Below are 57,671 nucleotides of genomic sequence, written 5' to 3' on the forward strand. Positions count from 1 at the left end.
CCCTGCGGTGCCCACGGCGTCGTGCTGCCGCCGCGGCGGCCGCCCACGGCCAGGGTGCTCGGCTTGTGTGCCTTCAGCTCCGCCAGCTTCGCCTCACGATCCGGGTTCGATGCGCCCGCCTTGCTCAGGCGGTTGCGGTCGATGCGGCTGGTGTGCGGATACAGCACCGCCTTCGCCGCCTCGCGTGCCTCGATCGAGTACGTCAGCGCACTGCTGCCCGCCGCGTTGGCGATGTTCACCTGCTCCGTCGCCGTCGCGTTCGACGCCACCGTGAAGCTCAGCGACGTCGGGGTCACCGTCGCCGCAGGATCGTTCAGCGGCGTTCCGCCGGTGATCGTGATGGCATTGCCGTCACCGTCGAACGCGGTGTCGAGGATCGTCGCCGGGAAGCCGGTCGTGCCGGTGGTCTGCAGATGCACGTAGCCGTAGCAGACGCCGGAAACCGGGAACGTCAGGCGACCGTTGCAGTTGAACTTCACGCCGAGGTAGCCGTCGGTTCCGGCCAGCCAGTCGGCCGCCATGTTGACGCTGCCGCTGGTGCCGGTCGAGAACGTGTTGCTCGACCCGACCGTGTCGCCCGAGTGGAACACCATCGCCTTGCCGCTGCCGTCGATCGCGTACTGGCCGCCGTTGGCGCTGTTGATCTTCCACAGCGTCAGGTTGCTGCTGCTCGACCAGAAGTTGAAGTCCCAGTCACCCGAAACCGGGCCGGCATCGTCCAGCGCACTGGTGACGATGTTCAGCGAGGTACCGGCGGTGGTCGCGGCGATCAGATGGCTCAGCGGACCGGACGCGATGATGCCGTTCTGGCCGCCGGTGGGATTGACCGTCACGCCGACCGGAATGCGGATCAGCGCATTGTCCGGATCGTTGGTGGTCACGCACAGCTTGGCCGAGTAGCTGCCCGGCGCCAGACCGCTGGCGTCGACCGTGACGTCGACGTTGGACGACGAGCCTCCGGCGGTCGAGCCGCTGGTCGGCGTCGCGCTGAGCCACGGAATCGTGGTCGGGTTGTCGCAGGTCTCGCCCGCCGCGCCGCCGGTGTTCACCACCATGATGATGTTGGTGTTGGCGAAGTCCGGACCCAGCGAATGGATCGGCGTCGGCGTGGCGACGCCGCAACCGGCCGCGGCGATGAAGCCCGGGTGCGTTTCCGCCCCCGTGGTCGCGCCGATGTAGAACGGAGCCGTCGTGGCGGCGACTTCCACCACCAGGTCGTTGGCCGCCATGTCGGCCACGCTGGCCGTCACCGGCACGTTGATCAGCGTGCCTTCGTCCGCATCGGTGACCGCCTTGGTGCCGGTACCGATCAGCGTCAGGTTGGCCAGCGGAATCGTATCCACGGCCGTCGAGTGCGCGATCGTGTACAGGTTGACGGTGATCGTCTGGTTGGCACCGGTCTCCTGCATGCCGAGGTCGACGCTGGTGATGTTGCCCGTCGCGCCGGCGTGCTCGCTGAAGTAGAAGCGGCGATAGAGGTGGTTCTCACCCGAGGGGCACGCGACCGAGTTCGCCGCGGCGATCACGGTGTCGGCCGTCTGCGACATCTGCACGTCCTGCAGGGACGCGTGGCTGCCGCCGGGACCCTGCATGGCCTGCGAGTTTCCGTACGACTGGAAGTGCGCCGAGCCGATCGCACCGCCGACCTGCGCCGGCGCGCCACCGCGCGGGGCGCCCAGCGCCGCGGCCGTGTTGATGGACCACGTCAGCGAACCGCCGCCCGTGTTGGCGATGGCCAGGCTCTGCGTCGACGTCGTGTTGGTGTCCAGCGCGTAGGTCAGCGAGGTCGGCGTCACGCTCGCCACCGGATCGCCGCCACCGCCGCCGGTCACCGTCAGCGTGGCCGGAGCCGCCGCCGCGTTGGCACCCGCATCGGTCTGCAGCGCGCCCGCGGCGACGTTGCTGTTGTACGTGCCGGCGCCCGCGGCCTGCACGGTCGCGGTCAGCGTGCACGAACCGTTGGCCGGAATCGTGGAGCCGGAAGCCAGCGCAACACCGCCGGCGACGAAGGTCGCCGCGCCGCTGCCGCACGTCGTCGATGCCGTGCCCGTGACCAGGCCGGCGTCGAGCGAGACGAACAGATCCGAGGTCAGCGCGATCGCCGAGGCGTTCGCGTTGTTGAGCGTGATCGTCGCCGTGCTGTCGGTGTTCACCGCCACGCTGTTCGGCACGAACGCATTCGTCACGGTCGGCGCAATCGCACCGGGCGTGCCGTCGCAGGTGCCGACGCTGGTGTTGTCGATGACGACTTCATCGGCGTCGAGGATATTGTTCTGCGTGCCGGTGCCCTTGGTGCCGATGATGGCCAGGTTTGCGATGTTCTTGGCGAACGCCGCACCGGTGTGGATCAACGTACCGTTGAGGCAGACGTCGTACGTCTGCGCCGCGCGGTCGGTGATGACCTTGACGTCGAAGTACGAGCCGGCCGTCCAGGTCGCGCCGGTGTCGACGTAGCCGATGACGCCGGCGCCGCCGCCGTTCGGATCGAGCACCTGGATCTTGTTGACGCCGCCGGTCGGACGCAGGAAACGCACGCGCGTGACGACCGAGCCCGCCGCCGGATCCTGCGGGGCGAAGTCGAACTCGGTACCGCCGCCGGCGACCGTGATCATCAGCTTGGCGCTGGCGACCGAATAGGCCGTGGTGCCGACCGGCTGGGTCGAGGAAATCGCCGCAACCGTTCCCGATCCCGCCGCGGTCCAGGTCGCGCGCAGGTGCTGCGCACCGGCGGCCGGATTGGCCGTGGAGATGGTCAGGTCGGCGGCCAGACCGCCGCCACGTCCCCAGCCACCCTGGGTGAGGAGATTGCCGACTGCGAACGTCGGCGGCTCGAAGCCGGTGCTGTAGGTCACGAAGCCGGGCGCCGTCGCCTGGAACACCGCGCTCGCTGCGCCGCCGCTGTTGCCGCCGCTCGTCTGCAGGGCGCCGGCTGCCAGCGTGTTGGTGTAGATGCCCGGAGCCGTGGCGGTGACGTCCGCACTGACGGTGCAGCCACCCGGCGGAATCGTCGCGCCGCTGGCCAGCGACACCGCCGTGGCACCGGCCGTCGCCGTGACGGTACCCGTACAGGTCGTCGCCTGGTTCGGAGTCGCCGCGACCTGCATGCCGGACGGCAGGTTGTCGGTCAACGCCGCCGTCAGCGTCAGCGCCGCCGCGGTCGGATTGCCGAGGGAGATGGTCAGCGTGCTGCTGGTGTTGATTTCCGCGTTGTTCGGGCTGAACGCCTTGCTCAGCGGAACCTCGATCGGCGCATTCGCGTCGATGTTGACCGTGTAGTCCTCGGTCTGGCCGAAGCCGGAGGCGTCCACGCCGCAGGCGGCGGGATACACGGGCGGAGTGGCGGAGTTGAAGTACTTGACCACGCGCATGCGCGTCGGACCGGAGGTCGCCGCGGCGGGCACGGCGACGAGGCGCGAGGCCTGCTTGCCGTCGGCGCCGGTGGAATTGACGATCGCGCCGATGTCGTAGCGCTCGGTCGCGTCGTCGAAGGTCTCGTTGCGATCCCAGTCGATGAAGACGCTGTAGGCATTCTGGAAGTTGCCGTCCGAGTTGCCTTCGACGGTGATCGTGTAGCTCGATCCCGGGCGCAAGGCACCGGTGATCGACGTGAAATCCTGATACGAGGCCGCGGCACCGCCGCCGAGCGCCGCCGGCGTGGTGTTGTCGATGCCGTCGATCTTCACGTGCGTGATCGGCTCGTTCGTATTGAACGTGCGCGTGCAATAGGCGGCGAAAGCGGAGCCGCTCGTGACGAGCCCTCCCGCCAGCGCCGCCAGGGCTATCGCTGTCTTCAACCTGCTTCTCATGCCAATACTCCCCAAGGAACGTTTCGGGCAGGCGCAAAACGCCCGCCCAGGCACTGCCGAGCGCGCCGACCAACCGGCGTCCGACAAATCTGGTTCAAAAAGTCAAAAAGTGAATGAGCAGCGCTGACGCCGGCTGCAGGGATGTTCCGTGCTGTATCGCTTCATCGCCTTCCCCAAGGTTCGCGTACGCGCCGAACGTCCGCGCCCTGCCTGGCACGTCGTCGCCCCTGTCCCGTACGCATCGATTTCGCTGCCGCCAACGCTTACCGCGACCCTGAACCCGCGCTGGCTGCCCCCCGAATATATGCCCGTTCTGCGAACTGTAACAACTTTTTTTTATACACCCCGACCGGAAATCGATTGCGCACCGCAACATTCCCGCCGCCGGACGCGCGTCGCCGCGGCGCGCCATCGCTGCATTCTCCGCCGATCGACTACCATGCCCCGCCACGCAGGGCGCGCCGATGCCACGTCCGAACCGCCTCCGTTCATTCCTCGCCGCGCTGCTGCTGATTCCGGCGGCAATCGTGTTCGCCGCCTGGCTGCTGCTGCGCGGCAGCCTGCCGCAGTACGACGGCCGGGTCGCCTCGTCCGCGCTGGCACAGCCGGTCGACGTCGAGCGCGACGCGCTCGGCACCGCGACGTTCCGCGCGAAGAGCCGCCGCGACCTCGTCTGGGCGCTCGGTTTCGTGCACGCGCAGGAGCGCTACTTCGAGATGGATCTGCTGCGCCGCCGCGCGGCCGGCGAGCTGGCGGAGATGTTCGGCGCCGTCGCCCTGCCGGCCGACCGTCTCGCGCGGGCCCATCGCATGCGCGCGCGCATGCAGGCGACCGTCGCGGCGCTGCCGGAATGGCAGCGCGACGAGATCGAACGCTACGCCGACGGCGTCAACGCCGGCCTCGGCGCGCTGTCGGTGCGGCCGTTCGCCTACCTGCTGACGTCCAACACGCCCGCCGCGTGGCGCAGTGAGGACACGCTGCTGGTCGTCGCGGCGATGGCGTTCACGCTGAACGACGCGGAGAACAAGCGCGAACTCGCGCAGGCGCGCATGCGCGCGGCGCTGCCCGAATCGGCGTTCCGCCTCCTGATGGCCGGCGGCGGCGAGTGGGACGCGCCGCTGGCCGGCGCGGCGCTGCCGGTGCCGCCCGTGCCGGCGGCGGCCGACCTCGATCTGCGCTCGCTCGATCCGGCGCTGCTGAAGCCGACCGACACCGCCGTCGCCGCCCTGCCCGGCAGCAACAGCTTCGCGGTCGGCGGCGCGCTCGCGGACGGCGCGGCGCTGGTCGCCAACGACATGCATCTGGAACTGCGCGTGCCGAGCCTGTGGTTCCGTGCGCGCTTCGTGTACTCCACCGACGAAGGCCGTGAAGTCGACGTCACCGGCGCCAGCCTGCCGGGTACGCCGGCGATGATCGTCGGCAGCAACGGCCACGTCGCCTGGGGCTTCACCAACAGCTACATCGACACCACCGACTGGGTCCGCGTGAAACGCGATGCGGCCGATCCGCGACGCTATCTCACCGCGCAAGGGCCCGAACCGCTGGTCGAGAAGACCGAGACCCTGCGCGTGCGCGGCGGCGCGGACGAGACGCTGCGCGTGGAGGAAACGCGCTGGGGGCCGATCCTCGCCGAAGACACCGACGGGACGCCGCTCGCGCTGGCCTGGACGGCGCAGATGCCGGGCGCGTTCAATCTCGACCTGGAGCGGATCGAACGGGCAAGCAACGTCGACGAGGCGACCGCGATCGCGCGCGAGAGCGGGCTGCCGCCGCAGAACTTCGTCGTCGGCGATCGCGACGGGCGCGTCGCGTGGACGATCGCCGGACGCATTCCGCGACGCATCGGCGCGTACGACGCCACGCTACCGGCGGACTGGTCGCAGCCGGGCACCGGCTGGGACGGCTGGCTGCCGGATCACGACTACCCGCGCATCGCCGATCCGTCGTCGCAGCGCCTGTGGACGGCCAATCAGCGCGTGACGGACCTGCCGTGGCTGGCCGTGCTCGGCGACGGCGGCTACGACCTCGGCGCCCGTGCGGGCCAGATCCGCGATGCGCTCGCCGCGCGCGGGCGTTTCGCGCCGGACGACCTGCTGGCGATCCAGCTCGACGACCGCGCACGGTTCCTCGAGCACTGGAAGGACCTGCTGCAGCGCGAGCTCGACCGCGCGCCGGCGTCGGCCCTGACCGACGCGATGCGCCGGGCGCTGAAGGACTGGAGCGGGCACGCCTCGATCGATTCGGTCGCCTATCGCCTGGTGCGCGCGTGGCGCGGCGAGGTCGTCGACACGGTGCTCGACGGTTTCGCCGCGGCGGTACGCCGGCGCTTCCCCGATTTCACCCTGCCCAAGCTCGCGCAGAGCGAATACGCGGTGTGGAAGCTCGTCGACGAACGCCCGGCGCATCTGCTGCCGCCGGGCCAGGCCGACTGGGATGCGCTGCTGCTGGCCTGCGCCGAACGCGCCGGCAAGGCGCTCGACGCACAGCCCGGCGGCATCGCCGCGCGCAGCTGGGGCGAACGCAATACGGCGCGCATCGCGCATCCGGTCTCGCGCGGTCTGCCGGCCTTCCTCGCGCGGTTTCTCGACATGCCGCACGAACCCCTGCCGGGCGACAGCAACCTGCCGCGCGTGCAGGCGCCGGGTTTCGGCGCGTCCGAGCGCTTCGCCGTTGCACCGGGCCAGGAGGCGAAGGGTTTCTTCATGATGCCGGGTGGCCAGAGCGGCCATCCGCTCTCGCCCTACTACGGCAGCGGTCACGCCGACTGGGTCGCGGGCCGGCCGACGCCGTTCCTGCCCGGTCCCGCGCAGCGCGTCCTGCACTTTTCGCCGTAGGCGGGCAAAAAAAGAGGCCTCCGACGGGAGGCCTCGAAATCCATGCGATCCGGAAGGAAAGCGATCGATCAGAGCCGATCGCTTTCCCGCTCAGCGTCGGTCGAGCGGACCGTCGAAGCCGTTCTCGAAGATGGTGTCCGTGTCGGTGGTGCAGGTGACCGCGACGTTGGTCACGTCGGCGTGGATCGTGCCGCTGCCGTTGGCGACGGTGCAGACCTGCGCCGGGCTCGTCGGCTGCGTGTCGACGCTCACGTTGTAGGCAGTGCCGTCCGGCAGGGTGCCAGGGAACGTGAAGGAGCCGTCGCTCGCCACCGCCAGGGTGGTCGATCCGTTCTTCAGCACCAGGCCGCCGCCCTGCAGACCGCTGGCGCTGCCGCCGAGCGTGTAGGTGTCGGCAGCGCAGGTCACGCTGACGTTGGTCACGTTCGAACCGGCGATCGTGCCGCTGCCGTTGGCGACAGTGCAGGTCTGCGCCGAGGGCTGCGTGCCGACGGTGACCGTGTACGCCGTGCCGCTGGTCAGCCCGGCCGGGAACGTGAATGCGCCGTTCGCCGCGACCGGCAGGTCGTTGCCGCCGTTGAGCTTGAGCACCAGACCGCTGCCGCCGAGGCCGCTGACGGTGCCGCCCACGGTGTAGGTGGCCGGTGCGTCGACGACCAGCGAAACCGACACCTCGACGCTGGCCTGCGCCGGATCGTTGGTGGCGACGCAGAGCTTGGCCGAATAGGTACCCGCGGCGAGCGCACCGGCATTCGCGGTCACCGTGACCGACGAGGAGCCGCCGCTGGCCACCGAACCCGACACCGGCGCCACGCTCAGCCAGGCGACGTCCGACGCGCTGCCGCAGCTCGTCGGCGCTTCCGCGATCGAGTAGTTCAGCGTGCTGCCGACGGCACCGTCGTTGCCGATGGTCAGGGTGTCGTCGGCGCTGTCGCCGGCGGTCACGGTGAAGTCGAGCGAGGCCGGCGACACCGTGGCCGACGGATCGGGGATGGCGGCGTCGGACGGGCCGAGCGTCGGCAGCGCGTAGCTGGCCGGCGAGCCGGCCTGCGCGACGTGCAGGTCGCCCTGCGAGTCGACCGGCGGCTTGTTCACCGTCAGCGAGAACGAGAACAGCGTGCCCCAGTCGAGCGTGTTGCCGCTCGCCGGCGCGCTCCACACCGCCTGGTTGCCGCTGGTGCTCACGGTCCAGTCGTTGGCCGCGTCGACGTCGCCGTCGCTGAACCAGGTCGCGCTGACGACGGCGTCCTCGGGCAGCGGCACGGTGAAGCGGTCGAAGCCCTTGTTGCTGACCACGCGCACGTTCGGCGCGCTGCCCTCGGTGACCGCGCGCGCGTAGTCCAGGTTCATGACGACGTAGTCGTAGCGCCAGCTGCCGTTGCCCAGGTCCTTGACCTTGACCGCGAGCTTGGCGTGGCCATCGGTGTTGATCAGTTCCGAACTGCGCGCGTTCGCGCCCGGATTGGCCGGATCGACCCAGCGGTCGACTGCCGGGCCGAGCTTGTAGCCGGAGCCGCCGCCCGGCGACCACTGGCTGCCGCTCCAGTTCGGCGCGCCGGTGACGCTCGCCATCGAGTTGTAGATGTTGATGTCCTCGCGCGCGAGGTACCACGACTCGAACAGATAGGTCGCGCCGGTGTTGAGGCTCGGGCTGATCTGCTGCTCGCGCACGATCAGGCGCTGGTCGTAGTCGCCGTTGCCGCCGCTGTTCTGCGAGCCGTTGCAGTCGGGATCGTAGATCGAGCCGCAGCGTCCCCACACGCCGGTGGCCGGCACGATCTCCGAGCGCGGGCCGAGGTCGGAGCTGGTGTCGTTGTTGCCGGTGCCGTAGGTGTCGGTGCAGCCGCGGCCGAGGATGTGCGAATCGTGGTCGCTCGGATCCAGGCAGTTGCCATTGGTCGTCAGCCACGCGTGCTTCACGCCGGAGCGGCCGATCTGCTCGAGGCGGCCTTCGGCGTCGGTGCGGTACAGGTTCCAGATCAGGTACGGATGCTGGTCGTTGCCGTACGGCGGAAAGTTGCCGCTGAACTTCTGGTTCCACGGAATGCCGGCGGTCCACAGCGCCGTGCTGGTGCCGAGCGCTCCCTGCCCCGGAATCGTCGTCTGCGCCGTGCCGGCGTTGACGTTGTTCTTCAGCGTCGAACTGGGCGTGAACACGACGCGGCCGGTGCCGGACGGACCGGTGCACCCCTGGCAGCGCGTGTAGGACATCTGGAAGTTCTGCATGAACAGGTCGGCCAGGTAGGTGCCGCCGTTCGGTGCGGGATCGCCGTGCCAGTGCGGCGAGCTGCCCAGCGGTACGGCGCCGGTGCCCGACAGCTGCACCTGCGTGGTCAGCGCCAGGTCGGCGATCGGCCAGCCGGCGACGTCGGGCCGGCCGATGCGTTCGGCCAGCGCCTTGCTGATGCGCATGTCCATCGCGCCGACCGACAGCACGCGGTTGTCGTCGACCAGTTCGTACATCAGGCGATCGATGTAGAACCAGGCGACGCCGTCACTGCCGACGAAGTCGAGGATCAGCGCGTCGTCGGGACTGCGGCGCAGGCGGAAATTGCTCAGGTCGATGCGTTCGCCGTTCGACAACTCGATCGAGTAGCCGCCCCTGGCGGTCAGCGAGCCGGCGTCGAAGCCGCGGAAGTAGCCGTGCTCGACGTGGAACTCCAGGCTGCCGCCGCGATGCAGCTCGAAGCGGTCGCGTCCGCGCCAGCTCAATCCGGGCAGCGCCGAGTTCGGCGCGGAAACGTGCAGACCCAGATCGCCGGCGAGATCGCGGTTCCAGCGCACCTCGACCGTGCCGCCCCACGCGGCCCACAGTCCCGGAGCGGAAGTCTGCGTCGGCGCTTCATCCGGCGCCGGCGTCGCAACGGAGGAGGAATCTGCCCGCACACCGGCGCACGCGAAGCCGAGCGCGAGCGCCGAAACGAGTACACGAAATTTCATTGATGGCTACCCCGACAGATCAACGTTCAAATGGGTACCGATCCTGGCAAGCCCGTTCCGGCGATTCCGACCGGACCCGTTCCCTCATCCGCCGAAAGCACCCTCGGCGCCTGCTCGAATCGCGCCGCCGGCGTGGGCCATTGAGCGTCGACATAACCTGTAAAACATAACACTTCGCCCGCCCCGGCGTTTGCGCGGCGCACAAGGTGCGCGGCCCGCGTCACGCCGGCGACGCTACGGCGTCGTCGCCGCGCCAAGCTGCATCAGCTCCGGCGGAGACTTGCCGTAGCCGCCGGCAGCGCTCACGCCGTCGAAGCCGTCGGCGAAGATCCGTTCCTCCGCCGTCGGCTCGTTCCACAGGTCGAACACGTACTGGCCGCGCGTGCGCTCCTTCGGCCCGACCACGAACGGCCGGTTCGATTCGCCGCTGCACAGATCGTTCTCGCCGGGGAAGTCGTTGGCGGCGGCCTCGTCGCGCAGAAACTCGACGTACTCCTTGCTCGCCGTCTGGTAGTACAGGCGCGCCGTCGCGGTGAACGGGCCGACGCGCCCGGCCGGAATCGCGAACGTGTACGCGGCGCTGTCGTAGTTGACCAGCTCGCCGGAACCGGGCGCGGTTTCCGGGTAGGCGCCGGACGGCACCGGCCGCACCTCGTAGCCGTTCGGATCGGCCGCGGTGGCCGGCTTGAAGCCGAGCGGCGGAATGCGGTTGTCCTTCGCCACGCAGTCGTTCAGCACGAAGTGGAACATCTCCTTGCCGCTGCCGTCGACGACGTCGCAGGCGCCGCTGCCGTTGTGGTCCCAGATGCCCTGCAGCACTTCGTACACGCGCGCCTGCGAATCGGCCGTCAGCACGCCGCCGGCCGCGTCGTAGGCCGCGCTCTCGGCCACCAGGGCGCCGGCCGCGTCGCGCAGCTGCACGTTCAGCCACATGCGCCGGCCTTCGCCATAGCCGGTCGGCAGCTTGTGGCCGCTGAGGTTGGTGACCTTGACGTTCAGCGCGATCGTGCCGGCCGCGCCGGCGCCGGGCGCGGTATAGGCGCCGATGGTGGTCTCCACCGCGGCGGCCGAGGCGAGCATCGCCCGCGCGAAGGCGATCGTCTGGTCGAACGAGGCCTCGCGCCCGATGCCCTGCCAGGAATCGGGGATCGTCGACGTGTCGCTGAACTCGCCCTTGATGATGCCCGGCACCCAGGCGTTGCCGCCGGCGAACTCGTGCGTGGGCAGGTTGCCGGTGCGGCTGGGGAAGCCGCCGAGCGTGCAGGCGCTGGCGTCGGGATCCTCGCTGTCGGGCATGTGGCAGCCCTGGCAGGTCTTGCCGGAAGGCGCCGAATACGAACTGCGCTGCCACTCGCTGAAGGTGCGCTCGATCGGGAACGGCACGCCGGTATCGGTGCCGTCGGCGAGCTTGAGCGTCTTCAGCGGACCGGCGGCGGTGTCGGGCGTGGTCACGTCGTGGCACTGCCCGCACATCGCGCTGTCGGCGTGGAACGGCGACTGCGCCCACTCGTGCGGCGGACTGCTGCCGTCGGGCGCGTAGGTGTACGGCCCGCGCCGGCACGGCTCGGTGCCGCCGGGGCACGGCTGGTCGTCCAGCCAGGTCGCGCCGTTGCCCGGCAGTGCCTCGCCGCCCGGCCCCTGCGGCAGCTGGCGATGGCAGAAATGGCAGCCTAGGCCGCTGAAGTCGCCGTACGCGTCCGGCGCGTCGTAGCTGCCCTGCAGCAGGCATCCGGCGGCGCCCTTGGTCACGTCGTTGTCGGGCAGGCCCGAGCCCTGCTTGACCACGCGGCCGCCATACCAGCCTTCGGAGGTGTGGCAGCGCAGGCAGTAGTCACCCACGCCCGGCACGTCGTTGTTGGCGATGTCCAGCGCAGCCCAGAACAGCGGGTCGCGCGTGGCATTGGCCATCATCGAGCCGGACCAGGTCGGATACGGCCGGAACTCGCGCGACGTGGCCGGGCCGCCGGGGCCGTGGCATCCGGAGCAGTCGTCGGACTTCCACAGCAGGTAGGTCAGACCGGGCTGGGTGCCGTGCGGCGTGAAGTCGGTCGCGCCGCCGGCCGGCGCCATCAGCGACGCGATGTGCGCCCAGTCGGCACCGGTGGCTCCGGCGGACGGCGAAATCAGGACAATGGACAGGACGAACAGGAGGCGGAGCAGGGCTGGCGTATGGGGCGAGCGCATGAAGGCAACGGAATCCGTGGCGGGAATGACGTCGTCCGGTGCGAGCCTGTCGAAACACGAGCCCCCCGATAAGACCCGACTCCGCAACGCCGATCCCGAGTGTAGGCCCAAAGGCTCGACGGCGTCACGCTGCGGCCGCGCAGCGCGGCGAAAAGCACGCGCTTTCCGCCTAGGCCAGACCCAGATAGCGCTCGGCGATCGCGCGGTACAGCGCCGGCAGCCGCTCGAGTTCGTCCAGCGCGACGTGCTCGTCGATCTTGTGGATGCTCGCGTTGCACGGCCCGACCTCGACCACCTCGGCGCCGAGCGGCGCGATGAAGCGTCCGTCCGAGGTACCGCCGCCGGTGCTCAGCTCGGGCTCGACCCCGCACAGCGCGCGGATCGAGGCGATGGTCGCGTCGCGCAGCGCGCCGCCGCGCGTCAGGAACGGCTCGCCCGACAGCCACCAGTCCAGGTCGAACGCGACGCGATGGTGATGCAGGGTCGCCTCCACGCGCTCGCGCAGGCCTTCGGCCGTGCTGGCCGTACCGTAGCGGAAGTTGAACACCGCACGCAGCTCGCCCGGGATCACGTTGTCGGCGCCGGTGCCGGCGTTGAGATTGGAGATCTGGAACGAGGTCGGCGGGAACGATTCGTCGCCCTCGTCCCAGCGCTCGGCGGCCAGTTCGGCCAGCGCCGGCGCGAGCCGGTGGATCGGGTTGTCGGCCTTCTCCGGATACGCCACGTGTCCCTGCACGCCGCGCACGCGCAGGCGGCCGGTCAGCGAACCGCGGCGGCCGACGCGCACGAGGTCGCCCAGGTGCCGGCGCGAAGACGGCTCGCCGACCACGCAGGCATCCAGGCGCTCGCCGCGCGCGCGGAAGTCGGCGGCGACGCGACGCACGCCGTCGACCGCGATGCCCTCCTCGTCGGAGGTGAGCAGCAGCGCGACGCGGCCCGGATGGCGCGGATGCGCGCGCACGAACTCCTCCAGCGCGACGACCATCGCGGCGACGCCGGATTTCATGTCCGCCGCGCCGCGCCCGTACAGCCGGCCGTCGCGCACCGCCGGCTCGAACGGCGCGCTCGTCCAGGCCTCGACCGGCCCGCTCGGCACCACGTCGGTGTGGCCGAGGAAGGCCAGCACCGGTCCGTCGCCGCCGTGCGTCGCCCACAGGTTCTCGACCTCGCCGTGGCGCAGGCGCTCGATCGAGAAGCCGGCGCGCGCGAGAATCTCGGCGATCAGGTCCTGGCAGCCGGCATCGGCCGGCGTGACCGAAGGGCGGCGGATCAGGTCGCAGGTGAGTTCGAGGACGGCGGACATGGAAGAGCCGGGATTCGGGATTCGGGATTCGGGATTCGGGATTCGGAGAAGACTACATCGCCGTCATTCCCGCGAAAGCGGGAATCCATTTTCGCTTTGCAAGCGCCAGAGCCTGATGAATTCCGGCTTTCGCGGGAATGACGGCGCACAAACCCACGCGATACCACCTCGCCTCGACGGCTACTTCGCCTCGAACGCCTGCGCGTACAACTTGTCGGTGAATCCCTGCATCACTCGGCCGTCGTCGAACACCGCCAGCGGCCGTCGCACCAGCGCGGGGTGCTCCTTGATCAGCAAGGTCCATTCGGCGTCGCTGCCGGGCGACTTGCGCGCGTCGGGCAGGCTGCGCCAGGTCGTCGAGGCGCGATTGACGAACTTCTCCCAGCCGCCGACCTGCTTCGCCCATTGCTTCAGGGACTCGGCCGGAATGCGCTGTTCGCGGTAGTCGACGAACTCGTAGGCGACCTTCTTGCGGTCGAGCCAGTTGCGCGCCTTCTTGCAGGTGTCGCATTTCTCCAGGCCGTAGATCGTCGTGGTCATGGTCGATTGCTTGCGTGAAGGATGGCGCGGGATTGTAGGTTACGTGCCGCCGGCGCGAGCGATGGGAAGCGAAAGAAGCGCAAAGCCAGGCGCGGACCGGAGCGCAGAAAAACGGATCAAAGATCCTCATCCGTGTTCATTCGTCCCGATCCACATCCTGCCGATCCCTTTCACGCCCGCAGCAGCTCGTTGATCGCCGTCTTCGCGCGCGTCTTCGCATCCACGCGCTTGACGATGACTGCGGCATACAGGCTGTGGCTGCCGTCCGCCGCCGGCAGCGAACCGGCGACGACGACGCTGCCGGCCGGCACGCGACCGTAGCTGACCTCGCCGCTGGCGCGGTCGTAGATCTTGGTCGACTGGCCGAGGAACACGCCCATGCCGATCACGCTGCCCTTCTCGACCACGACGCCTTCGACGACTTCCGAACGCGCGCCGATGAAGCAGTCGTCCTCGATGATGGTCGGATTGGCCTGCAGCGGCTCGAGCACGCCGCCGATGCCGACGCCGCCGGACAGGTGCACGTTGGCGCCGATCTGCGCGCACGAGCCGACCGTGGCCCAGGTGTCGACCATCGTGCCGGCGCCGACGTGCGCGCCGATGTTGACGTAGCTGGGCATCAGCACCGCGTCCCTGGCCACGTGCGCGCCGCGGCGCACCAGCGCGCCCGGCACGACGCGCGCACCGGCGTCGCGGAACGCCGCCTCGTCGGCGCCGGAAAAGCGCAGCGGCACCTTGTCGAAGGCGGCCATCGGACCGCCGTCCATGATGCGGTTCGCGTTGATGCGGAAGTACAGCAGCACCGCCTTCTTCAGCCACTGGTGCACGCGCCAGCCGCCGCTGCCGTCCGGCTCGGCGACGCGCGCCGTGCCGGCTTCGAGCGCATCGAGCGTCTCGTCGATGGCCGGGCGCAGGCGCTCGGCGATTTCGTCTTCGGCGAGCGCGGCGCGGCGCTCCCAGGCGTCGTCGATCAGGGCTTGATGCGATGGCATTGCATTCCTCGTATGGGGGGCCGCGCGAGGTTCGCGCGAGCCGTCCGGCGGCGACGGAATCCGCCGCCGCGGCGAAGCGGAAGTGTACCGAACGCGATGCCGTTGCCGCGCGCCGCGAAGGTCACCGCGGCGCGCGATTCTGCGAAAATGCCGCGCTCGCCCTGCGCAAGGCCAGCCCCGTGTCCGAGGTCGATCCCGCACTCGTCCAAGCCTGGGTCGGCGCGCGTTCGATCGGACGCGGGCTGCCGCTGCCGGTGCCCGACCGCGGCGGACTGCGCGTCGACACGGCCATGCCGCAGGAGCACCGGCGCTACGTCTTCGCGTGCCCGGGCGAAGGCCTGCGCGAACTCGCGCAATCGATCCGCGAACCGCGCGTCGCGCTGAAGCTCGCCGGCACGCGCGAGGAAATGGCCTCGCTGCTGCCGGCCCGATGGGAGATTGCCGAACCCGGCTTCCTGATGACCTGCGAACGGCCGCACGCCGGCGCGGCGGCATGCCCGGACGGATATCGGCTCGAACTGCGCACGATGCAGGCGACGACCCAGGCGCGCATCCTGACCGCGCACGGCGAGCTGGCCGCCAGCGGCTACGCCGTCGAGTACACCGGCGTGTTCGCCTACGACCGCATCGTGACCGAGCCGGCGCACCGCCGGCGCGGGCTCGGCCGCGCGGTGATGGCGGCGCTGGGTTCGGCGCGGCGCTCCGCGGCATCGCGGCCGGTGCTGGTGGCCACGCCGGAGGGCCGGACCCTGTACGCCAGCCTCGGCTGGACGCTGCACTCGCCGTGGACGACGGCGCTCATCCCCGATCCGATGCCCTGAGGCGAACGCGCTCAGCCGGTCGCCTCGACCTCGCCGAGGCGGTCGAGCAGCAGACCGCGCAGGCGCGATTGCACCGCGCCGTCGAGACTGCGGTCGTCCTCGTCGGTCAGCACGAAGAAGTCCTCCACGCGCTCGCCGAACGTCGCGATGCGCGCGTCGTGCACGCGCACGCGTGCGTCGCGCAGCGCCTGCGCGACCTCCGCCAGCAGGCCGGGCCGGTCGCTGCACACCAGGGCCAGCTGGGTCGCCGCGCCGACCGCGCCGAATTCGATCCGCGGCGCGCGCTGGAAATGGCGCAGGCGCCGCGGCAGGGTGCGGCGTGCGACGCGCGCGTCGAGGCGGTCGCCGGACAGCACGCGCGCCAGCGCGGCTTCGAGTTCGCGCGCGCGTTCGGCATCCAGCGCCGCCGACGTCGCCGCGTCGAGCACCTCGAAGGTGTCGAACACCCGGCCACGGCCGGAGGCGAGCAGGCGCGCGCCGAGCACGTCGAAGCCCAGGCGATCCAGCGTGGCCGCGATCGCGGCGAACAGGCCGTCGCGATCGGGCGCGCGCACGAACACCTCGCTGCTGCCGCCGCGCGCCGAGCGCGGCTGCACGGCGACCACCGGATCGACGCCGCCGCTGCGTTCGATCGCGCGCGCCTGCCAGGCGACGAGCTCGGGACGATGGCGCAGGAAGCTCGCCTCCGGGAAGTCGGCCAAGAGGGCTGCGGCGCGATCCGCCTCGACGCCGCCCTCGGCCAGCAGCTCGACCGCGCGCGCGCGGCACGCCTGGGCGCGCACCTCAGCGTGCGGCGGGCTGTCCAGCCCGGCGCGCAGCGCGTAGCGGGCGGCGACGTACAGGTCGGCGAGCAGGCGCGCCTTCCACTCGTTCCACAGCTTGGGATTGGTGCCGGCGATGTCGGCGATCGTCAGCAGGTACAGGTGATCGAGCCGCTCGGTGTCCTCGACCTGGCTGGCGAAGCGATGCACGACTTCCGGATCGGTGATGTCCTGCCGCTGCGCGGTCACGCTCATCAGCAGATGCCAGCGCACCAGCCAGGCGACCAGCTCGACGTCGGCGCGCGGCAGCTCCAGGCGCGTGCCGAACGCACGCGCGTCCTGCTCGCCGAGCACCGAGTGGTCGCCGCCGCGACCCTTGGCGATGTCGTGGAACAGCGCGGCGAGCAGCAGCAGCTCGGGCTTGTCCAGTGCCTCGAACGTGCGGCACGCGAGCGGCAGTTCCTCGCGCGCGGCCGGATCGGCGTAGCGCGCGACGTTGCGCAGCACGCGCAGGGTGTGCTCGTCGACGGTGTAGACGTGGAACAGGTCGTACTGCATGCGGCCGACGACGCGGCGGAACATCGGCAGGATCGCCGCGAGCACGCCGTGGCGGTTCATTCCGGCCAGCGCCTCGACCGCCGGCGCGCCGCGGCGCAGCAGCGCGAGAAAGGCCGCGAGCACGTTGCGATCCTCGGCGAAGCCGCCTCGATGCCGTGCCAGCGCCTGCTGCAGCAGGCGCATCGTCTGCGCCGACAGGCCGCGCAGCCCGGGGTGGTCGAGCAGCACGGCGAACGCGTCGACCATCGCGCGCGGGCGGCGCAGGAACAGGCCGGCGTCGCGCGGTTCCAGCCGCCCGCCGAGCGCGACGAACCATTCGTCCAGCGTCTGCGGCTCGCCGGTGGCGGGCTCGAGCAGCTCCGCGCAACGCTCCTTGAACTGCACGCACAGCCGCTCGGCGATCGTCGCCGCGCGGTAGTAGCGCTGCATGAACTGCTCGACGGCGAGATTCTTCTCGTGCTCGTCGGCATAGCCCAGGTCGGCGGCGAGCCGGCGCTGGTGATCGAACAGCAGGCGCTCCTCGGGGCGCCCGGCGGCCAGGTGCAGGGCGAAGCGGTAACGCCACAGCGTCGCTTCGGAGCGTTCCAGCGCGGCGCGTTCGGTGGCGTCGAGCAGGCCGTGCTCGACCATCGCGGCGAAGTCGGGCGCCGCGGCGATGCGGCGGCCGAGCCAGCGCATCAGGTCCAGCGTGCGCAGGCCGCCGGGCCCGTCCTTCAGGTTCGGCTCGAGGTTGTAGGCGGTGTCGTCGTAGCGCGCGTGCCGCGCCCTCTGCTCGGCGCGCTTGGCGGCGAAGAACTCGGCCGGCGGCCACAGGGCCGGGTCGTCGACGATGGCGGCGAGTTCGGCGGCCTGCGCGGCGTCACCGGCGAGCAGCCGCGCGTCGAGCAGGGCGGTGAACACGCTGACGTCGCCGGCGGCCAGCTCACGGCACTGCGCCGGCGTGCGCACCGCGTGGCCGGGCTTGAGGCCCAGATCCCACAGGCAGGTGAAGAAGGCTTCCAGCGCGCGCGCCTGGCGCGACGCCGCTTGCGGCTGCACCAGCACGAGCAGGTCGACGTCGGACTGCGGAAACAGCACGCCGCGGCCGAAGCCGCCGACGGCGAACAGCGCGCAATCGGCCGCCTCGCCCAGGCAGGCCTGCCAGACGTGGGCGACGACGCTGCCGATCGCGTTCGCTCGTGCGCGCACCAGGTCGCGCGCGTCCGCTCCGCTGCGGAACGCCAGCGCGAGGCTGCGATCGACGTCGCCGAGCACCTGGCGCAGCGCCAGCCGCGCCTGGGCCGACACGCCGCTGCGCGGCATCGCCGGCGGCAGGCGCGGCAGCGGCGGCAGGACGTGGGAGGGATGGGAGGGCATGCCCCCTACTCTAGCGGTCCTGCTTGTCGAGTGGATGCAGGTCGAGTGGATGCGGGGACTTCAAGGAAGCGTTTCTCGCAGAGGCGCAGAGGTCGCAGAGGGAGAAAAGCTTTTCCTCCGCGTTCCCTGCGCCTGTGCGAAAGATCTGCTTCCAACGACGCCACTCGGCGGAATCAGGCCGCGCTCGGCCAGGGCGTCAGGATCTCGTAGCCGTCGTCGGTGACGGCGATGGTGTGCTCCCACTGCGCCGACAGCGAGTGGTCCTTGGTCACCACCGTCCAGCCGTCCGGCAGCAGACGCGTCTGCGGCTTGCCGGCGTTGACCATCGGCTCGACCGTGAACGTCATGCCCTTCTGCAGCTTGAGGCCGGCGCCGGCGTGGCCGTAGTGCAGAACCTGCGGATCCTCGTGGTAGATCTGGCCGATGCCGTGGCCGCAGTATTCGCGCACGATCGAGAAGCCCTGCGCCTCGGCGTGCTTCTGGATCGCGTGGCCGATGTCGCCGAGCGTGGCGCCAGGGCGCACCTGCGCGATGCCGATCAGCATCGCCTCGCGGGTGGTGTCGACCAGGCGCCTGGCCAGCACCGACGGCGCGCCGACGAAGTACATGCGGCTGGTGTCGCCGTGCCAGCCGTCCTTGATCACGGTGACGTCGATGTTGACGATGTCGCCGTCCTTGAGGACCTTGCCGGGGTTCGGGATGCCGTGGCAGATGACGTGGTTGACCGACGTGCACAGCGTCTTCGGAAAGCCCTTGTAGCCGACGTTGGCCGGGATCGCCTTCTGCACCTCGACGATGTGTTCGTAGGCGAGGCGGTCGAGCTGCTCGGTGCTCACGCCGGGCTTGACGTGGGGGACCAGCATTTCCAGCACCTCGGCGGCCAGGCGGCCGGCGACGCGCATCTTCTCGATCTGGTCCGGGGTCTTGACGGTGACTGCCATGGTTCCTCTGAAGCTGGGTTGTGGCGCGGGCGCGCCGCACAAGCTACAATCTTACGGTTCCGCGCCCCGACTTTCGTAAGTCGTTGACGCGGAACGCAAGATGCGGCCGCGCGGGCAATCCGCAAGGTCGCTACGGTCATCAGACCGAATCCGCACACGTATCGTCACCGCGTTCGGGGTGCCCCTTCGGGGGTCGCACGCGGAGGATACGTGGAGGTCCCAACCCCGGAGTTGTAAGCAAGTCCCTCGCCAGAGCACGCACATCCCTGTGCGGGCTTTTCATGGAAGGACCTGCCGCAACTCCCTTTCATGAAGGAATACCTGCAATGCCTCAAGTCACCATGCGCCAGATGCTCGAAGCCGGCGTGCATTTCGGTCATCAGACCCGCTACTGGAATCCCCGCATGGCGCCGTACATCTTCGGCGCGCGCGGCAAGATCCACATCATCAATCTCGAAAAGACGCTGCCGCTGTTCACCGACGCGATGAACTTCATCTCGGGCCTGGCGCAGAAGCGCGGCACGATCCTGTTCGTCGGCACCAAGCGCTCCGCGCGCGAGGCGATCAAGGAAGAAGCGGCGCGCTGCGGCATGCCCTACATCAGCCAGCGCTGGCTCGGCGGCATGCTGACCAACTTCCGCACCGTCAAGGGCTCGGTCGCGCGCCTGAAGGAAATCGAGGCGATGTCGACCGACGGCCGCTTCGAGCGCCTGGTCAAGCACGAAGTGCTCGGCCTGATCCGCGAGAAGGAAAAGCTCGAGAAGTCGCTCGGCGGCATCAAGGACATGAACCGCCTGCCCGACGCGCTGTTCGTGATCGACATCGGCCACGAGGACATCGCGGTCAAGGAAGCCAAGAAGCTCGGCATCCCGGTCATCGCCGTGGTCGACACGAACTACGATCCGGCCCTGGTCGACTACGCCATCCCGGGCAACGACGACGCCATCCGCGCCGTGCAGCTGTACGCCTCCGCGGCCGCCGATGCGGTGCTCGAAGGCAAGGCCGCCGCGCCGGCGATCGTCGCCAGCGAGAAGGACGACTTCGTCGAGCTCGACGCCGAAGGCAACCCGGTCACCAAGAAGGAAGCGCGCGAGCGCGACGACCGCCGCAAGCCGGGCCCGCGCAAGCCGGGCGGCGACCGTCGCCCGCCGTCCAACCGCCGTGGTCCGGCGCCGCGCGAACGCGGCCCGAAGGCCGACTCCGAGTCGCCGGCCGCCGAGTAATCGTCATCTGCGGGCCGCATGATCGCGGCCCGGCAGACGGCCTTTCCGCGGGCGGGACCGCCCTGCCCGCGAGGACGCCGGACCCATCCGGACGTCGCGTCCCCGCGAGGGACGTCCGTCGCTTCGACCCGATTCCCGCCCGCGCGGGAACGACGATTCTTCAAGAGAACGAGCGGCGCATCCCGGCGCCGCTCCGAGCATTCCGAGGATTCCCATGGAAATCACCGCATCACTGGTCAAGGAACTGCGCGAGCGCACCGGCGCTGGCATGATGGAGTGCAAGAAGGCGCTCACCGAGAACAACGGCGACATCGACGCCGCGGCCGAGTGGCTGCGCAAGCAGGGTCTGGCCAAGGCCGACAAGAAGGCCAGCCGCGTCGCCGCCGAAGGCAAGATCGTCTCCGCGCAGGACGGCGGCAAGGCCGTGCTGGTGGAGATCAACTCCGAAACCGACTTCGTCGCCAACGACGACAACTTCAAGGCCTTCACCGACGCCGTCGCCAAGGCCGCGCTGGCCTCGGGCGCGGCCGACGCCGAAGCGCTGAAGACGGCCAAGCTCGCCTCCGGCGAGACCGTCGAGGAGGCCCGCGCCTCGGTCATCGCCAAGGTCGGCGAGAACGTGCAGGTGCGCCGCCTGGTGCGCATCGACAGCGCCAACAACGTCGCCGCCTACGTGCACGGCGGCCGCATCGGCGTGCTGGTCGAGGTCAAGGGCGGTGACGCCGAGTTCGCCCGCGGCGTGGCGATGCACATCGCGGCGATGAACCCGCCGTACAACAAGGCAGCCGACGTCCCGGCCGACTTCGTCGCCAAGGAAAAGGAAATCGAGCTGGCCAAGATGAGCGAGAAGGACAAGGCCAAGCCGGCCGAGATCCTCGAGAAGATCATCGGCGGCAAGATCGCCAAGATCGTCAACGAGAACACGCTGTACGGCCAGCCCTACGTGCTCAACACCGACCAGACCGTGGAAGCGGCGGCCAAGGCGGCCGGCGCCGACGTGGTCGGCTTCCAGCGCCTGGCCGTCGGCGAGGGCATCGAGAAGGTGGTCGAGGACTACGCGGCCGAAGTCGCCAAGGCGATGCAGGTCTGAGGCAGGCCCTCCTGCGATCGCCCGAGATCGCCGCGCCGCGCAGGCCGGCGGTCTGGTGAAGCCAATGCCCCGCGCAGTCCGGCAAGGCCATCCGCGGCTCTCCAGATGAAGCAGAAAACCCGCAGGCGACTGCGGGTTTTTTGTTTTTCAAGCCGGCTCCGGCACCAGCCAGCGCGACCTGGCACGCGCAGCGGGGTCGATGGAAAACCAGACCCGCGGCCTTTCCCGGGCTGGTGTACGGATCGGCGGCTGGAGCTGGACCTTACCCGGCCATGGGCGGGTTCAGGCGCGCAAAGCCCTCCTGCCGGCGATACGGAAAATACGGGTAAGGCGCAGTGACGGCGCTGGCCGCATCGAGCTGCGCCACCTGCTCGGGCGTCAAGCTCCAGCCCAGCGCGCCGAGGTTCTGGCGCAACTGCTCTTCATTGCGCGCGCCGATGATCACCGTCGAAATCGTCGGACGCTGCAGCAACCAGTTGAGCGCGATCTGCGGCACCGACCTGCCGGTTTCCGCCGCCACGGCATCGAGCGCATCGACTACCCGGTAAAGGTATTCATCCTCCACCGGCGGGCCAAAGCTGGCGGTTTCGTGCAGGCGGCTGGCTTCGGGCAGCGGCGTGCCGCGCCGGATCTTGCCCGTCAGCCGCCCCCAGCCCAGCGGGCTCCAGACCATCGCGCCCAGTCCCTGGTCGGCGCCCAGCGGCATCAGGTCCCATTCGTAATCGCGGCCGACGAGGGAGTAGTACACCTGGTTGACGACGTAGCGCGGCCAGCCATGCCGCTCGGCCACGGCCAGCGACTTCATGATCTGCCAGCCCGCGAAGTTGGAAACGCCGGTGTAGCGAACCTTGCCGGCGCGCACCAGCGTGTCGAGCGTGGACAGCACTTCCTCGACAGGCGTATGCGCGTCGAAGGCATGCAACTGGAGGATGTCGATGTAGTCCGTCTGCAGGCGGCGCAGCGCGTCGTCCACGGCGCGGATCAGGCGAAAGCGCGACGAGCCGGCATCGTTCGGGCCGTCGCCCATGGGCAGGCTGGTCTTGGTCGAGATCAGCACCGCATCGCGCCGGCCTTTGATGGCCTGGCCGAGCACTTCTTCCGAAGCGCCGTTGGAGTAGACGTCGGCCGTGTCGAACAGATTGACGCCGGCTTCCAGGCAGATGTCGACCAGGCGACGCGCTTGGGCGGCGTCCGACTGGCCCCAGTGGCTGAAGAGCGGGCCAGAGCCGCCGAAGGTTCCGGCGCCAAAGCTGAGAGCGGGGACTTTCAGGCCGGACTGGCCGAGGCTGCGGTATTCCATGAGGTTCTCCTTCGGATTGATGAACTGGACGTGTCGTTGATCTCTTCAGGGCTGCACGGAGTCGCCGAGCAGGACGTCGAGGTCGATGGCCGCCGCCATCGCCTGGTAGCCGGCATCGCCCGGGTGCAGGTGGTCACCGGAATCGAAGGCGGTTTTCATGCGGGCCGGATGGGCCGGGTCGCGCAGCACGGCATCGAAGTCGACGACACCGTCGAACTCGCCGCTCTCGCGGATCCACCGGTTCACGACGTGCCGGATCTCGTCTTTTGCGGGCGAGTGGTGGCCTTCGATGATCGAGCCCTTGGCCACGCCCTCGTTGGGGGCGATGGTGCCGCCGATGATGCGCACGTTGCTGGCGTGGGCCATGCCGATCAGTTCGCGATAGCCCTGGACGATGTCTTCGGCGCTGACCATGGCCTCCTGGGGCGCAAAGCCGCCGCCGGGCCAGCCGATGTCGTTGGTTCCGAACTTGACGATCACGGCCTTCACGCCGGGCTGCGCAAACACATCGCGGGCGGCGCGCACCAAGCCTGCGCGGCCCATGCCGTCCTTCAGCAGACGGCCGCCGGAGATACCGGCATTGAGTACGCCGACACCGCGTCCGGCCAGCCGCTCGGCCAGGACATCCGGCCAGCGCGCATTGGCGCCCGGCGTGGAGCCGTTGCCGTCGGTCAGTGAATCCCCCAGAGCGACGACCGTCGTGGGTGCCTTTTCGGTTTCCACGATCAGGCCACTGAAAAAGACCCGCGTGCTGTATGGCACCGCGTTGCCGGGCAGGCGTTCGGCCCCGGTCAGGTCGCCGTCTGCGACGTAGGCCGTATCGCGCGCATCGAAGTGAAAACCGGCAGGCTGGGTGTTCTGCGGCAGATACAGCGACACCGCCACTTCGGTGAGCGCCGGCAGCGGCAGGTTGACCGGGTCGCTGATGAGGCGCCCGCCCGCAGGAACCACGGCTTGCGGCTCGCCACCGAAGCGCACCACCTGATCGGTGCCCGCCACGATCGCCGAGGCCTTGCCATGCCGCGCCACATGGGCGGCGCCAATGTGCAGCGGCGCGGTGCCCTCTTCATTGCTGATGATCACGCGCAGCCGGCTGCCACCGATGCTCAGCCGCGCCGTCTGGCGAATGGTTTGCCGGCTGTACTGGAAGGGAACGCCCAGCGGCAGAACGAAATTGCCGTCCCACATCGGCTGGGTGGCCGCCATCCAGCTCGGGCTCCAGAACGCAGCTTGTGCAGACGCTGCTGCACTGGTCCAGCCGGCACTGCCGGCCAGCGCCAGGGCGATGACGCCCCGGCGGGCGATGGCGGTGAGTTGGATCGGGGTCATGTCGGGCTCCTTGGAAGAACATGAAGCAGGTGAAGCGAGGGCTTCAGCTTCCTTGTTTCCAATCTGCCCGGGTAGACGGCAGAATGGCATCCAAACAATTCCAAATTCGAATACTGCATGGACACCCTGCGCGCCATCGAAGCCTTTGCGCACAGCGTCGAGCTCGGCAGCCTGTCGGCGGCCGCGCGCGCCCTGGGCACCACGCAGCCCACCATCAGCAAGCAGGTGATGCAGCTGGAGCAGCAGCTGGGCGTCCGCCTGCTGCGCCGCAATGCCGCAGGATTGAGCGCGACCGACGAAGGGCAGCGCTTTTACGAGCGCGCCAGGCGCATGCTGGAAGACTACGAAGAGGCGGTAACCGACGTGCGCGCAGGCATCCAGCAGCCGCGCGGCTTGTTGCGCGTCAGCGCGCCGGTCACCCTGGGCCAGCGGCACCTGAATGCAATGGCCATCGAGTTTCTTGCGCAGTACCCGGACATCCGGCTGGAGCTGCTCCTGGACGACCGCTTCGTCGATCCGCTGGAAGAACGCATCGACGTTTCGCTGCGCCTGGGCGGCACGCTGCCGCAGAACCTGGTGGGCCGCCATCTGGCCACCTGGCCGCGGGTACTCGTCGCATCGCCGGCGTATCTCACGGCCCGCGGCCAGCCTGCCGCGCCCCAGCAATTGCTCGAACACGACTACTTGAGCTACGCCTCAGGCGGCGACGGCGTTCTGCTGCAGGGGCCTGACGGCCTGGTCTCCGTGCCAGTGCAAAGCCGCTATCGCGTGAACAATGCCGTCGCGCTCTTCGACAGCGTGCTCAACGGCGCAGGGATTTCGCTGCAGCCCACCTGGATGGTGGCCGAGCCGCTGGCGCAGGGACGATTGGTGCGGGTGCTGCCCGACCACACCGGCCCGGCGCAGAAGGCACATCTGCTGTATGCGCCGCGCCGCCATCAACCGTTGCGCGTACGCGTACTGGTGGATTTTCTGAGCGAGCGGATTGCACGGCTGCCGGGGGCAGACATGGCCTAGAACGCGTTGACAATCTCCTGGACAACGAAACCGGAAAACCAGACCGATGACCATGTTTGACAAGGCCCCCACGCGGTACGACCACGTTTCAACGAAAGGAAGAGCTTCATGATTTCGCTAAGACCCATGCGAGAAGATGAGTTCTCCTCCTATCTGGACAGTTTCATCCGTGAATTTTCCGTCGAAGTCGCCTCGAACTACGGCATTCCGGAAAGCGCGGCGCTGGAGCAGGTCAAGCGGGAGATGGCATCGGATCTGCCGGACGGCATCCATACGGCAGGTCAGGTCCTGACCTGCCTGGTCGACGCTACCCAGACCCCTGAAAGGCTGGTCGGCTATCTGTGGTACCGGCAGGATCTGGCGGCGCAGGTGGCCTTCATCATGGATTTTTCGATTTTCCCTGCGTACCAGGGGCAAGGCTTCGGCAAGCAGGCCTTGATGGCGCTCGAACAGGATCTGAAACGCAAAGGGTTTGCGCAAATCAAACTTCGGGTCGCGCCCGACAACCAGCGTGCCAGGCATGTGTACGACGTCACCGGCTTTCGCGTGACCGGAATCCACATGAGCAAGCCACTCGATCGGAACCGAGCCTGAAAGATATTGCTGCAGCTTGAGCCGGCTCCGGTGAAGCCTGATGCGACCGATCTGAATGCTCTGTCGACGAAGGAGGCTGAGAACACGGACAAACTCACGGCCTGCCGGACTCCAGGCCCCCGAGCCGACCAGGCTCCCTTTCTGCAAGGCACGGCCATGGAACCAAGGCGCTGACCTTCATGAGGTTTCAGGCCCTCGCCGATCCGCGCAGGGCAATTCACGCAGGCATTTTTTTGTTGGGCGCACCGTGCGCCCGCTACAATACGGCAGTTTTGCCCGCCTTCCGGAGAGTCCCGTGCCCGAGATCAAGTACAAGCGCATCCTGCTCAAACTCTCCGGCGAGGCCTTGATGGGCGAGGCCGACTACGGCATCGACCCGAACGTGCTCACCCGGCTGGCGCGCGAGATCATCGAGGTGCAGCGCGCCGGCGTGCAGGTCGGCGTGGTCATCGGCGGCGGCAACATCTTCCGCGGCGCCGGCCTCGCCGCCTCCGGCATGGATCGCGTCACCGGCGATCACATGGGCATGCTCGCCACGGTGATGAACGCGCTCGCCATGCAGGACGCGATCGAGAAGGCCGGCGGCTTCGCGCGCACGATGAGTGCGATCAAGATCAACGAAGTCTGCGAGGACTTCATCCGCCGCCGCGCCATCCGCCACCTGGAAAAAGGCCGCATCGCGCTGTTCGCCGCCGGCACCGGCAATCCGTTCTTCACCACCGACTCGGCCGCCGCGCTGCGCGCGATCGAGATCGGCGCCAGCCTGCTGCTGAAGGCGACCAAGGTCGACGGCGTCTACACCGCCGACCCGGCCAAGGACGCCAGCGCGACGCGCTACGAGAAGCTGTCCTACGAGGAAGTCATCCAGCGCAACCTGCAGGTCATGGACACCACCGCGATCGCGCTGTGCCGCGATCACAAGATCCCGCTGCGCATCTACGACATGTCGCGCGAAGGCGACCTCATGCGCATCATGCGCGGCGAGCCGATCGGCACCCTCGTCTACGGCCGCTGAGGCCCGCTCGGCCCGCCCTGCGTCGCCGCTGCGCAGCAGACGCTCTTGTCGCCGCTGCTATACTGCGCGGCCGATCGCAGACGCACCACAGGTGACCGCGCCATGCTCGACAACATCAAGAAAGACACGCAGACGCGCATGCAGAAGAGCGTCGACTCCCTCCGGCACGACCTCACGCGCCTGCGCACCGGGCGCGCCAGCACCAGCCTGGTCGAGCCGCTGAAGGTGTCGTACTACGGCGCCGACACGCCGGTCTCGCAGGTCGCCAACGTGTCTCTGGCCGACGCGCGTTCGATCACGATCACGCCGTTCGAGAAGAGCCTGATCGGCCCGATCGAGAAGGCGATCCTCGCCTCCGATCTCGGCCTGACCCCGACCACCGTCGGCAACGTGATCCGCATCAACCTCCCCGCGCTGACCGAAGAGCGCCGCAAGGAGCTCTCCAAGCACGTCGCGCACGAGGGCGAGAACGCCAAGGTCGCGGTGCGCAACGTGCGCCGTGACGCGCTGCACCAGATCAAGGAACTCCTCAAGGACAAGAAGATCACCGAGGACGAGGAGCGCCGTGCCGAGGAAGACGTCCAGAAGTACACGGACAAGTTCGTCAAGGACATCGACGGTGTGGTCAAGGCCAAGGAAGACGAGTTGATGTCCATGTGACCGGCGCCGGCCGGCCGCGGATCGATGCGGCCCCGGCCGTGCGAGGCGCAGCCGATCGCAGTACGCTCCGGCAACGCAGACGCCGGCGCGTGGCCCGAGGGGACGGGCTCCGCGCGACGACACCGGCGCCCCGCCACGTCAGGAATTTTTCGCAGCCGCCGCACGCCCCGGAGTTCATGCAAACCGACGCCGCTCCCCGCATTCCGCGCCACATCGCGATCGTCATGGACGGCAACGGCCGCTGGGCCGAGCGTCGCCGGCGGCCGCGCAGCTTCGGCCATCGCGAGGGCCAGAAGGCGGTGCGCGCGGCGGTCGAGTACTGCCGCCGCCGCGGCGTCGAGGCGCTGACCCTGTTCGCGTTCTCGAGCGAGAACTGGAAGCGTCCGCAGGGCGAGGTCGGCGCGCTGATGCAGCTGTTCCTCAAGGCGCTCGAACGCGAGGTGGACGAGCTGCACGCCAACGGCGTGCGCATCGCGTTCGTCGGCGACCTGTCGGCGTTCTCGCCGGAGCTGGCCGCGCGCATGCAGGCCGCGATGCGGCGCACGCAGGACAACGGCGCGCTGCGCCTCAACGTCGCGGTCAACTACGGCGGCCGCTGGGACGTCGTCCAGGCCGCGCGCGCGCTGGCCCAGGCAGCGGTGCGCGGCGAACTGGCGCCCGAAGCGATCGACGAGGCCGCCTTCGCACGCCACGTCTGCCTCGCCGACCAGCCGCCGGTGGACCTGTTCATCCGCACCGGCGGCGAGCTGCGCATCAGCAATTTCCTGCTGTGGCAGGTCGCCTACGCCGAGCTGTACTTCACCGACGCGCTGTGGCCGGACGTCGACGCCGCCGTGCTCGACGCGGCCCTGGCCGAATACGCCCGGCGCGAACGGCGCTACGGCCTGACCACCGCGCAAGTGCGCGCGGCGAGCTGAGCATGCTCAAGCAACGCACCCTCACCGCCCTCGTGCTCGCGCCGGTCGCGATCGCGATCCTCCTGTTCCTGCCGACCTGGGCGGTCGCCCTGATCGTCTCGGCGCTGTGCCTGCAGGCGGTCTGGGAATGGACCCAGCTGGCCGGGCTGGTGTCCAGGCCGTGGCGCATCGGCGTGGTGGTCGCCAACGCGCTGCTGCTCGGCCTGCTGTGGACGATCCGCGACGACGACGCGGCCTGGTACGTCATCGGCGCGGGGCTGGCCTGGTGGCTGCTCGCGCTGCTGTGGATGCGCCATTTCTCCTACGGCGCGGCTCCCACGCACGAGCACGCCGCGCTGAAGATCGGCGCCTGCGAACTGGCCGTGCTGCCGGCCTGGCTGGCGCTGGTGCGCCTGCACGGCGAAGCCGGCCATGGCCACGCCTGGGCGCTGTTCGCGATCGTGCTGGTCTGGACCGCGGACATCGCGGCCTATTTCGCCGGCAGCCGCTACGGCACGACCAAGCTGGCGCCGCGGATCAGCCCGAACAAGACCACCGCCGGCGCCTGGGGCGCCCTGCTCGGCGCCGGCGTCGTCGCGGCGATCGGCGGCTGGCTGCTCGGCGCGCGCGGTCCGATGCTGGTCGCGCTGGTCGCGCTGTCGCTGCTGGCCGTGCTCGCCTCGATCGCCGGCGACCTGCTCGAAAGCCTGCTCAAGCGCCAGGCCAGCGTGAAGGATTCCGGTACGCTCTTCCCCGGTCACGGCGGCCTGCTCGACCGCATCGACAGCCTGCTCGCGGCGTTGCCGGTGTTCGTCGCCGGCAAGGCCCTGCTCGACCTCGCCCTCGCCGCATGAGGCGGCTCGCGATCCTCGGCGCCACCGGCTCGATCGGTGCCAGCACGCTCGACGTCGTCGCGCGCCACCCGGACCGTTTCCAGGCCACCGCGCTGGCCGCCCATCGCAACGTCGACGCGCTGGCGCAGCTGTGTCTGCGCTTCCGCCCGCAGCTGGCGGTGATCGCCGATCCGGCCTGCGAAGCGGCGCTGCGCGAGCGGCTCGCCGGCAGCGGCTGCCGCGTGGCGGCCGGCCCGCAGGCGGTGCTCGAAGCAGCCGCCGGCTCGCATTGCGACACGGTCGTCGCCGCCATCGTCGGCGCCGCCGGGCTGGAATCCACGCTCGCCGCCGCGCGCGCCGGCAAGCGCCTGCTGCTGGCGAACAAGGAAGCGATCGTGATGGCCGGCCGCCTGCTCGCGAAGGCGCTGGAGGACGGCGGCGGCGAGCTGCTGCCGCTGGATTCCGAGCACAACGCGATCTTCCAGTGCCTGCCGCCGCGGCACGCGAACCTGGCCGCGGCCGGCGTGCGGCGCATCCTGCTGACCGCGTCCGGCGGGCCGTTCCGCGGCCGCACCAGTGCCGAGCTCGCCGGCGTCACGCCCGAGCAGGCCTGCGCGCATCCGAACTGGAGCATGGGCCGCAAGATCTCGGTCGACTCGGCCACCCTGATGAACAAGGGCCTGGAGGTGATCGAGGCGCACCATCTCTTCGATGCCGCCGCCGAGCGCATCGAGGTCGTCGTGCATCCGCAGAGCATCGTCCACTCGCTGGTCGAGTACGTCGACGGCTCGGTTTTGGCCCAGCTCGGCAACCCGGACATGCGCACGGCGATCGCCTATGCGCTGGCCTGGCCGGAGCGCGTCGAGGCCGGCGTCGCCGCGCTGGACCTGCTGAAGGTGGCGCGGCTGGATTTCGAGGCGCCCGACCTCGCCACGTTCCGCTGCCTGGCGCTGGCCTACGAGGCGCTGCGCGCCGGCGGCACGGCGACGACGGTGCTGAACGCGGCCAACGAGGAGGCCGTGGCCGCGTTCCTCGAGCGGCGCCTGCCGTTCCCCGGCATCGCCCAAACCATCGATCGCTGCCTGAATGCGGTAGATTCGCAGCCGGCGACCGACCTGGACGTCGTCCTTGACGCTGATTTAACTGCGCGTCGGGAAGCCCAACGTATCATCGCCTCCCTTTAACGCCGAACCACCAAACCCGCGTCATGAATGAATTTTTCGGTTCCGTCTGGTGGCTGATCGTGACGATGGGCCTGCTCGTGACGTTCCACGAATACGGCCACTTCGTCGTCGCCCGGCGCTGCGGCGTGAAGGTGCTGAAGTTCTCGATCGGCTTCGGCCCGGCGCTGTGGTCGCGCTTCGACCGGCACGGCACGCAGTTCGTGGTCGCGGCGATTCCGCTCGGCGGCTACGTCAAGATGCTCGACGAGCGCGAGATCGAAGGCGCGGTCGGCCCCGAAGGCCTGGCCGGCGCGCACAACCGCCAGCCGGTCGGCAACCGCATCGCGATCAGCGCCGCCGGTCCGGCCTTCAACCTGATCTTCACGCTGTGCGCCTTCTGGCTGATGTTCGTCATCGGCAAGCCGGACTACCAGCCGATCGTCGGCCACGTCGACCATCTGGCCGCCACGGCGGGGTTCCGCGACGGCGACCGCATCGCCGCGATCGACGGCAAGGCGATCGAGACCTGGACCGACGCCAGCATGGAACTGCTGCAGGCCGGCATCAACCGCCAGGACCTGGACCTGACCGTGGTCGACGCCAGCGGCAGCCGGCTCGACCGCAAGCTGCCGCTGTCGACCCTGCCCGCCTCGCTCAACGAGGAGGGCGTGTTCCGCGAGATCGGCCTGACGCCGCGGCAGTGGGCCACCCCGCCGGTGGTCGGCGCGGTGGAGCCCGACAGCGCCGCGGCGCGCGCGGGCCTCAAGCCCGGCGACCGCTTCACCGCGATCGGCGGCGAGCCGGTGAAGGACTGGCGCGAAGTGCCGGCGATGATCCAGAAGCACGCCGAGGGCGGCGCGACCCTGGCGCTGCAGGTGCAGCGCGGCGCGCAGACGCTGGAGCTGGCGGCGACGCCGGTGCGGCGCGAACAGGGCGGGCGCACCAGCTGGGTGCTGGGCATCGGCGTGCAGGCGCCGGAGACGAACTACGATGCCACCCTGCACTACGGTCCGCTGGCGGCGATCCCCAAGGCGCTGAATGAGACCTGGGACCGCACCCGGCAGACGCTCGGCATGCTGTGGGGCATGCTGACCGGGCAGGCCTCGCTGAAGAACCTGTCCGGCGTGATCACGATCGCCCAGGTCGCCAACAGCTCGGCCCAGCTCGGCATCGCCTGGTTCCTGAACTTCCTGGCGATCATTTCGCTGAGCCTGGCGATCCTGAATCTGCTGCCGATCCCGGTCTTGGACGGCGGCCATCTGCTGTATTACCTTATCGAGCTGGTCAAGGGCAGCCCGGTCAGTGATCGCATGCAGATCGCCGGCCAGTACGTGGGGCTGACCCTGCTGATGGCCCTGATGGGGCTCGCGTTCTACAACGACATACTGCGGATCGCATCCTGATCGCGCGGTCTGCCCGACAACAAGCGCGACCGCGGCGGACATCCGCCGCGAGCCGCGTGCATGCCCTACGGAATCGACGATGAAGCGTATTGCCGCCCTATTCCTGCTCGCCTGGTTCGCCGTCCAGGACGCGTCCGCGTTCGATGCCTTCACGATCTCCGACATCCGCGTCGAAGGCCTGTCGCGCATCGCACCGGGCACGGTGTTCACCTACCTGCCGGTCGAGAAGGGCGACACGCTGACCGGCGACCGCGCCGAGCAGGCGATCCGCGCCCTGTACAAGACCGGCTTCTTCAGCGACGTGCAGCTGGCGCGCCAGGGCGAAATCCTCGTGGTGACGCTGAAGGAGCGCCCGCAGATCTCCAAGATCGCCATCCGCGGCAACAAGGACATCAAGGAAGAAGACCTGCTCAAGGGCCTCAAGGGCATCGGCATGGCCGAAGGCGAAGCCTTCGACGAGCTCAAGCTCAACGAGATCCAGAACGAACTGACCAAGCAGTACTACAACCGCGGCAAGTACAACGTCTCGGTGAAGACCGCCAAGGTCAACCTCGACCGCAACCGCGTCGAGGTCGCGATCAACATCGCCGAAGGCAAGCCGGCGCGCATCAAGCACCTCAACGTCGTCGGCAACAAGTCGTTCTCCGACAAGGACATCAAGAGCGAGTTCGAGTCGAACACGTCGAACTGGACCTCGTGGTACTCCAAGGACGACCAGTACTCGAAGGAGAAGTTTTCCGGCGACCTGGAGAAGCTGCAGTCCTACTACATGGACCGCGGCTACGCCGACTTCAACGTCGATTCGGCCCAGGTCGGCATCAGTCCGGACAAGCGCAAGATGTACGTCGTCGCCAACGTCACCGAAGGCGAGGTCTACAAGATCAACGACATCAAGCTGACCGGCACCCTCGTCCTCAACGAGGACGACCTGCGCAAGCTGGTGCAGATCAAGGTCGGCGACACCTTCTCGCGCAAGCAGATCGAGCAGTCGGTCGACGCGATCACCTCGGCGCTGTCCAACATCGGCTACGCGTTCGCCGAAGTGCAGCCGATCCCGGCGATCGACAAGGAGAAGCGTGAGGTCGGCCTCAACTTCTTCATCGTGCCCGGCAAGCGCGTGTACGTGCGCCAGATCGTCTTCAAGGGCAACGTGCACACGCGCGACGACGTGCTGCGCCGTGAAATGCGCCAGCTCGAGGGCTCCTGGTACTCGCAGGCCGCGATCGACCGCTCGAAGATCCGCCTGCAGCGCCTGGGCTTCTTCCGCACCGTCAACATCGACACGCCCAAGGTTCCGGGCACCGACGACCAGGTCGACCTCACCATCGCGGTCGAGGAGCAGAACTCGGGCGCCTTCACGTTCGGCCTCGGCTACGGCCAGGTGCAGGGCGTGATCGCCAGCATCAGCGTCACCCAGAACAACTTCCTCGGCAGCGGCGACCGCATCTCGGTCATGGCGCAGCAGAGCGGCATCATCAAGAGCTACGGCGTGTCGTACTTCGAGCCGTACCTGACCGACGACGGCATCGGCCTGGGCTACAACCTGCGCCACACGCGCTACGACGCCGGCGAGAACAACCTCGCCAGCTACTACAGCAACACCGACTCGTTCGACATCTACCTGTCGTTCCCGATCACCGAATCGGACACGATCAACACGCAGCTCGGCGTCAACAAGACCTCGATCCGTGCGTCGCCCTACTACACGCCGCCGGCGATCATCGACTACCTCGACAACCTCGGCCACAACACGTTCCACGCCTGGAACATGCAGCTGTCGTGGGCGCACGACACGCGCAACCGCTACTGGAACCCGACGCGCGGCTCGCTGCAGCAGGTCTCGCTGGAGGCCACGCTGCCGGGCTCGACGGTCGAGTACTTCAAGATCAACTACCAGTACAACCAGTACCTGCGCCTGACCAACTCGCTGACCTTCCTCGGCAAGGTCAAGATCGGCTACGGCGACACCTACAACGATCCGAAGAGCGTGCTCGCCGATCCCAACGCCGTCGGCCACGACCGCTACATTCCCAACATCGGCGGCCTGCCGTTCTTCGAGAACTTCTACGCCGGCGGCGTCTCCGACGTGCGCGGCTTCCGCGACAACACGCTCGGCCCGTACACGGTGTTCGATCCGGAACTGTGCCCGCCGTCGAACAAGGACTGCCGCCTGCCCCTGGGCGGCTCGTTCAAGACGGTCGCCTCGGCGGAAATCATCTTCCCGACGCCGTTCGTGAAGGAGAACGACGACAGCACGCGCCTGTCGGCCTTCCTCGACGTCGGCAACGTGTTCAAGAACAACCTGTGCAACGTGAACCTGCTCAAGGACTGCGGCGGCTACAAGTCGTGGAGCGCGGACCAGCTGCGCGCTTCGGTCGGCCTGTCGTTCCAGTGGCGCGCGCCGGTCGGCCCGATCGTGATCAACATCGCGCGGCCGATCCGCAAGAAGGAAGGCGACGACACCGAAGTGATCCAGTTCACCTTCGGCAACACGTTCTGAGGCATTGACAGGGGGCGGCGCGCAGCGTCGGGGGCAGCGAGGAGACGCCGGGTGACGCTTCACGCACAATCGGGTCTCTGGCTTCGCCTGCTGCTGCTGACGGCGGCGGCGCTCGCGTTCGCCCAGTCCGCGCCCGCGCAGCCCGTACCCGCGCCGGCCGTGCGCATCGGCTACGTCGACATGAAGCGCCTGCTCGACAACGCGCCGCAGGTCGTCACCGGCCGGCGCAAGCTGGAGCGGGAGTTCGCCGCCGGCGACGCCGCGCTGAAGGCCGACGAAACGCGCGCCGCGTCGCTGCGCGAGCGTCAGGCCCGCGACGCGGCGACCATGAACCAGGCACAGGCGGACGCCCTGCAGCGCGAGATCGACGCGCTCGACCGTTCGATCAAGCGCAGCCGCGACACCCTGCGCGCCGAACTGAAGACGCGCAGCGACCAGGAGCTGGACCGCAGCTGGCGCGAGATCAACGACGCGGTGGTCGAATTCGCGCGCGAGCAGGGCTACGACCTGATCGTGCCGAGCCCGGTCGTCTACGCCAGCCCGAAGGTCGACGTCACCGACCGCGTGCTCGAGCGCCTGCGCCGCTCGGCCAAGGCGGACACGCCGTGAGCGCTGTCGCATTCCGCGTCGACGAACTCGCCGAACGCTTCGGCCTGGCCCTGCGCGGCGATCCGGCGCAGCGCATCGAAGGCGTCGCCACGCTCGAGCAGGCCGGCCCCGGCCAGCTCGGCTTTCTCGCCAATCCGCGCTACCGCTCGCAGCTGGCGCTCACGCGCGCCGGCGCGATCGTGCTGCGCGCCGCGGAAGCGGACGCCTGGCCCGGCGCCTGCCTGATCGCCGACGATCCCTACGTCGCCTTCGCCCGCATCGCCGCGCTGTTCGAGCGCGCCCCGGCCGCCGCTCCCGGCGTGCACGCCAGCGCGGTCGTCGCGCCCGGCGCGCACGTTTCCGCCGCGGCCAGCGTCGGTCCGTTCTGCGTGATCGAGGACGGCGCCGTCGTCGAGAACGGCGCGATCCTCGGCCCGCACTGCGTGGTCGGACGCGACTGCCGGGTCGGCGCGCAGTCGCGGCTGGTCGCGCGCGTGACCCTGGTGCAGGACGTCACGCTCGGCAGGCGCGTGCTGATCCATCCAGGCGCCGTGCTCGGCGCCGACGGCTTCGGCCTCGCCTTCGACCGCGGCGGCGCCGACCACGGCGCCTGGATCAAGGTGCCGCAGCTCGGCGGCGTGCGCATCGGCGACGACTGCGAGATCGGCGCCAACACGACGATCGACCGCGGCGCGCTCGGTGACACCGTGCTCGAGCACGACGTGCGCCTGGACAACCAGATCCAGATCGCCCACAACGTGACGATCGGCGCGCATACCGCGCTCGCCGGCTGTGCCGCGGTCGCCGGCAGCGCGCGCATCGGCCGCTACTGCCTGATCGGCGGCGCGGCTGGCATACTGGGTCATTTGAGCATCGCCGACCGCGTCACGGTGACCGCGATGAGCCTGGTCACGCATTCGATCCGCGAAGCGGGGGAATACTCCTCCGGCACGCCGATCCAGCCGAACCGGCAATGGCGCCGCAACGCGGCGCGCTTCAAGCATCTGGACGAACTCGCGCGGCGCCTGGACGCCGCGGAAAAGGAAACGAAGTCATGACCGAACCGGCCACGCCGATCCAACTCCCGCTCGGCGTCGAACAGATCGCCGCGCTGCTGCCGCATCGCTACCCGTTCCTGCTGATCGACCGCGTGACCGCGTTCGACCTCAACAAGAGCGTCACCGCGATCAAGAACGTGACGACCAACGAACCGTTCTTCCAGGGCCATTTCCCCGGGCATCCGGTCATGCCCGGCGTGCTGATCATCGAATCGATGGCGCAGGCGGCCGGCGTGCTGATCATGCTGTCGGAGTCGCGCGATCCCGCGCAGCCGGTGGTGTTCTACCTGGTCAAGGTCGACAAGGTGCGCTTCAACCGCGTCGTCGTGCCCGGCGACCAGCTGCGGCTGGAAATCGAACACAAGCGCCGCCTGCGCAACATGAGCCAGTTCTTCGGCCGCGCCATCGTCGACGGCCAGGTCGCCGCCGAGGCGGAATTCCTCTGCGCCGAGGTGCCGCGCTGATGATCCACGCGACCGCGCAGGTCGATCCCGCCGCGAAGATCGGCGCCGGCGTGCGCATCGGCGCCTACAGCGTCATCGGCGCCGAGGTCGAGGTGGGCGACGGCACGCAGATCGGGCCGCACGTCGTCATCGAGGGTCCCACGCGCATCGGCCGCGACAACCGCATCTTCCAGTTCGCCTCGCTCGGCAGCGATCCGCAGGATAAGAAATTCCACGGCGAGCGCAGCGAGCTCGTCATCGGCGACCGCAACCTGATCCGCGAGTTCGTCACCATCAACCGCGGCACCAGCGACGGCGGCGGCGTCACGCGCGTGGGCAGCGACAACTGGATCCTCGCCTACAGCCACATCGCCCACGACTGCGACGTCGGCGACCACTGCGTGTTCTCCAACAACGCCACGCTCGCCGGCCACGTCACCATCGGCGACTGGGTGATCCTGTCCGGCTTCGCCGGCGTGCACCAGTTCTGCCGCATCGGCGCGCACGCGTTCGTCGGCATGGGCTGCCTGGTCAGCGGCGACGTGCCTCCGTTCGTGATGGTCGCCGCCGACTACGGCCGCCCGCGCGGCATCAATGCGGAAGGACTCAAGCGCCGCGGCTTCGACGCCGGCCGCATCACCGCGATCAAGCGCGCCTACCGCACGCTCTACGCGGCCGGCTCGCCGCTCGCCGAAGCACGGGTCAAGCTGGCCGAGCAGGCGCAAGGCAGCGACGACGTCGCCGCGATGTTGGAGTTCATCGACCGCAGCGAGCGGCCGCTGGCGCGGTGAACCCTCGGGAATCGGGAATCGGAGAAGCTTGCGACTTCGTCATTCCCGCGAACGCGGGAATCCATTCTGGTTCGCTCTGAGCAGAAGGCCTTGAAGCAGAACTCCATTGCCATCGACGCGGGAAAGACGGCAATAGACGAGTCGCCGTCATGATGAGGAATTCCGATTCTTCATTCCCGGCTTCCCAATCACGGCTTTTCGTCCTCGTCGCCGGCGAAGCTTCCGGCGACCTGCTCGGCGCCGGGCTGATCCAGGCACTGCGCGAGCGCTATCCGCACGCGCGCTTCGCCGGCATCGGCGGCCCGCGCATGATCGCCGCCGGGCTCGACGCGTGGTATCCGGCCGAGCGGCTCGCCGTGATGGGGCTGGTCGAAGTGCTGCCGCGGCTGTTCGAGCTGCTGGCGATCCGCCGCGACGTCGCACGCCGCGCGATCGCGCTGAAACCGGACGCGTTCGTCGGTATCGACGCGCCCGACTTCAACCTCGGCCTCGAACGCACGCTCAAGCGTGCCGGCGTGCGCACCGTACACTACGTCAGTCCGTCGGTCTGGGCCTGGCGCGAGAAGCGCGCCGCGAAGATCGGCCGCAGCGCGGACCGCGTGCTGTGCCTGTTTCCGATGGAGCCGCCGATCTACGCCCGCCACGGCGTCGACGCGCGCTTCGTCGGTCATCCGCTCGCCGACGAGATGCCGCTCGAGCCCGACCGCGCCGCGGCGCGCGAGGCGCTCGGCCTGCCGCAGGACGCGCCGGTGCTCGCGGTGCTGCCGGGCAGCCGGCTCGGCGAGATCGCACGCCTGGGCGCGGACTTCGTCGCGGCGGCCCGGCTGCTGGCCGAACGCATTCCCGGCCTGCGCGTCGTCGCGCCGATGGCCAATGCCCAATGCCGCGCCGCGTTCGAGCACGTGGCCGGCGCATCGCCGGCCGTCACGGAGAATACCGACGCCACACCCGCGATCCTCGTCACCGACGGACGCGCACAGGAGGCGATGTTCGCCGCCGACGCGGTACTGCTCGCCTCCGGCACCGCCGCGCTGGAAGCGATGCTGGCCAAGCGGCCGATGGTCGTCGCCTACCGCATTGCGCCGATGACCTACCGCATCGTCAAGGGACTGGGCCTGCTCAAGACCGAGCGCTACGCGCTGCCGAACATCCTGGCCGGACGCGACCTCGTTGCCGAACGCATGCAGCACGACTGCACGCCCGAAGCGCTCGCCGCCGCGCTGCAGCCGGCGCTGGAGCGGCGCGAAATCGATCCCGGGCTGCTCGCCGAATACCGCCGCCTGCACCTGGAGCTGCGCCGCGACGCGAGTCGCAGCGCGGCCGCGGCGATCGCCGAACTCGTCGGCCCGGCCGTACCGGCGGGCGCTGCATGACGGCCGAGCGCGCCCGCCTCCGCGTCGTGCTGCTGCGCGCCTTCGCTCTCGCGGCGTTCGCCGCGATGATCGCGTTCGGTCCGCTGACCGAGAACACCACGGCCGAAAAGATCTTCGCCGCGATCCTGGCGCTGCTGTCGCTGCTGCTCGCACTGTTCGCCAGCGCGCGCCTGGCGTTCTCGCTGGTGCTGGTCGCGCTGCTGTTCGGCCTGGTCGAGATCGCCGGCCGCCTGAAGTTCCTGTTCCTCAACACGCCGCTGCTGGCACCGGACCTGGAGTACTTCGTCAACGGCGACACCATCGAGCTGTTCACGCACTACCCGCTGCTGCTGGGCATCGGCATCGCGGCGCTGGTGCTGGTGCCGCTGCTGCTGATCGTCTCCTTCGCCGGCGAGCGCGCCGGCCTGTTCGCCGCGCGACCGCCGGCGCAGCGCGCCGCCGTGCGCGTGCTCGGCACGGTCGCCGCGGCCGGCCTGCTGCTGGCCTGCGCCAATCCGCGCGGTCCGTTCGCCTCGGTGTTCAACAAGCCGATGTGGATCGCGATCAACGACAAGAGCTTCATCACCGACTTCGTCACCTCGTTCAACGACACGGTGATCGAGCAGCCGTCGATCCCGGCCGACGTCGACCGCGGCATCTCGTGGAAGCTCGACCGTCCGCTGCAGGCGCCGCCGACGCCGCCGGACGTCGTCGCCGTGCTGGAGGAGAGCACGTTCGATCCGCGCCTGCTCAAGCTGTGCACGCTGCCGCAGTGCAAGGCGCGCATGTTCGAGCCGGACAAGTCCACGCGCTCGCACGGCCCCTTGAGCGTGCACACCTTCGGCGGCGGCACCTGGACCAGCGAGTTCTCGCTGCTGACCGGACTGGCGCACACGCTGTTCGGCAACGCCGGCCTGTACGCGCCGTACAACCTCGCGCCGCGCGTCGCCTACACGCTGCCGAAGGCGTTCAAGCGCGCCGGCTACCGCGCCATCGCCGTGTATCCGATGACCGGCGATTTCCTCAACGCGCGCAACGCCTACGACTACTACGGTTTCGACGCGTTCTACGACGGCACCCAGTACGGCCTGGGCTGGGAGAGCCACGACGCCGAGCTGCTGGAGGTGTTCAAGCGCATCTACGAGGACGAAAAGCGCGTCAATCCGAAGCAGCCGCTGTTCGTCTTCATGCTCACCCTGCACCAGCACGGCCCGCACATGAAGCCGCTGGCCGAGCTGAAGCCGCCGTTCGACCAGCCGCTGTTCCCGGGCCGGTTCAAGCCGAAGAAGCTGGACGAATGGCTGAACCTCAACCTCGGCAACTATCTCGAGCGCCTGCAGGAATCGGACGCGATGCTGGCGGACCTGGAGAAGTTCCTGCTCGGCGGCGAACGCCCGGCCGTGCTGATGCACTTCGGCGACCACCAGCCCTCCTTCGACGGCGCCATCAACGAAATTCCCAAGACGCTGCCGAAGGGCTCCGGCCCGAACGCGCACTGGCTGACCTACTACATGCTGAAGTCGAACTACGCCGTGCGGCGCAAGTTCGACTATCCCGTGCTCGACATCGCCTTCCTCGGCTCGCTGCTGCTCGACGTGGCCGGCGTGCCGAAGGACGAGTTCTTCCAGGCCAACACGCTGCTGCGCGAACGCTGCAAGGGCCGCTACCTGGACTGCAAGGACACGCGTACCGTCACCTCCTACCACGACTACGTGTTCACCAAGCTCGAGGACCTGCAGGAATGAGCGGCGCACGCTTCCCGTTCGTCGCCGGCGTCGACGAAGCCGGCCGCGGACCGCTGGCCGGCCCGGTGGTGGTCGCGGCGGTGATCCTCGATCCGCGGCGGCCGATCGATGGCCTGGCCGATTCGAAGGTGCTCAGCGAGGCACGCCGCGAGGAGCTGGCGCCGCGGATCCGCGAACGCGCGCTGGCCTTCTCGGTGATCGCGGTGGAGGTCGACGAGATCGAGCGGCTGAACATCCTCGGCGCCACCTTGTTCGGCATGCGGCGTGCGCTGGAGACGCTGGCCCTGCTGCCGGGCCTTGCGCTGATCGACGGCAACCGCCTGCCCAAGTCGCTGCCGTGCGACGCACGGGCGATCATCGGCGGCGACGCCTCGGAACCGGCGATCAGCGCCGCCTCGATCCTGGCCAAGACCGAGCGCGACCGCATCATGCGCGCGTTCGACCCGATCCATCCCGGCTACGGCTTCGCCCAGCACAAGGGCTATTCGACGCCCGAGCACCTGGCCTCGCTCGAACGCCTGGGACCCTGCGCGATCCACCGCCGCGGCTTCGCGCCGGTGCGGCGGCTGATCGAGCCGGAGCTGCTCTGACCCGCGCCGGCGGCGGCGCGGCCAGCCGCCGGCGCCGCCGCTTGTCAACCTTGCCCCCGGCGGGGGCAGCGACTACGCTGCGGTCCCGACGTCCTGCATCTCCATGCCTCCCGGCTTCGTCCACCTCCACGTCCACAGCGAGTACTCGCTGACCGACTCGACGATCCGCGTCGGCGACCTCGTCGCCAGCTGCGCGCGCGCCGGCATGCCGGCGGTGGCGCTGACCGACCAGGCCAACCTGTTCGCACTGGTCAAGTTCTACAAGGCCGCCGAAAGCGCCGGCATCAAGCCGGTCGCCGGCGCCGACCTGTGGCTGGCCGATGCGCAGGACCGCAGCCGCCCGCAGCGCGCCACCGTGCTGTGCCAGAGCCGCGAAGGCTATCTGAACCTTTCGCGCCTGCTGTCGCGGGCCTATGCGGAGAACCGCCACGGCGACCACGCGCTGGTCGAGGCGGACTGGTTCGAGGCCACGCACGACGGCCTGATCGTGCTGCTCGGCCAGTACAGCGACGTCGGCCAGATGCTGCTCGCCGGCCGCGACGAGGCCGCGCTGGAGCGCACGCAGTGGTGGCGCTCGCGCTTTCCGGACCGGCTGTACCTGGAGGTGGCGCGCACGCAGCGTCCGAACGAGGACGCGTTCCTCGCCGCGGCGCTCGATCTCGCCGCGCGGCTCGACCTGCCGGCGGTGGCCAGCAACGACGTGCGCTTCCTCGCGCGCGAGGACTTCGAGGCGCACGAGGCGCGCGTGTGCATCCACGCCGGGCGCGTGCTGGCCGATCCGAAGCGGCCGCGCGACTACTCGCCCGAGCAGTACCTCAAGACCGCCGAGGAGATGCAGGCGCTGTTCGCCGACCTGCCCGAGCTGCTGGAGAACTCGGTCGAGCTGGCCAAGCGCTGCAACCTCGAGCTCAGCTTCGGCAAGTACTTCCTGCCGGCGTTCCCGGTGCCGGCCGAACACACGCTCGACAGCTTCATCCGCTCGCAATCGCACGAGGGGCTGGCCAGGCGCCTCGCCGCGCACGCGCCGGCACCCGGCTTCGTGCACGAGGACTACCTCGCCCGCCTCGACCGCGAGCTGGACGTCATCGTGCAGATGGGCTTCCCCGGCTACTTCCTGATCGTCGCCGACTTCATCAACTGGGCGAAGTCCAACGACATCCCGGTCGGCCCCGGGCGCGGTTCGGGCGCCGGCTCGCTGGTCGCCTACGCACTCGGCATCACCGATCTGGACCCGCTGCGCTACGGCCTGCTGTTCGAGCGCTTCCTCAATCCCGAACGCGTGTCGATGCCGGACTTCGACGTCGACTTCTGCATGGACCGCCGCGACGAGGTGATCGACTACGTCGGCCGCAAGTACGGCCGCGACCGCGTCAGCCAGATCATCACCTACGGCACGATGGCGGCGAAGGCCGTGCTGCGCGACACCGGACGCGTGCTGAGCATGCCGTACGGCCAGGTCGACAAGATCGCCAAGCTGATCCCGAAGATGCCGCTCGACCTCTCGCTGGAGGACGCGCTCGGCCGCTCGGACAAGTCGCGCAAGGAACCGGACCGCATCGTCGCCGACTTCAAGGGCCTGTACGAGAACGACGAGGAAGTCACCGAGCTGGTCGACCTCGCGCTCAAGCTCGAGGACCTCACGCGCAACGCCGGCAAGCACGCCGGCGGCGTGGTCATCGCGCCGGGGCCCTTGAGCGACTTCGCCCCGCTGTTCTCCGAATCGGGCGGCGAAGGCCTCGTCACGCAGTACGACAAGGACGACGTCGAAGCGGTCGGCCTGGTCAAGTTCGACTTCCTCGGCCTGCGCACGCTGACCATCATCGACTGGGCGGTGAAGGCGATCAACGCAAGCCGCGCGCAGAATGGCGAAACACCGCTCGACATCATGTCGATCCCGCTCGACGACGCGGCGGTGTTCGAGCTGCTGAAGAAGGCGCGCACGGTCGCCGTGTTCCAGCTCGAATCGCGCGGCATGCAGGGCATGCTCAAGGACGCCAGGCCCGACTGCTTCGAGGACATCATCGCGCTGGTGTCGCTGTACCGCCCGGGCCCGATGGACCTGATCCCGAGCTTCTGCGCGCGCAAGCACGGCCGCGAGCCGATCGAATACCCCGATCCGCGCGTCGAGCCGGTCCTGAAAGAGACCTACGGCATCATGGTCTATCAGGAGCAGGTCATGCAGATGGCGCAGATCGTCGGCGGCTACTCGCTCGGCGGCGCCGACCTGCTGCGCCGCGCGATGGGCAAGAAGAAAGTCGAGGAAATGGCCAAGGAGCGGGCCAAGTTCCGCGACGGCGCCGCCGGCAACGGCCTCGACGAGCGCAAGGCCGACGCGATCTTCGACCTGATGGAGAAGTTCGCCGGCTACGGCTTCAACAAGTCGCACGCGGCGGCGTACGCGCTGGTCTCCTACCAGACCGCCTGGCTGAAGGCGCACTACCCGGCCCAGTTCATGGCGGCGGTGCTGTCCAGCGACATGGACGGCACCGACAAAGTGGTCAATTTCCTCGGCGAAGCGCGCGCACTCGGCCTGGACGTGCGGCCGCCGGACATCAACGCCTCCGGCTACATGTTCGAGGCCACCGATGCAAAGACGATCCAGTACGGACTCGGCGCGGTCAAGGGCGTCGGCCGCGGCGCGGTCGAGAACATCGTCGAGGTGCGCAGGCAGGGCGGCGCGTTCGCGGACCTCGCCGACTTCTGCCGCCGCATCGACGCCTCCAGGCTCAACAAGCGCACGCTCGAGGCACTGATTCTTTCCGGCTCGATGGACGCGCTGGCGAAGAACCGCGCCACCTTGATGGCGCAGCTGCCCGAATGCATGCGCGCGGCCGAGCAGCAGGCGCGCGATGCGCTGGCCGGCCAGAACGACATGTTCGGCGCCGCCAGTCCCGCGGCGCCGAAGCTGGTCCTGCCCGAGGTCGACGAGTGGCCGGCCGCGCAGCGCCTCGCCGGCGAGCGCGACACGCTCGGCTATTACTTGTCGGGCCATCCGACCGACACCTGGCGCGAACTGATCGCGGCCGTGGCGACCTGCCCGATCGGCGAACTCGACAAGCACCACAAGCCTTCCGCGCGCGAAGGCCGCAGCCGCTTCGCCGACCTGCAGCAGGTCGCGCTGGCCGGCTCGGTGATCGGCTTGCGCAAGCAGGGCGATTCGCGCGCGTTCGTCACCGTCGAGGATTTCTCCGGCAAGTTCGAGGCGGTGCTCTACCGCGAGACCTGGGTCGAATACGGCCCGCTGCTCACGCGCGACGCGATTCTCGTGTTCGAAGGCGGCCTCAGCGTCGACGAATTCTCCGGCGGCTACCAGCTGCGCGTGAATTCGGTATCGACGATCGAATCCGCCTGCGAACGGCGCGCGCGCCTGCTGCGCCTGCGCCTGAACGGCGTGCGGCCGGAATTCGTGCCGAAGCTGCAGCACACGCTGGCCGCGCACCGCGGCGGCGCGACGCCGGTGCGCCTGAGCGTGCGCAACGCGACCAGCCGCGCCGAGATCGAACTCGGCGCGGAATGGCGCGTGCGCGCCAGCCCCGCGCTGAAGCAGACGCTGGAAGCGCTCGACGGCGTGCTCGCCGCGGAGCTGGTGTTCGGCTGACGGCGCGGAACTTCGCGTCGTTTGCCGCATCTACTGCCGTGCTGCTCTATGCTGGTGTGCCGTCGCATGCGGGCGGCGTCGCCCGGCAATTTCACACTCGCGAAGGACAAGGAGACTGCGCAATGAAGAGATCGCGTTTCTTCTCGGGCATCTGGCGGATCAATGCGATTCTGATCCTCATATGCGGCCTGTTAGGCACCGCGATGCTCGCCTTCGCACTCCACATCTTCCTCCGTGAATCGTTCCGCACGCAACACACGCGCAACGTGATGAGGGTTGCCGATCAGGAAGTCGACACGGCCCAGGAGTCACTCTCCGGATTCGAATCGATCGAGGGATCGCCGATCCTTCGCGCCACCCTCTGGCTCAAGCAGGAATATGGGTTCGGATCCGGGATGAAGGAAGCAAACTCATTCCGCAATGTCTTGCTCTTCGACCCGGCCAGCGGTCGGGCACGCTGGCTTCTTCCCGGCTTTCAGGGAATCCTCGTCGAGGAGCACCGACTGCCGAGCAAGGATTACTCCGCATCCCCGAAACCGACGCGGGGATTCGTCTACCAAGCGGTCGGAACGGACTCCGATGGAGACGGAAGACTGACGAGAGCCGACGCCAAGGATCTCTATGTCTCGGACCCTGACGGCTCCCATGTGCATCTCGCAATCAACGGCGTGGAGAATTTCAACGGAGCGCACTGGGTGGAGGACACCGCGGAAACGTTCCTGTTCTACACCAAGGGCGGGCAGTATCGCGTCGCGAAAGCGGACCTGCGCACCGGGACGATGATCTCCGATGCGGAACTGCGCATCGACGGCGCGACGCAGGAACGATAGGCCGGTTTCATTCCGATCGCCGTCGATGACGGCAATGAATGCATGTCGCGGAACATCCTTTTCGTCTGCAGCCGCAACCGGCTGCGCAGCCCGACGGCCGAGCAGGTCTTCGCCGACTGGCCGGGCCTCGCGACCGCGTCGGCCGGGGTGAGCCGTGACGCCGACCAGCCGCTCAGCGCGGAACTGGTCGAGTGGGCCGATACGATCTTCGTGATGGAACGCGCCCACCGCGACAAGCTGTCGGCGAAATTCCGGCACCTGCTCGGTGCCAGGCGCGTGATCTGCCTGGACATTCCGGACGACTACGACTACATGGCGCCGGCGCTGGTCGAGCTGCTGCGGGCTCGCGTGCCGCAGTATCTGCATTCGACGCCGCCAAAACGAACGGCCGGAACGCGGACGCGACGCCGGTGAGCGCCTCGCCCCGCAACCGCACGGACATGGGTGCGCCCCGCATCGTCCTCGACACCAACGTCTGTCTCGACCTGTTCGTCTTCGCCGATCCACGCGTGGCGGCGCTGGACGCGGCGCTGCAGGACGGATCCGTCGCTGCAGTCACGCGCGAGGACTGCCGCGAGGAATGGCGACGCGTGCTGCGTTACCCGCAGCTCCGGCTGGACGAAAGCGCCTGCGCACGCCACGAGGCGGCTTTCGATGCACGCGTGGCCCGTCTGCACGAACTGCAACCGGTCCCATCCAGTGGTGTGCGCCTGCCGCGCTGCGCCGACCCGGACGACCAGAAATTCCTCGAGCTGACCCTGCAGGCGCGCGCCATCGCGCTGATCACGCGCGACGATGCGCTACTCGCGCTGGCCGGGCGCATGCGCCGCGAAGGACTGTTCGCGATCCTGACACCGCAGGCATGGACGGATGCGAATGCCGCCGGATGCTGAATTCTCCGGCGCTTCCACCGGAGAATAGCCCCGGCGCGGTGGCTCCTGGCCCGGCATTTTGGGGCTGAAACAACCATCGATCGAAATCGCATGAGCCAGCCGGATGCGACGGAATCCGGACACCCGGGCGCCGCACACGCCTTCGGCTGCGCATCGCTTATTGCCGGCGAGGCATCTGCCGACTGATTTCAGTCCGGAAGCTCGGGTTCATTGAGGACCTCCGGGTCCACGTGAACCAGATTCTGGGCAACGCTGTCCGAAATCTGCAGCATGATGTTGATCAGCAAACGCTGCGTATTGGCGTTGAGAACCGAGATCGAGCGACCATCAGGTGACAACTCGGGCCGAGCTAGCTGATAGCGACCATCATTGCTGTAGAGCGCATTGAACGATAGAGATTTCTTCGTCGCCGCCGTCATCTGATACACCAAGCGTGTCGGCGATTTCGTGATGATCGCGATATCCGGACTGAAAGCGTATCGATACTTTCCACCCACGGCATTGCCATCGCCCGCCGGGGTGTCCTGCACGTCGACGGATACGACGTAGTCGGTGATGCCTTTTCCACGCACACTCATGGCTAGTCTCCCTGTTGGCAAACGTTTTCCTCAATAAGGACACGGCAGGCAATGCCCCCGTGCCCGGATCGCAATGGATATCCGCGGTCGGCGAAGCGTCCCATTCAATGCTCCGACAAGTAGCGATCGTAGTAGTCGACGAATCCCGGCGGACGATATCCCATCGCCTGCAATTCGCGCAGCGCGGGCTGCAACTCGACAGTGCGACCGGAAGCAGCAAGAGCCCTGACCCAAGGGTCGAGCACGGATCGATCGTGCGAGCCGGATGCAGCCGACTCCAGCATCGAAACGGCTTCATCAACGCTCCGCCGCGCTTGCGCAGGATCGGATGCAATGCCCGCCTCGAGCAACCGTGTACGCGCGGCGAGCACGCGGCTGGAAACATCGTCGGGGTGCTTTCGCAGAAGTGTGTCGAGGCACTCCATGGCGGAGGCAAATGCCTTCTTCGCCACCGCAGTGCGGCGCTCGCGCAAAGCCAGGGCACCACGCTGCATCAGGACCAGGCCGTATTGCCGGGCCCAGTCGGCATTCGTGGGTTGTTGATCCACCAGCCGCGACAGAATGGCTACGGCCGCCTCGTTGAGTCTTTCCATGTCATCCGCGCCGGGTTCGAGCAGGCCCAGCGTGACCGCTTGCGCGTAGGCGTAGGCGAGATCGCGTTGCCATTGCAGATTCGCCGGCTCGAGCCGCGCCAGCCGCTCCATCGTGGTCTGTGCCTCCGCATTGGCTGCGCGGGCTGCGGCGAGATCACCGGTCGCCAGAGACGCTCGAGACATCTGAAACAGAGCCACGACTTGCCGGCGGGCGATTCCGGAATCGTCCTCGCGCAGCTTCCGAGCCTTTGCGAGCATTTCGAGCGATTGCGCGTGAAGGTCGCGCGTAGCCTGCAGCTTACCTCGCGCGTCCTCCACATTGGCCGACCACGACAAGCTGTTGGAAAGATCGAGCAACGCCTCTGCGTCTTCGCCACCGTGTGTCAGCGCACGGCGCTTCAACTCGATGGCACGCTCGAACGCCTGCTCCGCTGCATCCAGCTCCCCGCGCCGATACGCCAGCGTGCCGAGGTTGTTGTACGCGTAACCCAGCTCCTTCCACGCCTCCGGATCGTCCGGCCGCAGGTCGAACAGGCGCTGCGCGCTTTCGCGATACGACTGCCATTGCGTCTGCGCGAGCGCGTAGTCGCGGCGCTGGAACGCTTCGTAGCCGAGCCAGTAGCTGGCCTTGCCGGCGACGCGCAGCAGCGCCGGGTCAGAAGGCGCGCGCGACGCGGCCGTGCGCACGGAATCGGCCGCGCGGACGAAGGCGTCGTGCGCCGATGCGGCATCGCCCTTGACCAGGCGGATCTCGCCGATCTGCAGCAGTCCTTCGGCGCGCAGGGCGACGCGGTCCGCATCGAACGATCCGGCGGACGAGGAATCCAGGTAGGTCAACGCCGAGCCGGCGATGCCGTCGAGGATGTCCAGGCGGCCGAGGGCGCGCAGCCGCGTCGTCGCCTCGCCGAGCATGTAGCCGGCCAGGCTCTCGGCGCCGGCGCGCTCGCGTTCGGCCACCGCCTTCGAGCGCCAGGCCGACGCCGCGGCGAGGACGGCGACGGCGGCCAGCGCGGTCATCGCGGCGAACGACAGCCGGCGCCGGCGCTCGCGGCGGCGCTCGCGCCGCTGCGAGGCCTGCACGATGGCGACCTCCGCCTCGTCCAGCCGTGCCGGCATCGCGTCGAGCACGTGCTGCGCCTCGTGCAGCGCGGCGCCGGGCGGGATCAGGAAATCGGCGCTGCGCGCCTCGGCCTGCCAGCGCGCGGCGAGCTGCGCCAGGCGCGCACGCGCGCGCAGCAGCTGGCGATTGGAGGCGATCCATTCCTGCGCGCGCGGCCACGCCGTCCACAGCGCATCGTGCGCGGCCTGCACGGCTGCGCGATTGTCCAGCAGCTCGCTGGTGAAAAGCCGCGCGTCGACCAGTGCCTGCAGCAGGCGTTCGGCGGCCGCGTCGTGCAGCGTGTCGATCCACAACGGGCGGCCGATCGGCTGTGCGTCGGATTCGTCGGGCGTGGCGATCATGCGCTCGAACACGCGCGCGAGCCGCGACCGCGCTTCTGCGTCGGCGGACGCGAGCGCGGCCTCGGCTCTCTGCGCCAGCGCGCCGGTCAGGCGCCCCATGCGCAGGTAGGCGTCGAAGGACAGCGTCCTGCCGCCGTCCGGGCGGTGTTCGTACAGCTCGCGCAGCGCGTGCTGCAGCAGCGGCAACGCGCCGGATTCGCCGGCCGCATCGGCGAGCAGCGCATCGTCCAGGCGCTGGCGCGTGGCCGCGTCGCTGCCGAAGCCCAGCCCGGCGGCGAGCGCCGGGCGGCGGATCACCTCCGCCAGCTCGCCGCGCGTCGGCGCGAACACGTCGAAATGCGCGCCCTCCCCGACCAGCGCCTGCGCGTTGAGCACCTGCAGCAGGCGCGGAAACGCATCGCTGCGACAGGCGCCGAGCACCAGCACCTGCTCCATGCGCGCGAGAGCGTCGATCGCCTCGAAGGTCGCGGCGGCGTCCGCGCGTTCGTCGAGCAGGGCCTCGAGCGGGTCTACCACCAGCACCGCGAGCGGTCGCACGCCGCTCTTGAACGAGGCGCGCGCGCGCTCGAACGCGTCCTCGAGCCGCCAGACGATGGTGCCCGGGACGCTGCCCAGCGTTTCCGCCAGGCCACCGCGCTCGGCCGGCAGGTAGACCGGCCGCTCGCCGATGCGCCATTGCAGCAGGGCGTCGGCCAGCCGCGCGAGCGAGGGCTCGGTGGCGACCGGACGGAAATGCGCCACCGCCACCACCTGCCAGCCCGAGCTGCCGCCCGGCTGCTGCAGCAGCGGCAGCAGCCCGGCCTGCAGCAGCGAACTCTTGCCGCTGCCGCTGGTGCCGACCAGCAGGACGAAGTGCAGCGCGGCCTGCAGCTGCGCCGTCGTCGCCTCCAGCAGCCGGGCCACCGCGTGCGAGCGGCCGAAGTAGACGGCGCTGTCCTTCGCCGTGAACGCGGCCAGGCCGGGGAACGGACAGGTGCCGGCCCAGCCCGCCGGCGGATCGGACGGCGCGTCGTCGTTGAACACCACCGGCACGCGCACGCGGTAGCCGCGCTTGCGGATGGTCTCGATGTAGGCGGGCTGCGCCACGCTGTCGCCCAGCGCTCGGCGCAGCACCGCCACGGTCTTGTGCACCGGACTGTCGCCGTAGAACGTGCCGGCCCAGCAGGCGCGCAGCATGTCGTCGCTGCTGACGACCTCGCCGGCGCGGCGCCCGAGGTACTGCAGCACCGACATCGTGCGCGGTTCGAGCGTGCGCATCTCGCTGCCGCGGCGCAGCTGGTTGCGCGCGGGCATCACGAACCAGTCGCCGAAATGGAAGGCGGTGGCAGGAGGCAGTCGCAAGTCCGTTGCGGGCATGACGGCTGGCCGGGCCGGATCGTGTCGGAACTCACACGATAGAAGCACCGCCACGGCACTGGAATGCCGGGTTTCGTGATCGGGCGCGCAGTTTGCGTGCGCGGCGCCGACGGCGCGCGCCCACCCGACGCCGTTCCCGTCGTCCAGGGTTCGCGCGTATCCGCTTGATCGCAAAGCCCGATAGGAATCGTAGGGTTTCCGTAAGGTTCGCCGCGGCCGGTTCGGACACCGTTCGCCCCGCAACCGCTCGCCGCATCGGCCGGTTGCCCAACCCACGATTCCATCCTTCGACGAGGTAGCGATCATGTCCGCCAAAACATCCAACGCCGTCGCCAAATCCTACGATCCCGCCATGCGCGAGATCGCCGAACATTCGCTGTTCCGCAGCGGCGCGCGCGACCGCGCCATGCTGGACACGTTGCGCGAAGCCGACCGCTCGACCGCGATCGACTTCGACCAGAAGCCCTGGGGACTGCTGTACGGCGCCCTGATCAACAGCCTGGGCGCCAGTCCGAGCAACTTCCAGCTGGTCTATCCGTTCACGCCCTGGACCTGGGCCACGCAGAACGTCGGCTACATCGGCGCCGCGCAGTACGACTTCTGCTCGGCCGCGCCGCAGTGGAGCGCGATCGGCATGTACGCCTCCAGCGCCGACCGCGTGAACATGGCCTACCAGGAATTCCTCAACGTGATCCCGGCGGCGACCGACGATCCGAAGCTGCGCGACCAGCTGCGCCAGGCCGCCGACGCGCTGACCACGGCCACCAACGGCTACACCACGGTCAACAACCAGGCGCGCCAGGCCTATGCCGACGATCCGGACGTGGTCGACAACAAGCCGAGCTTCACCGCCTGGCTCGGCACCACGAGCGGGCGCGGCTGGTCCATCCAGCTGGACGCCGCGTACAAGAAGGCCGCCCAGGCGCAGCTCAACTACGACGCGCTGGTGGACCAGGCCAACACGCCCGGGCTCGGCGACGCGCAGAAGCAGTTCGCCAACCAGGACTTCTACGCGCGCCTCAACGATCCGGGCCTGAGCAAGGCGCCGCTGGTGCCGAACTTCCACATCGCGCAGAGCGCCAGCGCGTGGGTCGACGCCGTCAAGGCCGGCACCGGCCCCGCCGGCGGCACGATGGGCTTCACCGCGCGCGACCAGGCCTACGACTACTCCAAGACCTGGGCCGGCGGCGCCGTCTCGATCCCCAAGCTGTTCTGGGAAGTGCAGGTCAGCGGCAAGTGGGAGCGCGTCACCGAGTTCGAGTCGGACAACGAGCTGGAAGTCTCGCTCGAGTTCGAGGCACTCGACCTGATCCAGATCCAGCCGTCGGACTGGTACAACGGCGCGTTCGTGCGCAGCAAGGCGAACGGCCCGTTCGTGCGCGGCTACAGCGCCGACGGCGGCGACGGCACGCAGGCGGTGTTCGGCAAGAACGGATTCTTCAACGCGCTCAAGACCGGCATGTACGTCGGCTACAAGCCGAACTTCACGATCCGCACCAGCAAGGCCACGTACCAGAGCTTCTACGAGAAGTTCAAGGTGGCCACCGGCCTGCGCATCGGCCCGTTCACGATCTCCGCCGAAGGCGGCAGCGAAAGTGCCGGCTGGACGGCGAGCAGCCAGGGGCAGACCTTCAGCGGCACCACGACCTCCGATGCACCGCTGATCCTCGGCGTCAGCATCGCGCGCATGCCGGCGGACAACGCCGTCGAACAGGGAGGCGCTTACGCCGAACCGGTCGGCGATGCCTACACGTTCGCCGGCGGCGAAGGCGATCTGGTCGCGCGCAACGTGACCCAGGCGCAGGCCGAGGCGCTCGGCGCGCACTGGTACGCGCCGAAGGCGCCGCAGCTGCTCACCTCGCTGCGCAAGATCCGCGTCAGCGAGGAGGCCTATCCCGGCGCCGAAGCGCTGAACGCGCCGGACGCGGACATGCAGACGTTTCCCGCCGGCAACTTCGCGATCAGCGTGCTGCCGCCGCTGAACCTCGTCAACGGCGGACCCAACACCGGCAAGCTGTACCGGCTGCGCGCGGTGAACGCGCTCACCAGCCAGCCGGTCGACCTGCGCTACCTGCGCTTCGTCGGCATCAGCCACATCACCGGCGCCGCGCGCTTCACCGACCAGTAGTCGGCGGCCCAATGGGCGGACGACGGCGCGGCGCACGCCGCGCCGTCGTCCCCGCCGGAGGACTGACCGCCCGGGGCCGAGCCGCTATACTCCGCCTCTTTGGCTTCGCCCGGCCTCCCTCGATGGAGACCGGGCGCGCTCGCGGGCGCTGTAGCGAATGAATCCCAATTTCCTCGATTTCGAACAGCCGATCGCCGACCTGGACGCCAAGCTCCAGGAGCTGCGCCATGCCAGCCACGGCCAGGCGATCAACATCGAGGAAGAAATCGCCACGCTGCAGGGCAAGCTGAAGACCAAGACCGCCGAGATCTTCCGCAACCTCACGCCGTGGCAGGTCGCGCAGGTGGCGCGGCATCCGGCGCGCCCCTACACGCTCGACTACCTCGGCGTGATCTGCGAGGAGTTCCACGAGCTGGCCGGCGACCGCGCCTACGCCGACGACGCGGCGATCGTCGGCGGCCTCGCGCGCATCAACGGCCGCAGCGTGATGGTGATCGGCCATCAGAAGGGCCGCGACACGAAATCCAAGATCCGGCGCAACTTCGGCATGCCGCGACCGGAGGGCTACCGCAAGGCGCTGCGCCTGATGCAGCTGGCCGAACGCTTCCGCGTGCCGATCCTCACCTTCATCGACACGCCCGGCGCCTATCCCGGCGTCGGCGCCGAGGAGCGCGGCCAGAGCGAGGCGATCGCGCGCAACCTGCTGGAGATGTCCGACCTGCGCGTGCCGATCGTGTGCACGGTGATCGGCGAAGGCGGCTCGGGCGGCGCGCTCGCGATCGGCGTCGGCGACGTCACCAACATGCTCGAATACAGCACCTATTCGGTCATCACGCCGGAAGGCTGCGCGTCGATCCTGTGGAAGACCGCCGACCGGGCGAAGGACGCCGCCGAGGCGCTCGGCCTGACCGCGCCGCGGCTGAAGGAGCAGGGCCTGGTCGACAAGATCGTGCGCGAGCCGCTCGGCGGCGCGCACCGCAATCCGAAGGCGATGGCGATCCGCCTCAAGGCCGTGCTGCTGAACCAGCTCGACGAGCTGGAAGCGCTCGACGAGAAGACGCTGCTGGAGCAGCGCTACGCCCGCCTGCGCCGGCACGGCGCCTTCCTCGAGACCTGAGCGCGCACGCCGGCGTCGCCGGCAGCGCGCCCCGCGCCGCATGTCCACTCTCCGCCAGACGCTGACCCGCGAGATCCCGTCGCTGACCGGCCTGCGCGGCCTGGCGGCGTTCTGGGTGCTGCTCTACCACGCCTGGGCCAACGCGACGCCGCGCGTCATCGAGATCGGCAGCGGCCCGTACGCGCTGAACCTGACCATCGCGTTCTCCGGCGGCTGGACCGGCGTGGACGTGTTCTTCACGCTGTCGGCGTTCCTGCTCACCCTGCCCTTCGTGCAGTGGCAGATGGGCCTGGCGCCGCGTCCGTCGCTGGGAACCTACTGGGTGCGCCGCATCCTGCGCGTCTTTCCGGCCTACTACGCGCAACTGGCGGTGCTCCTGCTGCTGGCCGGCGCGTTCGGCATCGGCGTGTGGCCCGACGCGCGGCGCCTGATCGGCAATCTCCTGCTCTGGTTCAACTTCGGCAGCTCCGGCGTCGCGCCGATCAACGGCGTCGCCTACACCTTGCCGATCGAGTTCTGCTTCTATCTGGTGCTGCCGCTGCTGGCCCTGCTGCTGCGCCCGCGCTGGTGGGTGCTGCTGGCACTGCTGGCGATCGTCGAGACGCAGCTGTACCGGCACCTGATGTTCGATCCGGCCGCCGAGACGATGAGCAAGGTGCTCGTGCTCGAGCAGATGCCCGGCCGCCTCGACCAGTTCGTCTTCGGCATGCTCGCCGCGTACGCGTACGCGCGCATGACCGTCGCCGGAAACCTGCCGCATCGCCGCGTCAGCGACGCGCTGTTCCTGGCCGGCGTGGCCGGCGTGGTGCTGATGCTCGTGCTGATGCAGCTCGGCTTCGAGGCGTACTGGCAGGGCAGCTGGCTGCTCTACGTGTGGCACGGCGCGACCGGCGCCGCGGTGGCGCTGATGCTGTTCGCGGCGGCCGCCGGCAGCGGCATCGCGCGCGTCCTGCTCGCCAACCGGCCGCTGCGGCGCCTGGGCGTCATCAGCTTCGGCGTCTACCTCTGGCACCCGCCGATCCTGGAGTGGCTGACGGCGGCCGGCGTCTTCGACCGCATCGAGGGTTATCGCCTGCCGTGGTCGCTGCCGATCCTGCTGCTGGCGACCGTCCTGGTCGCCGAACTGTCCTATCGCCTCGTCGAACGTCCGATGCTGCGCCTGGGACACCGCCGCGGCGCAAAGACCGCACCCGCCACCGAACCCGCCGCGGCTCCACAGGCCTGAGCGCGACGCACCCGCGCGAGGCAAGGCCCGAAACGCACGAAGCCGCCCGGATCGCTCCGGGCGGCTTCGTCGTCGTGCTGCGCGAGCGGACTACTTCTTGCGGTTCTTGCCCGGCTTCTTCGTCGCCTTGGACTTCTGCGCCGGCGCCGCGGTCAGGCCGCGGCGCTCGAGCAGCGGCTCGATCTGCGGATCGTGGCCGGTGAAGTCGCGGAACAGCTGCAGCGCGTCCTTGCTGCCGCCGCGCGAGAGCAGGGTCTGGCGGAAACGGTCGCCGTTGGCGCGCGTCAGGCCGCCATTCTGCTGGATCCACTGCACGGTGTTCGCATCGAGCACCTCGGACCAGATGTAGGCGTAGTAGCCGGCCGCGTAGCCGCCCATGATGTGGCTGAAGTACGGCGTGCGGTAGCGCGGCGGCACCGGCGCGTAGTCGACGCCGTCCTTCTTCAGCGCGGCCGCCTCGAACGCCATCACGCCGCCGGCGGCCGGCACCGCATCGGCGCTGCCGATCTGGTGCCAGTTCTGGTCGAGCATCGCCGCGCCCAGGTATTCGGTCGTGCGGAAGCCTTCGTTGAACTGCGCCGCGGCCATCACCTTGTCGAGCAGTTCCTTGGGCATCGGCGCGCCGCTGCGGTAGTCCTTGGCGTAGTTGGCCAGCACGCTCGGCCAGTCGGCCCACATCTCGTTGACCTGCGAGGGGAACTCGACGAAGTCGCGCGGCACGCTGGTGCCGGCGAAGTACGGGTACTTCACGTTCGAGAACATGCCGTGCAGCGCATGGCCGAACTCGTGGAACATCGTGCGCGTCTCGTCCCAGGTCAGCAGGGTCGGCTTGCCGGCCGAGGGCTTGGGAATGTTGAGGTGATTGGCGACCACCGGCAGCGTGCCGAACAGCGTGTTCTGCTGCACGTAGGCATTCATCCAGGCGCCGCCGCGCTTGGACGGGCGCGCGTACATGTCGGCGATGAAGATCGCCAGCTGCGAGCCGTCCTCGTTGAAGACGTCGTAGGTGAGCACGTCGGGCTGATACACGGGCAGGTCCGTGCGCTGCTTGAACTTCAGGCCGTAGAGCTGGCCGGCGGCATAGAACACGCCGTTCTCCAGCACGTTCTTCATCTCCAGGTACGGCTTGATCTGCGATTCGTCGAAGGCGTACTTCTTCTGCCGCACCTTCTCCGAATAGAACGCCCAGTCCCAGGGTTCGAGCTTGAAACTCGGCTGTCCCTTGGCCTTCTGCTCACTGTCGATCACCGCCTGCAGCTCGGCCGCTTCGCGCCTGGCGTTGGCGACCGCCGGCGGCGCCAGCTTGCCGAGCATCGAATTGACCGCTTCGGGCGTCTTCGCGGTCTGGTTGGCCAGGCTGTAGGCGGCGTAGGTCGGATAGCCGAGCATCTTCGCGCGCTCGACGCGCAGCTTCATGATCTGCGAAACGATCGCGGTATTGTCGTACGCGTTGCCGCGGCTGCCGCGCACGATCGAGGCTTCGTGCAGGCGCTGGCGCAGCGCGCGGTTGGTCAGGAACGCTTCCGGCGGCTGGCCGGTGGTGTTCTGCAGCGCGAGCACGTACTTGCCGTCGAGCTTGCGCGTCTTGGCCGCTTCGGCCGCCGCGGCGACCGCCTCGTCGGAGAGGCCGTCGAGTTCTTCCCTGGTGTCGACGACGATCGCCGAGTCGTTCACCTCGGCCAGCACGTTCTGGCTGAACTTGGTCGCCAGCGTGGCGAGTTCGCCGTTGATCTCCTTCAGGCGCCCCTTGTCGGCATCGGACAGCTTGGCGCCGGCGCGCACGAAATCGTCGTGGTAGCGCTCGACCAGGCGCACGCCCTCGGCGTCGAGGCCCAGGCTGCTGCGCTGCTCGTACAGCGACTGGATGCGCGCGAACAGCTTCGGATCGAGCTGGATCGCGTCCTGGTGCGCGCTCATCTTCGCCGCGTAGTCGGCCTGGATCTTCTTGCGCGCGTCGTTGGTGTCGGCGCCGACCAGGCTGTAGAACAGCGTGGTGGCGCGATCGAGCAGCTGGCCGCTCCTCTCCATCGCCACGATCGTGTTGTCGAACGTCGGCGCGGCCGGATCGTTCGCGATCGCCTCGACCTCCTTCAGCTGCTCGGCCATGCCGCGGTCGAAGGCCGGCGCGAAGTCGCTGTCCTTGACCTTGTCGAACGGCGGGTACTGCAGCGGCAGCGGACTGGGCGCGAACAGCGGATTGGTCGCCTCGCTGGCGGAGCTGGCCGTGGCGGCGCGCGAACCGGCGTCGGGCTTGGTCGGCGCCGTGCAGGCGCCGAGCGCCAGGGTGGACAGCGCCGCGGTCAGCGCCAGAGCGAGAGGATGCTTCATCGGTCGGTACCTGAACGTAAAGGACTCCCGAGACTACCAAAAGCAGCCCGGTGCAACCCCTGACGAAAGGCATGGCCGCCGCCCGGCGGCCTGCACCGTCTATTCGACCTCGATCTCGATGCCGCCGACGAAACCGGCCACGAGATTGTAGACGGCCGCTCCGATCGCCCCTGCGACGAAGCCGACGACCGCGTACGTGATCGGCAGGAAGATCACCATGCCGATGCCGCCGAGCAGGCCGAAGCCGAGGCCGGCGCCGGCGTGGTCGCTGACCGCGCCGAACAGGCCGCCGAGCACGGTGCCGAATAACAGGAAGCAAAGGCCGATCAGCAGCCCGAAAAGAGCCATGACGCAGCTCTGCACGATGCCGGCCTTGAGCACGCCGATGCGCTTGATGATCACGTCGCCCCTCCCCTTGCGGACACGGCACGCCGCCGTCGCGGCAGCCTACGGCATCGGACCGGCGGGCGCACTCCGCGCTGCAACGCGCAAGGAGCAACGCGCGCCGCACGCAATGCGCAAGGCGACTGACGACCGGATCGCGATGTCCCCGGCAGGCTGGCCCGCCGGGAACATCGCGATCGACGGCGCCCCTGAAGCCCCGTCTCGCGCGCCCGCGCGCTAAGACTTGAACTTGGCGAACTGCCCCTCGTCGGCGCAGCGCTGGAGAATGCCCTTCAGGCTCGCGAGCCGTTCTTCGAACGTGTCGCCCGACGGCGGATTCGCGCGCCCCTGCGCGGTGTTCGCCCACGTCTCCTCCGCCTCGGCGAGGAGTTTCTTCTGTTCTTCCGGCGACTTCGATTCGATGCCGTCGAGCGACTTGCGTTGCACGTCGAGCGCGGCCTCGCGTATGGCCGCCAGCGAGTACAGCTCGTCGCGCTGCTGCGGACTGAGCGGCGGCAGCCCGGCCTTCTCGCGACCGATGTCGATGCTGTCGA

General features: G+C 69.0%; 42 protein-coding genes (1 of these 42 running past the window's edge). 27 read left to right on the forward strand and 15 right to left on the reverse strand.

Going from position 1 to position 57,671, the window contains the following annotated elements:
• Nucleotides 1–3,794, reverse strand: a 3,794-nt coding sequence (locus tag ACFO6Q_RS02125; RefSeq protein WP_380018844.1) for a beta strand repeat-containing protein, incomplete at its 3' end; no start/stop codon positions are given.
• Between the two features lie 476 nt (nucleotides 3,795–4,270).
• Between ACFO6Q_RS02125 and ACFO6Q_RS02130 the strand changes: the two genes are divergently transcribed.
• Complete coding sequence (locus ACFO6Q_RS02130; protein WP_380018846.1) at nucleotides 4,271–6,640, forward strand: penicillin acylase family protein; 2,370 nt, start codon at nucleotides 4,271–4,273, stop codon at nucleotides 6,638–6,640.
• A gap of 90 nt (nucleotides 6,641–6,730) precedes the next feature.
• On the opposite strand, the gene ACFO6Q_RS02135 is transcribed toward ACFO6Q_RS02130, so the two are convergent.
• The 5 genes from ACFO6Q_RS02135 to dapD form a co-directional block, all read right to left on the reverse strand.
• The gene (locus ACFO6Q_RS02135) at nucleotides 6,731–9,580 is read right to left on the reverse strand and encodes a BACON domain-containing protein (protein WP_380018847.1); all 2,850 of its coding nucleotides are present in this window, start codon (nucleotides 9,578–9,580) and stop codon (nucleotides 6,731–6,733) included.
• A gap of 234 nt (nucleotides 9,581–9,814) precedes the next feature.
• Nucleotides 9,815–11,764 (reverse strand): hypothetical protein, encoded by a 1,950-nt coding sequence (locus tag ACFO6Q_RS02140; protein WP_380018848.1) that lies wholly within the window; start codon nucleotides 11,762–11,764, stop codon nucleotides 9,815–9,817.
• A gap of 169 nt (nucleotides 11,765–11,933) precedes the next feature.
• Nucleotides 11,934–13,067, reverse strand: coding sequence for a succinyl-diaminopimelate desuccinylase (dapE, locus tag ACFO6Q_RS02145; RefSeq protein ID WP_380018849.1), 1,134 nt, complete (start codon nucleotides 13,065–13,067; stop codon nucleotides 11,934–11,936).
• Nucleotides 13,068–13,247: 180 nt separating this feature from the next.
• Nucleotides 13,248–13,607, reverse strand: a complete 360-nt coding sequence (locus ACFO6Q_RS02150) for a Spx/MgsR family RNA polymerase-binding regulatory protein (protein WP_380018850.1) — start codon at nucleotides 13,605–13,607, stop codon at nucleotides 13,248–13,250.
• A 170-nt stretch (nucleotides 13,608–13,777) separates the two neighbouring features.
• A complete protein-coding gene (dapD, locus tag ACFO6Q_RS02155) occupies nucleotides 13,778–14,737 on the reverse strand; it encodes a 2,3,4,5-tetrahydropyridine-2,6-dicarboxylate N-succinyltransferase (RefSeq protein WP_417323380.1) in 960 nt (319 codons plus the stop codon).
• A 41-nt stretch (nucleotides 14,738–14,778) separates the two neighbouring features.
• On the opposite strand from dapD, the gene ACFO6Q_RS02160 reads away from it, so the two are divergent.
• Nucleotides 14,779–15,420 (forward strand): GNAT family N-acetyltransferase, encoded by a 642-nt coding sequence (locus ACFO6Q_RS02160; protein ID WP_380018852.1) that lies wholly within the window; start codon nucleotides 14,779–14,781, stop codon nucleotides 15,418–15,420.
• Between the two features lie 11 nt (nucleotides 15,421–15,431).
• Here ACFO6Q_RS02160 and glnD read toward each other — a convergent pair whose 3' ends face one another.
• The gene (gene glnD / locus ACFO6Q_RS02165; protein WP_380018853.1) at nucleotides 15,432–18,095 is read right to left on the reverse strand and encodes a [protein-PII] uridylyltransferase; all 2,664 of its coding nucleotides are present in this window, start codon (nucleotides 18,093–18,095) and stop codon (nucleotides 15,432–15,434) included.
• Between the two features lie 173 nt (nucleotides 18,096–18,268).
• Nucleotides 18,269–19,036 carry a type I methionyl aminopeptidase gene (map, locus tag ACFO6Q_RS02170; RefSeq protein ID WP_380018854.1) on the reverse strand — a complete coding sequence of 256 codons (768 nt, stop codon included), beginning with the start codon at nucleotides 19,034–19,036 and terminating at the stop codon, nucleotides 18,269–18,271.
• A 326-nt stretch (nucleotides 19,037–19,362) separates the two neighbouring features.
• Here map and rpsB point away from each other — a divergent pair, with 326 nt between their 5' ends.
• Both rpsB and tsf read left to right on the forward strand, forming a co-directional pair.
• The gene (gene rpsB, locus ACFO6Q_RS02175; RefSeq protein WP_380018855.1) at nucleotides 19,363–20,259 is read left to right on the forward strand and encodes a 30S ribosomal protein S2; all 897 of its coding nucleotides are present in this window, start codon (nucleotides 19,363–19,365) and stop codon (nucleotides 20,257–20,259) included.
• 214 nt (nucleotides 20,260–20,473) lie between these two features.
• Nucleotides 20,474–21,349: a translation elongation factor Ts gene (gene tsf / locus ACFO6Q_RS02180; RefSeq protein ID WP_380018856.1), complete on the forward strand. Its 876-nt coding sequence runs from the start codon at nucleotides 20,474–20,476 to the stop codon at nucleotides 21,347–21,349.
• Between the two features lie 262 nt (nucleotides 21,350–21,611).
• Here tsf and ACFO6Q_RS02185 read toward each other — a convergent pair whose 3' ends face one another.
• Nucleotides 21,612–22,649, reverse strand: a complete 1,038-nt coding sequence (locus tag ACFO6Q_RS02185; protein ID WP_380018857.1) for an aldo/keto reductase — start codon at nucleotides 22,647–22,649, stop codon at nucleotides 21,612–21,614.
• A 45-nt stretch (nucleotides 22,650–22,694) separates the two neighbouring features.
• Nucleotides 22,695–23,978 carry an SGNH/GDSL hydrolase family protein gene (locus ACFO6Q_RS02190; RefSeq protein ID WP_380018858.1) on the reverse strand — a complete coding sequence of 428 codons (1,284 nt, stop codon included), beginning with the start codon at nucleotides 23,976–23,978 and terminating at the stop codon, nucleotides 22,695–22,697.
• 117 nt (nucleotides 23,979–24,095) lie between these two features.
• Between ACFO6Q_RS02190 and ACFO6Q_RS02195 the strand changes: the two genes are divergently transcribed.
• The 20 genes from ACFO6Q_RS02195 (at nucleotide 24,096) to ACFO6Q_RS02290 (ending at nucleotide 45,947) form a co-directional block, all read left to right on the forward strand.
• Nucleotides 24,096–24,995 (forward strand): LysR family transcriptional regulator, encoded by a 900-nt coding sequence (locus tag ACFO6Q_RS02195; protein WP_380018859.1) that lies wholly within the window; start codon nucleotides 24,096–24,098, stop codon nucleotides 24,993–24,995.
• A gap of 126 nt (nucleotides 24,996–25,121) precedes the next feature.
• Nucleotides 25,122–25,589, forward strand: coding sequence for a GNAT family N-acetyltransferase (locus ACFO6Q_RS02200; RefSeq protein WP_380018860.1), 468 nt, complete (start codon nucleotides 25,122–25,124; stop codon nucleotides 25,587–25,589).
• A gap of 295 nt (nucleotides 25,590–25,884) precedes the next feature.
• Nucleotides 25,885–26,604: a UMP kinase gene (gene pyrH, locus ACFO6Q_RS02205; RefSeq protein ID WP_380018861.1), complete on the forward strand. Its 720-nt coding sequence runs from the start codon at nucleotides 25,885–25,887 to the stop codon at nucleotides 26,602–26,604.
• 102 nt (nucleotides 26,605–26,706) lie between these two features.
• On the forward strand, nucleotides 26,707–27,264 hold the full coding sequence (gene frr / locus ACFO6Q_RS02210; protein ID WP_380018862.1) for a ribosome recycling factor: 558 nt from the start codon (nucleotides 26,707–26,709) through the stop codon (nucleotides 27,262–27,264).
• 176 nt (nucleotides 27,265–27,440) lie between these two features.
• Nucleotides 27,441–28,181 (forward strand): polyprenyl diphosphate synthase, encoded by a 741-nt coding sequence (gene uppS, locus ACFO6Q_RS02215; protein ID WP_380018863.1) that lies wholly within the window; start codon nucleotides 27,441–27,443, stop codon nucleotides 28,179–28,181.
• A 2-nt stretch (nucleotides 28,182–28,183) separates the two neighbouring features.
• On the forward strand, nucleotides 28,184–29,014 hold the full coding sequence (locus ACFO6Q_RS02220; RefSeq protein ID WP_380018864.1) for a phosphatidate cytidylyltransferase: 831 nt from the start codon (nucleotides 28,184–28,186) through the stop codon (nucleotides 29,012–29,014).
• Nucleotides 29,011–30,177, forward strand: a complete 1,167-nt coding sequence (ispC, locus tag ACFO6Q_RS02225) for a 1-deoxy-D-xylulose-5-phosphate reductoisomerase (RefSeq protein ID WP_380018866.1) — start codon at nucleotides 29,011–29,013, stop codon at nucleotides 30,175–30,177. Before ACFO6Q_RS02220 ends, ispC begins: the two co-directional genes overlap by 4 nt.
• A gap of 23 nt (nucleotides 30,178–30,200) precedes the next feature.
• A complete protein-coding gene (gene rseP / locus ACFO6Q_RS02230; protein ID WP_380018867.1) occupies nucleotides 30,201–31,559 on the forward strand; it encodes an RIP metalloprotease RseP in 1,359 nt (452 codons plus the stop codon).
• A 79-nt stretch (nucleotides 31,560–31,638) separates the two neighbouring features.
• Entirely contained in the window at nucleotides 31,639–34,059 is a 2,421-nt protein-coding gene (gene bamA / locus ACFO6Q_RS02235) for an outer membrane protein assembly factor BamA (protein ID WP_380018868.1), read from the forward strand.
• A gap of 51 nt (nucleotides 34,060–34,110) precedes the next feature.
• A complete protein-coding gene (locus ACFO6Q_RS02240; protein WP_380018869.1) occupies nucleotides 34,111–34,668 on the forward strand; it encodes an OmpH/Skp family outer membrane protein in 558 nt (185 codons plus the stop codon).
• Entirely contained in the window at nucleotides 34,665–35,705 is a 1,041-nt protein-coding gene (gene lpxD / locus ACFO6Q_RS02245; RefSeq protein WP_380018870.1) for a UDP-3-O-(3-hydroxymyristoyl)glucosamine N-acyltransferase, read from the forward strand. The genes ACFO6Q_RS02240 and lpxD overlap by 4 nt, the downstream gene beginning before the upstream one ends.
• Nucleotides 35,702–36,169: a 3-hydroxyacyl-ACP dehydratase FabZ gene (fabZ, locus tag ACFO6Q_RS02250; protein ID WP_380018871.1), complete on the forward strand. Its 468-nt coding sequence runs from the start codon at nucleotides 35,702–35,704 to the stop codon at nucleotides 36,167–36,169. The genes lpxD and fabZ overlap by 4 nt, the downstream gene beginning before the upstream one ends.
• Nucleotides 36,169–36,939: an acyl-ACP--UDP-N-acetylglucosamine O-acyltransferase gene (gene lpxA, locus ACFO6Q_RS02255; RefSeq protein WP_380018872.1), complete on the forward strand. Its 771-nt coding sequence runs from the start codon at nucleotides 36,169–36,171 to the stop codon at nucleotides 36,937–36,939. Before fabZ ends, lpxA begins: the two co-directional genes overlap by 1 nt.
• A 149-nt stretch (nucleotides 36,940–37,088) precedes the next feature.
• Nucleotides 37,089–38,312, forward strand: a complete 1,224-nt coding sequence (gene lpxB / locus ACFO6Q_RS02260; RefSeq protein WP_380018873.1) for a lipid-A-disaccharide synthase — start codon at nucleotides 37,089–37,091, stop codon at nucleotides 38,310–38,312.
• On the forward strand, nucleotides 38,309–40,036 hold the full coding sequence (locus ACFO6Q_RS02265; RefSeq protein ID WP_380018874.1) for a sulfatase-like hydrolase/transferase: 1,728 nt from the start codon (nucleotides 38,309–38,311) through the stop codon (nucleotides 40,034–40,036). The genes lpxB and ACFO6Q_RS02265 overlap by 4 nt, the downstream gene beginning before the upstream one ends.
• Nucleotides 40,033–40,626 (forward strand): ribonuclease HII, encoded by a 594-nt coding sequence (gene rnhB, locus ACFO6Q_RS02270; RefSeq protein ID WP_380018875.1) that lies wholly within the window; start codon nucleotides 40,033–40,035, stop codon nucleotides 40,624–40,626. Before ACFO6Q_RS02265 ends, rnhB begins: the two co-directional genes overlap by 4 nt.
• Nucleotides 40,627–40,729: 103 nt before the next feature.
• Nucleotides 40,730–44,224 carry a DNA polymerase III subunit alpha gene (gene dnaE, locus ACFO6Q_RS02275; protein WP_380018876.1) on the forward strand — a complete coding sequence of 1,165 codons (3,495 nt, stop codon included), beginning with the start codon at nucleotides 40,730–40,732 and terminating at the stop codon, nucleotides 44,222–44,224.
• Nucleotides 44,225–44,346: 122 nt separating this feature from the next.
• On the forward strand, nucleotides 44,347–45,054 hold the full coding sequence (locus ACFO6Q_RS02280; RefSeq protein WP_380018877.1) for a hypothetical protein: 708 nt from the start codon (nucleotides 44,347–44,349) through the stop codon (nucleotides 45,052–45,054).
• Nucleotides 45,055–45,096: 42 nt separating this feature from the next.
• A complete protein-coding gene (locus ACFO6Q_RS02285; RefSeq protein WP_380018878.1) occupies nucleotides 45,097–45,468 on the forward strand; it encodes a low molecular weight protein tyrosine phosphatase family protein in 372 nt (123 codons plus the stop codon).
• Nucleotides 45,465–45,947: a putative toxin-antitoxin system toxin component, PIN family gene (locus tag ACFO6Q_RS02290; RefSeq protein WP_380018879.1), complete on the forward strand. Its 483-nt coding sequence runs from the start codon at nucleotides 45,465–45,467 to the stop codon at nucleotides 45,945–45,947. The genes ACFO6Q_RS02285 and ACFO6Q_RS02290 overlap by 4 nt, the downstream gene beginning before the upstream one ends.
• A gap of 188 nt (nucleotides 45,948–46,135) precedes the next feature.
• Here the strand turns inward: ACFO6Q_RS02290 and ACFO6Q_RS02295 are convergent, their stop codons facing one another.
• Together ACFO6Q_RS02295 and ACFO6Q_RS02300 are read right to left on the reverse strand one after the other, a co-directional pair.
• Nucleotides 46,136–46,525, reverse strand: a complete 390-nt coding sequence (locus ACFO6Q_RS02295; protein ID WP_380018880.1) for a hypothetical protein — start codon at nucleotides 46,523–46,525, stop codon at nucleotides 46,136–46,138.
• 104 nt (nucleotides 46,526–46,629) lie between these two features.
• Nucleotides 46,630–49,920 carry an nSTAND1 domain-containing NTPase gene (locus ACFO6Q_RS02300; protein ID WP_380018881.1) on the reverse strand — a complete coding sequence of 1,097 codons (3,291 nt, stop codon included), beginning with the start codon at nucleotides 49,918–49,920 and terminating at the stop codon, nucleotides 46,630–46,632.
• 319 nt (nucleotides 49,921–50,239) lie between these two features.
• Between ACFO6Q_RS02300 and ACFO6Q_RS02305 the strand changes: the two genes are divergently transcribed.
• The 3 genes from ACFO6Q_RS02305 (at nucleotide 50,240) to ACFO6Q_RS02315 (ending at nucleotide 54,405) form a co-directional block, all read left to right on the forward strand.
• Complete coding sequence (locus ACFO6Q_RS02305; protein WP_380018882.1) at nucleotides 50,240–52,063, forward strand: hypothetical protein; 1,824 nt, start codon at nucleotides 50,240–50,242, stop codon at nucleotides 52,061–52,063.
• Nucleotides 52,064–52,220: 157 nt separating this feature from the next.
• Nucleotides 52,221–53,180, forward strand: coding sequence for an acetyl-CoA carboxylase carboxyltransferase subunit alpha (locus ACFO6Q_RS02310; protein ID WP_380018883.1), 960 nt, complete (start codon nucleotides 52,221–52,223; stop codon nucleotides 53,178–53,180).
• A 40-nt stretch (nucleotides 53,181–53,220) separates the two neighbouring features.
• Entirely contained in the window at nucleotides 53,221–54,405 is a 1,185-nt protein-coding gene (locus tag ACFO6Q_RS02315; RefSeq protein WP_380018884.1) for an acyltransferase family protein, read from the forward strand.
• 90 nt (nucleotides 54,406–54,495) lie between these two features.
• Here ACFO6Q_RS02315 and ACFO6Q_RS02320 read toward each other — a convergent pair whose 3' ends face one another.
• From ACFO6Q_RS02320 to ACFO6Q_RS02330, 3 genes are all read right to left on the reverse strand, one after another.
• Complete coding sequence (locus ACFO6Q_RS02320; protein WP_380018885.1) at nucleotides 54,496–56,733, reverse strand: M3 family metallopeptidase; 2,238 nt, start codon at nucleotides 56,731–56,733, stop codon at nucleotides 54,496–54,498.
• A 99-nt stretch (nucleotides 56,734–56,832) separates the two neighbouring features.
• A complete protein-coding gene (locus tag ACFO6Q_RS02325; RefSeq protein WP_380018886.1) occupies nucleotides 56,833–57,135 on the reverse strand; it encodes a hypothetical protein in 303 nt (100 codons plus the stop codon).
• Between the two features lie 219 nt (nucleotides 57,136–57,354).
• On the reverse strand, nucleotides 57,355–57,671 hold the 3' end of the coding sequence (locus ACFO6Q_RS02330; protein WP_380018888.1) for a LysM peptidoglycan-binding domain-containing protein. It continues 1,024 nt past the right edge of the window; 317 of the gene's 1,341 nt are visible here — the last part of the coding sequence; its start codon lies beyond the right edge, outside the window; its stop codon occupies nucleotides 57,355–57,357.

The organism is Dokdonella ginsengisoli, from assembly GCF_042652785.1.
GTDB classification, from domain to species: Bacteria; Pseudomonadota; Gammaproteobacteria; order Xanthomonadales; family Rhodanobacteraceae; genus Dokdonella_A; species Dokdonella_A ginsengisoli.

Excerpts from the sequence above, each read along its gene's own strand:
- ACFO6Q_RS02130 (WP_380018846.1), top strand. The coding sequence starts at position 4,271 with ATGCCACGTCCGAACCGCCTCCGTTCATTCCTCGCCGCGCTGCTGCTG.
- ACFO6Q_RS02135 (WP_380018847.1), bottom strand. The coding sequence starts at position 9,580 with ATGAAATTTCGTGTACTCGTTTCGGCGCTCGCGCTCGGCTTCGCGTGC.
- ACFO6Q_RS02140 (WP_380018848.1), bottom strand. The coding sequence starts at position 11,764 with ATGCGCTCGCCCCATACGCCAGCCCTGCTCCGCCTCCTGTTCGTCCTG.
- dapE (WP_380018849.1), bottom strand. The coding sequence starts at position 13,067 with ATGTCCGCCGTCCTCGAACTCACCTGCGACCTGATCCGCCGCCCTTCG.
- ACFO6Q_RS02150 (WP_380018850.1), bottom strand. The coding sequence starts at position 13,607 with ATGACCACGACGATCTACGGCCTGGAGAAATGCGACACCTGCAAGAAG.
- glnD (WP_380018853.1), bottom strand. The coding sequence starts at position 18,095 with ATGCCCTCCCATCCCTCCCACGTCCTGCCGCCGCTGCCGCGCCTGCCG.
- map (WP_380018854.1), bottom strand. The coding sequence starts at position 19,036 with ATGGCAGTCACCGTCAAGACCCCGGACCAGATCGAGAAGATGCGCGTC.
- rpsB (WP_380018855.1), top strand. The coding sequence starts at position 19,363 with ATGCCTCAAGTCACCATGCGCCAGATGCTCGAAGCCGGCGTGCATTTC.
- tsf (WP_380018856.1), top strand. The coding sequence starts at position 20,474 with ATGGAAATCACCGCATCACTGGTCAAGGAACTGCGCGAGCGCACCGGC.
- ACFO6Q_RS02185 (WP_380018857.1), bottom strand. The coding sequence starts at position 22,649 with ATGGAATACCGCAGCCTCGGCCAGTCCGGCCTGAAAGTCCCCGCTCTC.
- ACFO6Q_RS02190 (WP_380018858.1), bottom strand. The coding sequence starts at position 23,978 with ATGACCCCGATCCAACTCACCGCCATCGCCCGCCGGGGCGTCATCGCC.
- ACFO6Q_RS02195 (WP_380018859.1), top strand. The coding sequence starts at position 24,096 with ATGGACACCCTGCGCGCCATCGAAGCCTTTGCGCACAGCGTCGAGCTC.
- ACFO6Q_RS02200 (WP_380018860.1), top strand. The coding sequence starts at position 25,122 with ATGCGAGAAGATGAGTTCTCCTCCTATCTGGACAGTTTCATCCGTGAA.
- frr (WP_380018862.1), top strand. The coding sequence starts at position 26,707 with ATGCTCGACAACATCAAGAAAGACACGCAGACGCGCATGCAGAAGAGC.
- uppS (WP_380018863.1), top strand. The coding sequence starts at position 27,441 with ATGCAAACCGACGCCGCTCCCCGCATTCCGCGCCACATCGCGATCGTC.
- ACFO6Q_RS02220 (WP_380018864.1), top strand. The coding sequence starts at position 28,184 with ATGCTCAAGCAACGCACCCTCACCGCCCTCGTGCTCGCGCCGGTCGCG.
- ispC (WP_380018866.1), top strand. The coding sequence starts at position 29,011 with ATGAGGCGGCTCGCGATCCTCGGCGCCACCGGCTCGATCGGTGCCAGC.
- rseP (WP_380018867.1), top strand. The coding sequence starts at position 30,201 with ATGAATGAATTTTTCGGTTCCGTCTGGTGGCTGATCGTGACGATGGGC.
- bamA (WP_380018868.1), top strand. The coding sequence starts at position 31,639 with ATGAAGCGTATTGCCGCCCTATTCCTGCTCGCCTGGTTCGCCGTCCAG.
- fabZ (WP_380018871.1), top strand. The coding sequence starts at position 35,702 with ATGACCGAACCGGCCACGCCGATCCAACTCCCGCTCGGCGTCGAACAG.
- lpxA (WP_380018872.1), top strand. The coding sequence starts at position 36,169 with ATGATCCACGCGACCGCGCAGGTCGATCCCGCCGCGAAGATCGGCGCC.
- lpxB (WP_380018873.1), top strand. The coding sequence starts at position 37,089 with ATGATGAGGAATTCCGATTCTTCATTCCCGGCTTCCCAATCACGGCTT.
- ACFO6Q_RS02265 (WP_380018874.1), top strand. The coding sequence starts at position 38,309 with ATGACGGCCGAGCGCGCCCGCCTCCGCGTCGTGCTGCTGCGCGCCTTC.
- rnhB (WP_380018875.1), top strand. The coding sequence starts at position 40,033 with ATGAGCGGCGCACGCTTCCCGTTCGTCGCCGGCGTCGACGAAGCCGGC.
- dnaE (WP_380018876.1), top strand. The coding sequence starts at position 40,730 with ATGCCTCCCGGCTTCGTCCACCTCCACGTCCACAGCGAGTACTCGCTG.
- ACFO6Q_RS02280 (WP_380018877.1), top strand. The coding sequence starts at position 44,347 with ATGAAGAGATCGCGTTTCTTCTCGGGCATCTGGCGGATCAATGCGATT.
- ACFO6Q_RS02285 (WP_380018878.1), top strand. The coding sequence starts at position 45,097 with ATGTCGCGGAACATCCTTTTCGTCTGCAGCCGCAACCGGCTGCGCAGC.
- ACFO6Q_RS02295 (WP_380018880.1), bottom strand. The coding sequence starts at position 46,525 with ATGAGTGTGCGTGGAAAAGGCATCACCGACTACGTCGTATCCGTCGAC.
- ACFO6Q_RS02305 (WP_380018882.1), top strand. The coding sequence starts at position 50,240 with ATGTCCGCCAAAACATCCAACGCCGTCGCCAAATCCTACGATCCCGCC.
- ACFO6Q_RS02310 (WP_380018883.1), top strand. The coding sequence starts at position 52,221 with ATGAATCCCAATTTCCTCGATTTCGAACAGCCGATCGCCGACCTGGAC.
- ACFO6Q_RS02315 (WP_380018884.1), top strand. The coding sequence starts at position 53,221 with ATGTCCACTCTCCGCCAGACGCTGACCCGCGAGATCCCGTCGCTGACC.
- ACFO6Q_RS02320 (WP_380018885.1), bottom strand. The coding sequence starts at position 56,733 with ATGAAGCATCCTCTCGCTCTGGCGCTGACCGCGGCGCTGTCCACCCTG.